At 69.6% G+C, this 56,812-nt stretch carries 53 protein-coding genes (2 of these 53 cut by a window edge); 36 read left to right on the forward strand and 17 right to left on the reverse strand.

The annotated features are described in order from the left end of the window. On the reverse strand, positions 1 to 912 hold the start of the coding sequence (locus ACLBW1_RS14060) for an AAA family ATPase (protein ID WP_447812440.1). 1,329 nt of this gene lie to the left of the window's left edge; only the first 912 of its 2,241 coding nucleotides appear in the window; the start codon lies at positions 910 to 912; its stop codon lies off the left edge, out of view. Between the two features lie 235 nt (positions 913 to 1,147). Here ACLBW1_RS14060 and ACLBW1_RS14065 point away from each other — a divergent pair, with 235 nt between their 5' ends. From ACLBW1_RS14065 to ahcY, 3 genes are all read left to right on the forward strand, one after another. Then, positions 1,148 to 2,062 (forward strand): cation diffusion facilitator family transporter, encoded by a 915-nt coding sequence (locus ACLBW1_RS14065; protein WP_447812441.1) that lies wholly within the window; start codon positions 1,148 to 1,150, stop codon positions 2,060 to 2,062. A 110-nt stretch (positions 2,063 to 2,172) separates the two neighbouring features. Then, positions 2,173 to 3,732: an APC family permease gene (locus ACLBW1_RS14070; protein WP_447812442.1), complete on the forward strand. Its 1,560-nt coding sequence runs from the start codon at positions 2,173 to 2,175 to the stop codon at positions 3,730 to 3,732. 167 nt (positions 3,733 to 3,899) lie between these two features. Further along, on the forward strand, positions 3,900 to 5,369 hold the full coding sequence (gene ahcY / locus ACLBW1_RS14075) for an adenosylhomocysteinase (protein WP_447812443.1): 1,470 nt from the start codon (positions 3,900 to 3,902) through the stop codon (positions 5,367 to 5,369). A 94-nt stretch (positions 5,370 to 5,463) separates the two neighbouring features. Here the strand turns inward: ahcY and ACLBW1_RS14080 are convergent, their stop codons facing one another. Then, the gene (locus ACLBW1_RS14080) at positions 5,464 to 5,832 is read right to left on the reverse strand and encodes a MerR family transcriptional regulator (RefSeq protein WP_447812444.1); all 369 of its coding nucleotides are present in this window, start codon (positions 5,830 to 5,832) and stop codon (positions 5,464 to 5,466) included. A gap of 74 nt (positions 5,833 to 5,906) precedes the next feature. Between ACLBW1_RS14080 and ACLBW1_RS14085 the strand changes: the two genes are divergently transcribed. Beyond that, a complete protein-coding gene (locus ACLBW1_RS14085; protein WP_447812445.1) occupies positions 5,907 to 6,662 on the forward strand; it encodes an SDR family oxidoreductase in 756 nt (251 codons plus the stop codon). On the opposite strand, the gene ACLBW1_RS14090 is transcribed toward ACLBW1_RS14085, so the two are convergent. Then, the gene (locus tag ACLBW1_RS14090) at positions 6,630 to 7,256 is read right to left on the reverse strand and encodes a dTMP kinase (RefSeq protein WP_447812446.1); all 627 of its coding nucleotides are present in this window, start codon (positions 7,254 to 7,256) and stop codon (positions 6,630 to 6,632) included. The genes ACLBW1_RS14085 and ACLBW1_RS14090 overlap by 33 nt on opposite strands. Positions 7,257 to 7,407: 151 nt before the next feature. Here ACLBW1_RS14090 and mtrA point away from each other — a divergent pair, with 151 nt between their 5' ends. The 11 genes from mtrA to ACLBW1_RS14145 all read left to right on the forward strand — a co-directional run bounded on the left by mtrA (position 7,408) and on the right by ACLBW1_RS14145 (position 22,271). After that, a complete protein-coding gene (gene mtrA / locus ACLBW1_RS14095; RefSeq protein ID WP_200932806.1) occupies positions 7,408 to 8,094 on the forward strand; it encodes an MtrAB system response regulator MtrA in 687 nt (228 codons plus the stop codon). A gap of 44 nt (positions 8,095 to 8,138) precedes the next feature. Further along, positions 8,139 to 9,761, forward strand: a complete 1,623-nt coding sequence (gene mtrB, locus ACLBW1_RS14100) for an MtrAB system histidine kinase MtrB (RefSeq protein WP_447812969.1) — start codon at positions 8,139 to 8,141, stop codon at positions 9,759 to 9,761. Further along, complete coding sequence (lpqB, locus tag ACLBW1_RS14105) at positions 9,754 to 11,514, forward strand: MtrAB system accessory lipoprotein LpqB (protein WP_447812447.1); 1,761 nt, start codon at positions 9,754 to 9,756, stop codon at positions 11,512 to 11,514. Before mtrB ends, lpqB begins: the two co-directional genes overlap by 8 nt. Positions 11,515 to 11,620: 106 nt before the next feature. Continuing rightward, positions 11,621 to 12,331, forward strand: coding sequence for a ComF family protein (locus ACLBW1_RS14110; protein WP_447812448.1), 711 nt, complete (start codon positions 11,621 to 11,623; stop codon positions 12,329 to 12,331). Between the two features lie 649 nt (positions 12,332 to 12,980). After that, positions 12,981 to 13,604: a ribosome hibernation-promoting factor, HPF/YfiA family gene (hpf, locus tag ACLBW1_RS14115; RefSeq protein WP_447812970.1), complete on the forward strand. Its 624-nt coding sequence runs from the start codon at positions 12,981 to 12,983 to the stop codon at positions 13,602 to 13,604. A 160-nt stretch (positions 13,605 to 13,764) separates the two neighbouring features. Continuing rightward, entirely contained in the window at positions 13,765 to 16,590 is a 2,826-nt protein-coding gene (gene secA / locus ACLBW1_RS14120; RefSeq protein ID WP_447812449.1) for a preprotein translocase subunit SecA, read from the forward strand. Between the two features lie 217 nt (positions 16,591 to 16,807). Then, positions 16,808 to 17,392: an Rv3235 family protein gene (locus ACLBW1_RS14125; RefSeq protein ID WP_447812450.1), complete on the forward strand. Its 585-nt coding sequence runs from the start codon at positions 16,808 to 16,810 to the stop codon at positions 17,390 to 17,392. Between the two features lie 62 nt (positions 17,393 to 17,454). Further along, on the forward strand, positions 17,455 to 18,924 hold the full coding sequence (locus ACLBW1_RS14130; protein WP_447812451.1) for a wax ester/triacylglycerol synthase family O-acyltransferase: 1,470 nt from the start codon (positions 17,455 to 17,457) through the stop codon (positions 18,922 to 18,924). A gap of 31 nt (positions 18,925 to 18,955) precedes the next feature. After that, positions 18,956 to 19,471: a DUF6912 family protein gene (locus ACLBW1_RS14135; RefSeq protein WP_447812452.1), complete on the forward strand. Its 516-nt coding sequence runs from the start codon at positions 18,956 to 18,958 to the stop codon at positions 19,469 to 19,471. 112 nt (positions 19,472 to 19,583) lie between these two features. Then, complete coding sequence (locus tag ACLBW1_RS14140) at positions 19,584 to 20,894, forward strand: fatty acid desaturase family protein (protein ID WP_447812453.1); 1,311 nt, start codon at positions 19,584 to 19,586, stop codon at positions 20,892 to 20,894. A gap of 138 nt (positions 20,895 to 21,032) precedes the next feature. Continuing rightward, positions 21,033 to 22,271, forward strand: coding sequence for a fatty acid desaturase family protein (locus tag ACLBW1_RS14145; protein WP_447812454.1), 1,239 nt, complete (start codon positions 21,033 to 21,035; stop codon positions 22,269 to 22,271). A gap of 22 nt (positions 22,272 to 22,293) precedes the next feature. Here ACLBW1_RS14145 and rsgA read toward each other — a convergent pair whose 3' ends face one another. Beyond that, complete coding sequence (gene rsgA / locus ACLBW1_RS14150; RefSeq protein WP_447812455.1) at positions 22,294 to 23,196, reverse strand: ribosome small subunit-dependent GTPase A; 903 nt, start codon at positions 23,194 to 23,196, stop codon at positions 22,294 to 22,296. 101 nt (positions 23,197 to 23,297) lie between these two features. Beyond that, a complete protein-coding gene (aroA, locus tag ACLBW1_RS14155) occupies positions 23,298 to 24,590 on the reverse strand; it encodes a 3-phosphoshikimate 1-carboxyvinyltransferase (RefSeq protein ID WP_447812971.1) in 1,293 nt (430 codons plus the stop codon). Positions 24,591 to 24,680: 90 nt separating this feature from the next. Here aroA and soxR point away from each other — a divergent pair, with 90 nt between their 5' ends. Next, positions 24,681 to 25,157, forward strand: a complete 477-nt coding sequence (gene soxR / locus ACLBW1_RS14160; RefSeq protein WP_447812456.1) for a redox-sensitive transcriptional activator SoxR — start codon at positions 24,681 to 24,683, stop codon at positions 25,155 to 25,157. Positions 25,158 to 25,170: 13 nt separating this feature from the next. On the opposite strand, the gene ACLBW1_RS14165 is transcribed toward soxR, so the two are convergent. Next, on the reverse strand, positions 25,171 to 26,283 hold the full coding sequence (locus tag ACLBW1_RS14165) for a hypothetical protein (protein WP_447812457.1): 1,113 nt from the start codon (positions 26,281 to 26,283) through the stop codon (positions 25,171 to 25,173). Between the two features lie 159 nt (positions 26,284 to 26,442). Between ACLBW1_RS14165 and ACLBW1_RS14170 the strand changes: the two genes are divergently transcribed. Next, positions 26,443 to 27,561 carry an SMP-30/gluconolactonase/LRE family protein gene (locus tag ACLBW1_RS14170; RefSeq protein WP_447812458.1) on the forward strand — a complete coding sequence of 373 codons (1,119 nt, stop codon included), beginning with the start codon at positions 26,443 to 26,445 and terminating at the stop codon, positions 27,559 to 27,561. A gap of 73 nt (positions 27,562 to 27,634) precedes the next feature. On the opposite strand, the gene ACLBW1_RS14175 is transcribed toward ACLBW1_RS14170, so the two are convergent. Further along, on the reverse strand, positions 27,635 to 28,225 hold the full coding sequence (locus tag ACLBW1_RS14175) for a hypothetical protein (protein ID WP_447812459.1): 591 nt from the start codon (positions 28,223 to 28,225) through the stop codon (positions 27,635 to 27,637). Between ACLBW1_RS14175 and ACLBW1_RS14180 the strand changes: the two genes are divergently transcribed. Further along, positions 28,224 to 29,054: an SOS response-associated peptidase gene (locus ACLBW1_RS14180; RefSeq protein WP_447812460.1), complete on the forward strand. Its 831-nt coding sequence runs from the start codon at positions 28,224 to 28,226 to the stop codon at positions 29,052 to 29,054. The genes ACLBW1_RS14175 and ACLBW1_RS14180 overlap by 2 nt on opposite strands. Positions 29,055 to 29,060: 6 nt before the next feature. Here ACLBW1_RS14180 and ACLBW1_RS14185 read toward each other — a convergent pair whose 3' ends face one another. Then, a complete protein-coding gene (locus ACLBW1_RS14185; RefSeq protein ID WP_447812461.1) occupies positions 29,061 to 29,582 on the reverse strand; it encodes an aminoacyl-tRNA deacylase in 522 nt (173 codons plus the stop codon). A 221-nt stretch (positions 29,583 to 29,803) separates the two neighbouring features. Here ACLBW1_RS14185 and ACLBW1_RS14190 point away from each other — a divergent pair, with 221 nt between their 5' ends. Both ACLBW1_RS14190 and rsrA read left to right on the forward strand, forming a co-directional pair. Next, entirely contained in the window at positions 29,804 to 30,574 is a 771-nt protein-coding gene (locus tag ACLBW1_RS14190) for a sigma-70 family RNA polymerase sigma factor (RefSeq protein ID WP_447812972.1), read from the forward strand. Beyond that, positions 30,571 to 30,900 carry a mycothiol system anti-sigma-R factor gene (gene rsrA, locus ACLBW1_RS14195; RefSeq protein ID WP_447812462.1) on the forward strand — a complete coding sequence of 110 codons (330 nt, stop codon included), beginning with the start codon at positions 30,571 to 30,573 and terminating at the stop codon, positions 30,898 to 30,900. The genes ACLBW1_RS14190 and rsrA overlap by 4 nt, the downstream gene beginning before the upstream one ends. A gap of 88 nt (positions 30,901 to 30,988) precedes the next feature. Here rsrA and ACLBW1_RS14200 read toward each other — a convergent pair whose 3' ends face one another. Further along, positions 30,989 to 31,063: a 50S ribosomal protein bL37 gene (locus tag ACLBW1_RS14200; protein ID WP_369758845.1), complete on the reverse strand. Its 75-nt coding sequence runs from the start codon at positions 31,061 to 31,063 to the stop codon at positions 30,989 to 30,991. A gap of 234 nt (positions 31,064 to 31,297) precedes the next feature. Here ACLBW1_RS14200 and ACLBW1_RS14205 point away from each other — a divergent pair, with 234 nt between their 5' ends. Together ACLBW1_RS14205 and ACLBW1_RS14210 are read left to right on the forward strand one after the other, a co-directional pair. Further along, positions 31,298 to 31,513, forward strand: coding sequence for a biotin/lipoyl-binding carrier protein (locus ACLBW1_RS14205; protein WP_055792405.1), 216 nt, complete (start codon positions 31,298 to 31,300; stop codon positions 31,511 to 31,513). Between the two features lie 67 nt (positions 31,514 to 31,580). After that, positions 31,581 to 33,071, forward strand: coding sequence for a sensor histidine kinase (locus tag ACLBW1_RS14210; RefSeq protein ID WP_447812463.1), 1,491 nt, complete (start codon positions 31,581 to 31,583; stop codon positions 33,069 to 33,071). 82 nt (positions 33,072 to 33,153) lie between these two features. Here ACLBW1_RS14210 and ACLBW1_RS14215 read toward each other — a convergent pair whose 3' ends face one another. Together ACLBW1_RS14215 and ACLBW1_RS14220 are read right to left on the reverse strand one after the other, a co-directional pair. Then, positions 33,154 to 33,411 carry a WhiB family transcriptional regulator gene (locus ACLBW1_RS14215; RefSeq protein ID WP_045823614.1) on the reverse strand — a complete coding sequence of 86 codons (258 nt, stop codon included), beginning with the start codon at positions 33,409 to 33,411 and terminating at the stop codon, positions 33,154 to 33,156. 285 nt (positions 33,412 to 33,696) lie between these two features. Beyond that, complete coding sequence (locus ACLBW1_RS14220) at positions 33,697 to 34,692, reverse strand: diacylglycerol/lipid kinase family protein (RefSeq protein WP_447812464.1); 996 nt, start codon at positions 34,690 to 34,692, stop codon at positions 33,697 to 33,699. A gap of 117 nt (positions 34,693 to 34,809) precedes the next feature. Here ACLBW1_RS14220 and ACLBW1_RS14225 point away from each other — a divergent pair, with 117 nt between their 5' ends. Continuing rightward, positions 34,810 to 35,280 carry a hypothetical protein gene (locus ACLBW1_RS14225; RefSeq protein WP_447812465.1) on the forward strand — a complete coding sequence of 157 codons (471 nt, stop codon included), beginning with the start codon at positions 34,810 to 34,812 and terminating at the stop codon, positions 35,278 to 35,280. A 32-nt stretch (positions 35,281 to 35,312) separates the two neighbouring features. Here ACLBW1_RS14225 and ACLBW1_RS14230 read toward each other — a convergent pair whose 3' ends face one another. Continuing rightward, positions 35,313 to 35,951, reverse strand: coding sequence for an acid phosphatase (locus tag ACLBW1_RS14230; RefSeq protein ID WP_447812466.1), 639 nt, complete (start codon positions 35,949 to 35,951; stop codon positions 35,313 to 35,315). A 165-nt stretch (positions 35,952 to 36,116) separates the two neighbouring features. Here ACLBW1_RS14230 and ACLBW1_RS14235 point away from each other — a divergent pair, with 165 nt between their 5' ends. After that, positions 36,117 to 36,911, forward strand: a complete 795-nt coding sequence (locus ACLBW1_RS14235) for a ParA family protein (RefSeq protein WP_447812467.1) — start codon at positions 36,117 to 36,119, stop codon at positions 36,909 to 36,911. 3 nt (positions 36,912 to 36,914) lie between these two features. Here ACLBW1_RS14235 and ACLBW1_RS14240 read toward each other — a convergent pair whose 3' ends face one another. Then, positions 36,915 to 38,219 (reverse strand): Rv3212 family protein, encoded by a 1,305-nt coding sequence (locus ACLBW1_RS14240; RefSeq protein WP_447812468.1) that lies wholly within the window; start codon positions 38,217 to 38,219, stop codon positions 36,915 to 36,917. Then, positions 38,216 to 39,847, reverse strand: coding sequence for a DEAD/DEAH box helicase (locus tag ACLBW1_RS14245; RefSeq protein WP_447812973.1), 1,632 nt, complete (start codon positions 39,845 to 39,847; stop codon positions 38,216 to 38,218). Before ACLBW1_RS14245 ends, ACLBW1_RS14240 begins: the two co-directional genes overlap by 4 nt. A gap of 341 nt (positions 39,848 to 40,188) precedes the next feature. Here ACLBW1_RS14245 and ACLBW1_RS14250 point away from each other — a divergent pair, with 341 nt between their 5' ends. Continuing rightward, positions 40,189 to 40,962 (forward strand): ferritin-like fold-containing protein, encoded by a 774-nt coding sequence (locus tag ACLBW1_RS14250; RefSeq protein WP_447812469.1) that lies wholly within the window; start codon positions 40,189 to 40,191, stop codon positions 40,960 to 40,962. Between the two features lie 122 nt (positions 40,963 to 41,084). Continuing rightward, on the forward strand, positions 41,085 to 41,324 hold the full coding sequence (locus ACLBW1_RS14255) for a DUF3107 domain-containing protein (RefSeq protein WP_447812470.1): 240 nt from the start codon (positions 41,085 to 41,087) through the stop codon (positions 41,322 to 41,324). 78 nt (positions 41,325 to 41,402) lie between these two features. Here ACLBW1_RS14255 and ACLBW1_RS14260 read toward each other — a convergent pair whose 3' ends face one another. Then, on the reverse strand, positions 41,403 to 42,092 hold the full coding sequence (locus tag ACLBW1_RS14260) for a TetR/AcrR family transcriptional regulator (protein ID WP_447812471.1): 690 nt from the start codon (positions 42,090 to 42,092) through the stop codon (positions 41,403 to 41,405). Between the two features lie 47 nt (positions 42,093 to 42,139). On the opposite strand from ACLBW1_RS14260, the gene ACLBW1_RS14265 reads away from it, so the two are divergent. The 6 genes from ACLBW1_RS14265 (at position 42,140) to ACLBW1_RS14290 (ending at position 48,805) form a co-directional block, all read left to right on the forward strand. Further along, positions 42,140 to 43,156 carry an alpha/beta fold hydrolase gene (locus tag ACLBW1_RS14265; protein ID WP_447812472.1) on the forward strand — a complete coding sequence of 339 codons (1,017 nt, stop codon included), beginning with the start codon at positions 42,140 to 42,142 and terminating at the stop codon, positions 43,154 to 43,156. Positions 43,157 to 43,519: 363 nt separating this feature from the next. Further along, positions 43,520 to 44,566, forward strand: a complete 1,047-nt coding sequence (locus ACLBW1_RS14270; protein WP_447812473.1) for a DUF3152 domain-containing protein — start codon at positions 43,520 to 43,522, stop codon at positions 44,564 to 44,566. A 23-nt stretch (positions 44,567 to 44,589) separates the two neighbouring features. Beyond that, entirely contained in the window at positions 44,590 to 45,825 is a 1,236-nt protein-coding gene (gene moeZ, locus ACLBW1_RS14275) for an adenylyltransferase/sulfurtransferase MoeZ (protein WP_447812474.1), read from the forward strand. A 2-nt stretch (positions 45,826 to 45,827) separates the two neighbouring features. Then, positions 45,828 to 47,312, forward strand: a complete 1,485-nt coding sequence (locus ACLBW1_RS14280; RefSeq protein ID WP_447812475.1) for an MFS transporter — start codon at positions 45,828 to 45,830, stop codon at positions 47,310 to 47,312. Between the two features lie 10 nt (positions 47,313 to 47,322). Continuing rightward, positions 47,323 to 48,177, forward strand: coding sequence for a TIGR02569 family protein (locus tag ACLBW1_RS14285; RefSeq protein ID WP_447812476.1), 855 nt, complete (start codon positions 47,323 to 47,325; stop codon positions 48,175 to 48,177). 142 nt (positions 48,178 to 48,319) lie between these two features. After that, a complete protein-coding gene (locus ACLBW1_RS14290; RefSeq protein ID WP_447812477.1) occupies positions 48,320 to 48,805 on the forward strand; it encodes a hypothetical protein in 486 nt (161 codons plus the stop codon). A gap of 111 nt (positions 48,806 to 48,916) precedes the next feature. On the opposite strand, the gene ACLBW1_RS14295 is transcribed toward ACLBW1_RS14290, so the two are convergent. Beyond that, positions 48,917 to 49,576 carry a DUF4352 domain-containing protein gene (locus ACLBW1_RS14295; RefSeq protein ID WP_447812478.1) on the reverse strand — a complete coding sequence of 220 codons (660 nt, stop codon included), beginning with the start codon at positions 49,574 to 49,576 and terminating at the stop codon, positions 48,917 to 48,919. Positions 49,577 to 49,744: 168 nt separating this feature from the next. On the opposite strand from ACLBW1_RS14295, the gene ACLBW1_RS14300 reads away from it, so the two are divergent. After that, positions 49,745 to 51,004 carry a sensor histidine kinase gene (locus ACLBW1_RS14300; protein ID WP_447812479.1) on the forward strand — a complete coding sequence of 420 codons (1,260 nt, stop codon included), beginning with the start codon at positions 49,745 to 49,747 and terminating at the stop codon, positions 51,002 to 51,004. A 55-nt stretch (positions 51,005 to 51,059) separates the two neighbouring features. Then, complete coding sequence (locus tag ACLBW1_RS14305) at positions 51,060 to 51,734, forward strand: response regulator (RefSeq protein WP_447812480.1); 675 nt, start codon at positions 51,060 to 51,062, stop codon at positions 51,732 to 51,734. Between the two features lie 27 nt (positions 51,735 to 51,761). Here the strand turns inward: ACLBW1_RS14305 and ACLBW1_RS14310 are convergent, their stop codons facing one another. After that, on the reverse strand, positions 51,762 to 52,595 hold the full coding sequence (locus tag ACLBW1_RS14310; RefSeq protein ID WP_447812481.1) for a glycine-rich protein: 834 nt from the start codon (positions 52,593 to 52,595) through the stop codon (positions 51,762 to 51,764). A gap of 275 nt (positions 52,596 to 52,870) precedes the next feature. Here ACLBW1_RS14310 and ACLBW1_RS14315 point away from each other — a divergent pair, with 275 nt between their 5' ends. After that, a complete protein-coding gene (locus ACLBW1_RS14315) occupies positions 52,871 to 54,313 on the forward strand; it encodes a nitrate/nitrite transporter (RefSeq protein ID WP_447812482.1) in 1,443 nt (480 codons plus the stop codon). A gap of 55 nt (positions 54,314 to 54,368) precedes the next feature. Beyond that, positions 54,369 to 56,812, forward strand: partial view of a nitrite reductase large subunit NirB gene (nirB, locus tag ACLBW1_RS14320; RefSeq protein WP_447812483.1) — the 5' portion only. The gene runs 79 nt beyond the window's last position; only the first 2,444 of its 2,523 coding nucleotides appear in the window; its start codon is at positions 54,369 to 54,371; the stop codon falls past the right edge of the window.

A 56,812-nucleotide genomic window follows, 5' to 3' on the forward strand; every position in this document is an offset into this window, starting at 1 on the left:
TGGCGCTTCGTACTGCTGTGGCGCGTCGTACTGCCGGGGCGGCTCGAACTGCTGTGGCGGCTCGTGCTGATGGGGCGCGGCCGGGAACTGCGGGGGCGCATCGAACCGCGGCGCGCCGTTGAACGGCTGGCCACCGTTGCCGGGCTGCGCGCCGTTGGCGGTCTGGGAGTTGTCGGACGCGGCCGGGTCGAACTGGGGCGGCCCGCCGAACTGCGGGGGAGCGCCCTGGAACTGCGGGGGCCCGTCGAACTGCTGGGGCCTATCGAACTGCGGGGGCTCGTCGAACTGCTGCGGTGGCCCCTGGAACTGCGGTGCGCCCTGGAACTGCGGGGGCGGGCCCCCGAACTGCTGGGGCGCCGGGGGCTGTCCCCACGGAGCCGCGGGCGCCTGCGCAGGCCCGCGGTCGGCGTCGGGTGCAGCCCACGGCGGTGGGGTCGACGGCGGTGTTGGGTTCGGGGCGCCCGCGGGCGGACCGAATCCCTGCCCCGGCGCGACACCCGGTTCTTGCTGCGGGGGAGCAGAGGTCTCGGTGGGACCCCGATCCTGGGCGGCGGGGCGAGACGGCTCGGACGCAGCGTTCTCAGGCACGGACCGCTCGGGCACAGACGGCTCGGTCACGCGGGGCTCGGGAGTCGGCGCGGTCACCCACCGGGTCGCGTCGGCGACGTCGCCGTCGGGGCGCGCATCCGCGGTGGACTCGCGTTCGGGCGACGCGGCCAGCCACGAGGGCGGCGGGGGCCGGTGACCGGAGCCACGCCCCACCGCGCCCGCCGCGTCGGCGTCGTCGTTCGGTTCGTTCTCGGTATGACGTCCTGCGGCGCGGTCGGCCGAGTCGTCGTTTCCGGTGTCGTCCCGCGCCGGCTGCTGCAGCCACGGCGGGGTCGACGAGATAGCGCTCTTGTCGTAGCTCAACGGACATCCCCTAAACTCGTACGGTCATCGGCGACGCCGCCGTCGGCTTCGACGACCGCGTCGCTCGGTCCTCCCCTGCCCGATGCGCGAAGCGTGCTTCACGCACAGGCGCTCGATAGTTTACTACCGCACACCGTCGGTGCAGGAACTGGACTCGTCGGGCGGCAGTAGGGTCACCTGATGTCGCGGCGGCCACGACGGTCGACCGCGCCGGGTGCGAGCAGGAGGGACGCCGATGTCGGCAGAGGGTTCGAAGAAGGCGATCGTCGCGGCGCTGGCCGCCAACGCGGGGATCGCGGTCGCGAAGTTCGTGGGGTTCGCGGTCACGGGGTCGTCGTCGATGCTCGCCGAGGCGGTGCACTCGGTGGCCGACACGTCCAACCAGGGTCTGCTCCTGCTCGGTCAGCGCGAGGCCGCCAAGTCCGCCGATCGGCTGCATCCGTTCGGCTACGGGCGGAGCCGCTACTTCTACTCGTTCGTCGTGGCGATGGTGCTGTTCACCCTCGGTTCGCTGTTCGCGATCTACGAGGGCTACGAGAAGATCGTGCACCCGCACGAACTCGAGTCGCCGATCGTGGCCGTGATCATCCTGGGGGTCGCGATCTGCCTGGAGGGCTACAGCTTTCGTACCGCGTTCGGCGAGTCGAAGCCCCTGAAGGGTTCGGCGTCGTGGTGGCGGTTCATCCGCAACTCCCGCAACCCCGAGCTGCCGGTGGTGTTGCTCGAGGACACCGGCGCGCTCATCGGCCTCGCGTTCGCCCTCGGCGGTGTCGGACTTGCGACGCTGACCGGCGACCCGATCTGGGACGGCATCGGAACCCTCGCCATCGGGATCCTGCTCGGCGTCATCGCGGTCGTCCTCATCATCGAGATGCACAGCCTGCTCATCGGGGAGGGCGCCACCGCCGCCGACGAACGCGCGCTGTTCGCAGCGTTGGAGGCCGAACCAGGCATCGATCGCGTGATCCACATGAAGACCCAGTACCTCGGCCCCGACGAGTTGCTGGTGGCGGCCAAGCTGGGCATCCCCGCCGGGGCGACCGCGGTGACCATCGCCGACACCATCAACTCCGCGGAGGCGCGCATCCGCTCGTCGCTGCCGATCGCGCGCGTTATCTATCTGGAACCAGATATCGACCGCGGAAACTGACACCGCGAGTGTCGGGCGTGGCAAGGTCATCGACAACCACGAATCCGACATTTGCCCCGGCCGAGAACCCGACCGGTGCGCGCTGTCCGCCGACCAGCAGGAGTACGCCCATGACGCGTTCCGACCCCACTTCGCAGTCGCGCTCGCTGCGGCATTCGCTGACCCGCACCAAGTCGGTCGAGCAGTCGATGGCCGACACCGATGAGCCCGGATCGCAGCTGAAGAAGAGCCTCTCGTGGTGGGACCTCACCGTGTTCGGGGTCTCCGTCGTCATCGGCGCGGGCATCTTCACCATCACCGCCTCGACCGCCGGCGACAAGGCCGGACCGGCCATCTCCATCTCGTTCGTGATGGCCGCCATCGCGTGCGGCCTCGCCGCGCTCTGCTATGCCGAGTTCGCCTCGACCGTTCCCGTCGCCGGGTCGGCCTACACCTTCGGCTACGCGACCTTCGGCGAGTTCCTCGCGTGGATCCTCGGATGGGACCTCATCCTCGAGTTCGCGGTCGGCGCCGCGGTGGTCTCGAAGGGGTGGTCGAGCTACCTCGGCACGGTCTTCGGTTTCTCCGGGGGCACCGCGGAGATCGGGGGACTCGACGTCGACTGGGGTGCGCTCGTCATCGTCGTCGCGATCACGGCGTTGCTGGTGCTGGGCACGAAGCTGTCGTCGGGGGTCAGCGCCGTCATCACCGCCATCAAGGTCACCGTGGTGCTGCTGGTCATCGTGGTCGGGTTCTTCTACATCAAGACCTCGAACTACGGCCCCTTCATCCCGAAGTCCGAGCCGACCGAGAGCGGGGGGAGCTCGGTGGAGTCGACCCTGTTCTCGCTCATGACCGGCGGCGGCGACTCCAACTACGGCTGGTACGGCCTGCTGGCCGCGGCGTCGATCGTGTTCTTCGCGTTCATCGGCTTCGACGTGGTCGCGACGACGGCCGAGGAGACCAAGAACCCCAAGCGCGACGTACCGCGCGGCATCCTGTTCTCGCTGGGCATCGTGACCGTGCTCTACGTGCTGGTCACGATCGTGGTGACCGGGATGGTGAACTACAAGGAGTTGGCGACCTCGGCGGGCGACGGCGAGGCCAAGAACCTGGCGTATGCGTTCGGGCTCAACGGCATCACCTGGGCCGAGAAGGCGATCTCGATCGGCGCGCTGGCCGGTCTGACGACCGTGGTCATGGTTCTCATGCTCGGTCAGTCGCGGGTCCTGTTCGCGATGGCGCGCGACGGCCTGCTGCCCCGCGGGCTGTCGAAGACGAGCAAGTTCGGCACCCCGGCGAGGATCCAGATCATCGTCGGCGCGGTGGTCGCGGTGGTCGCCGCGTTCTTCCCGATCAACAAGCTCGAGGAGATGGTCAACGTCGGCACGCTGTTCGCGTTCGTCGTCGTGGCGGCGGGCGTGCTCGTCCTGCGTCGCAAGCGGCCCGATCTCGAGCGCGGCTTCACCGTGCCGTGGATGCCGGTCATCCCGATCCTGGCGATCGCGTCGTGTGTGTGGCTGATGCTGAACCTGTCGGCGCTCACCTGGATCCGCTTCGTCATCTGGATGGCGATCGGCGTCGCCTTCTACTTCCTCTACAGCCGACGACACTCGATGGTCGGTCGGCGTGAGCGGGGAGAGGTGGCGTCGGTCGACTCGCCGACGCTCGCGAAGTCGCCTCCGAGCTGACCCGCGGCGAGCTTGTGGGGCCTCACAGGCCCGTCGCCGGTCCGTGGTCACCATCACCGGCGAAACCGGGCGTTCATCGGGCGTTTTTCGCGCTTGAGCGGCGAGTTCGTTAGCCTGATACGCGACACTCGGACTCAACTGGTCCGATCGCCAACCAGGAGTAGTAGATGACATCGGTGCAGACAAGCCTCAGTGCGGACAATCTCGGCGGGATCGACTTCAAGGTCGCGGACCTGTCCCTCGCCGCCTACGGCCGGTTGGAGATCGACCTGGCCGAGGCCGAGATGCCGGGCTTGATGGAGCTCCGCCGTGAGTACGCCGACGTGCAGCCGCTCAAGGGCGCCCGCATCTCCGGCTCGCTGCACATGACGACCCAGACCGCTGTGCTCATCGAGACGCTGACCTCGCTCGGCGCCGAGGTGCGTTGGGCGTCGTGCAACATCTTCTCCACCCAGGACCACGCCGCCGCCGCTATCGTCGTCGGCCCGCACGGCACCCCGGAGGAGCCCAAGGGCATCCCGGTGTTCGCGTGGAAGGGCGAGAGCCTCGAGGAGTACTGGTGGTGCGCCGAGCAGATGCTCACCTGGCCCGGCGAGCCCTGCAACATGATCCTCGACGACGGCGGCGACGCCACCATGATGGTGCTGCGCGGCGCGCAGTTCGAGAAGGCGGGCGTCGTCCCGCCGGTCGAGGACAACGACTCGGCCGAGTACACGATCTTCCTCAACCAGCTGCGTGAGCGCTTCGAGACCGACAAGAACAAGTGGTCGACCATCGCCGAGTCGGTCAAGGGTGTCACCGAGGAGACCACCACCGGTGTCCTGCGCCTGTACCAGTTCGCCGCCGCCGGTGAGCTCGCGTTCCCGGCCATCAACGTCAACGACTCGGTCACCAAGAGCAAGTTCGACAACAAGTACGGCACCCGCCACTCGCTGATCGACGGCATCAACCGCGCCACCGACGTCCTCATCGGCGGCAAGAAGGTCCTCATCGCCGGCTACGGCGACGTGGGCAAGGGCTGCGCCGAGTCGCTCGCCGGCCAGGGCGCCCGCGTCCAGGTCACCGAGATCGACCCGATCAACGCGCTGCAGGCGCTCATGGACGGCTACGACGTCGTCACCGTCGAGGACGCGATCGGCAAGGCCGACATCGTGATCACCTCGACCGGCAACCTCGGCATCATCACCCTCGATCACATGCGCCAGATGAAGGACAAGGCGATCCTGGGCAACATCGGCCACTTCGACAACGAGATCGACATGGCCGGCCTCGAGAACTCGGGTGCCAAGCGCGTCGTCGTCAAGCCGCAGGTCGACCAGTGGATCTTCGACAACGGCAAGTCGATCATCGTGCTCTCCGAGGGCCGTCTGCTCAACCTCGGCAACGCCACCGGTCACCCGTCGTTCGTGATGAGCAACAGCTTCTCGAACCAGGTCATCGCGCAGATCGAGGTCTGGACCAAGAACGACGAGTACGACAACGAGGTCTACCGCCTCCCCAAGCACCTCGACGAGAAGGTCGCCAAGATCCACGTCGAGGCGCTCGGTGGCACGCTCACCAAGCTCACCAAGGAGCAGGCCGAGTACATCAACGTCGACGTCGAGGGCCCCTACAAGCCCGATCACTACCGCTACTGATCGCACGGTTCGCGGTCTGATCCGACCGCTCCCGCGACACGACAACGCTCCCGCGACTGTGCTCACAGTCGCGGGAGCGTTTCGTCGTCGTGGGTCAGGCGGGCGCGGGCCCGGAGATGTGGGTGGCCTCGCCGACGGCGGCGATGAGGGCCTCGAGATGTGTGCGGGTCGCGACGAGATCGTCGATCTGGCGGTTCAGCCGCTCGTGGGCGTCACCGAGTCGGACGAACGTGCCCTGCGTGACGGTGCCGGCGTGGACGCACGGCAGCATCTCGCCCATGTCCCGGGTGGGCACGCCTGCGTCGAGCAGACACCGGATCATCGCCACGCGCCCCGCCGTGTCCTCGTCGAACACCCGATGTCCACCGGTGGTCCGGTGCGACGTGATCAGGCCGCGCGACTCGTAATGGCGCAGCGATCGGACCGACGCGCCGGTCCGATCCGACAGTTCCCCGATACGCACGACCGCCTCCTGTGACACACGTCTCCTCGTGAGGCCTTGAACCTCACACCGGTGTCAGATCCTACGGTCGAGGAATGGAACTCACCAACGCCACCGTCCTCGTCACCGGCTCCAACCGCGGCATCGGACTGTCCCTCGTCCGCGCATTCCTCGACGCGGGGGCATCCCGCGTCTACGCATCCTCGCGATCGGGCGCGGTGCCCGTCGACGACGATCGGGTCGTCCCACTGGCCCTCGACGTCACCGATCCGGCCTCGATCGCCGCCGCCGCACGCCGTGCCGACGACGTCGACATCGTCGTCAACAACGCAGGCGTGACGGCGATGCAGTCGCTGCTGACCGGCGACATCGACGCGATGCAGCGGGAGATGGACACCAACTTCTGGGGCCCGCTGCGGGTGACACGGGCGCTCGCCCCGACGCTGGCCCGGCGCGGCGGTGGTGTCGTCGTGAACGTCGCGTCGGCGCTGTCGCTCATCACCGTGGCGCAGGCCGGCTCGTACTCGGCGTCGAAGGCGGCGGTGTGGTCGGCCTCGGACGGGTTGCGTCTCGAACTCGCCGATCAGGGGACGCGGGTGATCACGGCGTTCCTCGCCGCGACCGACACCGACATGATGGCCGGCGCGGACATGCCGAAGAACGATCCGGCGGATGTGGCCGCGGCGATCCTCGCCGGCATCCGCGACGGGTCCGACGAGGTCTTCGTGGACGACGACAGTCGGGCGGCGAAGGCGGGCCTGTCGGCGCCGATCGACGTGCGCTACCCGGGGCTGGCGGAGGCGCGACGCCCGCGTCGGTCAGACCAGGGTGTCGAGAGCGGGGTCGTCTGAGCCGCTGATCGCCGTCCACGGCGAGCGCCACGAGCGCGCCACCAGATCCCGGTAGACCGCAAACGTCGCGTGCTGCAGAGCGGTGTCGCGCTCGTAGGCGTCCATCGCGCGGGTCGCGTCGTCGGCCGCACGCGATGTCGCCCGCGCACGGGCGAGCTCGGGATCGGTGCCGAGGAGGATCTGTCGGTCCGGCACGGGCAGTGCGAACCGATCGAACTCGAGTCCGGCGACCCACTCCACCGCGTCTCCATCGACGGACTCGCCGAGCCGGGCGGCGGTGTACGCGGCGTTCGACGCGACGTAGCGGTCGAGCAGCACCACGTCGTGCGACGCCAGGAGATCCCGGATCGCCTCGGCGGCGTCGCGACGGTCGAGGGCGAACAGCATCGCCATGGCGTACGCGCTCGACCGCAGGTCGCCGTGCTCGCCGTGCAGCGCCTCGGAGGCGACGTCGGCGTGGACCGACTCTCCGTAGCGGGGGAAGGCCATCGCCGCGACACGGCGACCCGTCGCGGTCCACTTCCGGGTCAACCCATCGAGCAGGGTCCGTTTCCCGGCGCCGTCGAGACCTTCCACCGCGATCAGTACTGCCACACGGCGATGCTAGCCAGCCGCGCACGGCGATTGCGCCCACCTGCACACGGACGCGCCGTCCGATGTGGACGAGATGGGGGGCGACGAGCCGGTCGGAGGACCCCGCGGGCGTCGGCGCGCCACCCGCCCGTTCACCGGTCGCAATGTCACCATGGGTGACATGAAGCCCAGGATTCTTGTCGTCGACGACGACGCGGCGCTTGCCGAGATGCTCACGATCGTGCTGCGTGGTGAGGGCTTCGAACCGTTCGTCGTCGGCGACGGCACCCAGGCGTTGGCCGCGGTCCGCGAGATCCGACCCGATCTGGTGCTGCTCGACCTGATGCTGCCGGGCATGAACGGCATCGACGTGTGTCGCGTCCTGCGCGCCGATTCCGGTGTCCCCATCGTGATGCTGACCGCGAAGAGCGACACCGTCGACGTCGTGCTCGGACTCGAGTCGGGCGCCGACGACTACATGGTGAAGCCGTTCAAGCCGAAGGAACTCGTCGCGCGCGTACGCGCCCGGTTGCGCCGCACCGACGACGAGCCCGCCGAGCTGCTGTCCATCGGCCCGATCGAGATCGACGTCCCCGCCCACAAGGTGACCCGCGACGGCAACCCGATCTCGCTCACGCCGCTGGAGTTCGATCTGTTGGTCGCCCTCGCCCGCAAGCCCCGCCAGGTGTTCACCCGCGACGTGCTCCTCGAGCAGGTCTGGGGCTACCGGCATCCGGCCGACACCCGCCTGGTGAACGTCCACGTCCAGCGTCTACGCGCCAAGGTCGAGCTCGACCCGGAGAACCCCGAGGTCGTGCTCACGGTGAGGGGGGTCGGCTACAAGGCCGGCCCGCCGTGATCCGCGCGCTCCCGTCTCGCTCACACGCGTCGCGTCCGTCGCGCATCGGGCGCGGTCGTCGTCGCATCAACCCGACCTTCCCGCGATTCCTACGCCGGTGGTCGGCGACGGGCAGGGTCACCGGTCGCCTCTGGCGTCGATCGCTGCAGCTCCGCGTGGTCGTGTCGACCATGGTGCTGTCGTTGGTGGTGCTGCTGATCCTGGGTTTCGTCCTCACCAGCCAGATCACCGACCGGCTGCTCGACCAGAAGCTGCGCGCGGCGACCGAGGAGATCGACCGGGCCCGCACCTCCGTCGAGCGTGACCTCGCCGGTGGCGACACCAACGCCTCGATCACCAACCGGCTGCAGCAGACACGTTCGATCCTCACCGACCGCGACGTCGGCACCACTCCCGCGTCCGGCGTGGTCGGCACCTTCGACACCGTCCTGCTGGTACCCACCGGGCCCGCCGACTCGGCGTCGGTCGGGCCGGCCGACGAGATCCCCGACAACCTGCGCGCCATGGTGCGCGGAGGTCGCATCGCCTATCGGTACTCCTCGGTCGCCGAGAACGGCGGCAAACGGTCACCGGCGCTCATCATCGGTACCCCGACCACGACCGGTGTCGCCGGGCTGGAGCTGTATCTGGTGTTCCCGCTGACCAACGAGGAGAGCACCGTCTCGCTGGTGCGCGGCACACTGTTCACCGGTGGTCTGGTGCTGATCGTCTTGCTCGCGGCCATCGCGATGCTGGTGTCGCGGCAGGTGGTGATCCCGGTCCGCTCGGCGTCGCGGATCGCGGTGCGGTTCGCCGACGGTCGACTCAAGGAACGCATGCCGGTCCGCGGCGAGGACGACATGGCACGGTTGGCGATGTCGTTCAACGACATGGCCGAGAGCCTGTCGAAGCAGATCAGCAGTCTCGAGGAGTTCGGCGGACTGCAACGGCAGTTCACCTCCGACGTCAGCCACGAACTGCGCACCCCGCTCACCACCGTGCGGATGGCCGCCGACGTCCTCTACGAATCGCGCGACGACTTCGACCCGGTCAACAAGCGGTCGGTGGAGCTGATGAACAGCGAGCTCGACCGTTTCGAGACGCTGCTCGGAGAGCTCCTCGAGATCTCCCGCCACGATGCCGGTGTCGCCGAACTCGCCGCGGAGAAGATCTCGATGAGCATCCCCATCGACGGCGCGCTGGCCACCGTGCGACACCTCGCCGCCGACACCGACACCCAGTTGGTGCTCGACCTCCCGGCCGAGCCGGTGATCGCCGAGATCGACCCGCGGCGCGTGGAACGCATCCTGCGCAACCTGCTGGCCAACGCCATCGACCACGGCGAGCAGAAGCCCGTGACGCTCACGATGCGCAGCGACGGCGACGCGGTGGCGATCACCGTCCGCGATCGCGGCATCGGTCTGCGACCGGGGGAGGAGAAGCTCGTCTTCAACCGCTTCTGGCGGTCGGACCCGTCGCGCTTCCGGCGTTCGGGGGGCACCGGGCTCGGGCTGGCCATCAGCATCGAGGACGCGCGCCTGCACAGCGGTCGACTCGAGGCATGGGGTGAACCCGGTGCCGGTGCGAGTTTCCGACTGACGCTGCCGCTGGTGCGTGGGCACAAGGTGCTGGGAAGTCCGTTGCCGCTCAAGCCGATCGGGGCACGTAAGGTCACCGGACGTGAGTGACGCCCCGCGCCGTCGTCGCACGCCGATCGCCTGGCTGGTCGCGATCTGCGTCGCGGTGACCGTGAGCGCCGGCTGCGTGTCGATCCCGACGACGTCGAGCCCGCAACCGATCGGCACCCTCCCCAGCCGCGCACCGGCGGTATCGGTGCCCACGCCGCTCCCCGGGATGAGCCCCGAGGCGCTGGTCCGCGACTTCCTCAAGGCGTCGGCCAATCCCGGTTCGGGTCACCTCGCCGCGCGCCAGTACCTGACGTCGTCGGCGTCGGACGGATGGGACGACCGTGGCGGCTCACTGATCCTCGACTCGATCAGCGTGCTCACCGACGGTCGCACCGACGACACCTTCACCGCCCGCCTGATCGCCGACAACACCGGTGTCCTGCAACCCAACGGCCACCTCATACCCGCCACCGGAAAGGTGGAGTCGCGGCTGACGATGCGACTGGTGAACGGGCAGTGGCGGATCGACGGCGCGCTGCCCGCCGGTGCGATGGTCGACCGTACCCAGTTCGTGTCGAGCTATCGCGCGCGCAACGTCTACTTCCCGTCGGTGTCGGGGGACCGCCTCGTCGCCGACCCCCGGTGGTTGTACTCCACCGGCAACGACGTCAGCGACCAGCTGGTCGACATGCTGATCTCCGGTCCCTCCGAGGAACTGTCCCGCGCGGTGACCAACGCGTTCGGATCGTCGGCGGCGCTGCGCGGGGCGATCGAGACCCTCGGATCAGGCGGCGTGCGGCTGCAGTTGACCGGGGTCAGCTCCCTGTCCGAACGCGACCGCACGCTGCTCGCCGCGCAGGTTGTCTGGTCCCTCGACCGTGCCGACGTCCCCGGTCCGTACGTCATCGACGCCGACGGCGCGCCCCTCAACGAGCGGTACTCGTCGGGATGGACCACCGGCGACGTCGCGTCGCTGGATCCGTCGGGCCCCGCGCAGTCGTCGCCTGCGCTGATGGTCATCCGATCGGGGTCGCTGGACCGGGTGACGGGCACCGGGCTCACACCGGTCGAAGGCCCGCTCGGCACCTCCGGTGCGCTGCTGTCGGCGTCGGTGTCGTCGGATGGCAGGCGTGTCGCCGCGGTCGCCCGCGGCCCCGCGGGCGGACCGGCGATGCAACTGCAACTCGGTGATCTCGGCGCGAAACCGGTGACGGTGGCGTCGGGACGCACGATCTCGCGGCCGTCGTTCGGTCCCGACGACGACACGGTGTGGGCCGTCGTCGACGGCCGCCTGCAGCGCTTCTCGCGTGACGCCACCGGGGCGCTGCAGGCCCCGCGGGTGATCGACACCGGCGCGCTGACGCTCGTGGCGCGCGGCGACATCACCGAGGTCCAGGTGTCGCGCGACGGTGCCCGCGCCGCCGTGATCGTCGGCGGCACACCGATTCTCGCGGTCATCTCCACCACCGGCGCCGATGCGCAGGCGCTGACCGGTGCACGCGACGCCGCGTTCAACATCGGCGGCGAGGCCGTCTCGCTCGACTGGGTGTCCGGCGACACCGTCGTCGTGGCACGCAGCACCACCGACTCGCCGATCGTGCAGGTGAGTGTCGACGGGACACCCGCGGTCGGTCTGCTCAGCGGCAACCTCACCCCGCCGGTCACCGCGGTGGTGGGGGACCGCACGACGCTCTACGCCGCCGACAGCCGCGGCATCCTCCGGCTCGGCAGCACCGACGGCCAACCCGATCAGTACTGGAACGAGGTCGCCCCGACCATGGGGTCGCAGGCCATCCCGGTCCTGCCGCAGTGATCACGTCGCACTGACGCCCTGTCGGGTTCGGCGTACCTGTGGACAACCCCCGCCCGCAGTGCGCGCCCGATCGTCGGCCGCCGGTCGCGGCGACGAGGATCGCGACATGTCGCGATGGCCCGCCTGGCTCCACGGTGTCCGGGAGGTCGCCCGAGCCGCCGCCGATCTCGCGGTGCCGTCGCACTGCGGCGGATGCGCGCGCCCGGGGACACGGTGGTGCGCGCGATGCGATGCGACCCTGCGCGACGACCCCGTCGAGCTCACCCCGCGCGTGCCGCCACCGGTGAGCACCTGGGCCGTCGGACGCTACGTCGGACCGTGTCGGGGTGCGGTGCTGGCGATCAAGGAACACGGCCGCGGTGATCTCGTACCGATCCTCGGTGCGGCCGTGGCGCGCGACCTCGTCCGGCTGGCGGCGTGGTCGGAACTGCCGCAGACCACCGGCCGGCTGATCCTGGTGCCGGCGCCGACGCGCTGGTGGGCGGCACGGCGCCGCGGCGGTGACCCGGTGACCGCCATCGCGCGGGCCGCCGCCGATTGTCTCGGCCCGCGGGTCGCCGTCGTCGGTGCGTTGCGCACGTCGGCCTGGGCACAGGACTCGGCCGGTCTGTCCGCGCGCGCCCGGGTCGACAACCTCGCCCACGCGATCTCGATGACCGCGCGGCCCGCGGCCCTCGCGCGACTGCGTGCCCCCGACACCGCCGTCGTCCTGCTCGACGACGTGCTCACCACCGGCGCCACCGCGACCGAGTCGCTGCGTGTGCTCGCCGCGGCCGGCGTCGGAGTCCACGCGGTGCTCGTGGTGGCCGGTGCCTGACCGCACCCGTGCGTGCCCGACGCGACACACCGCGCGACACGCGGCGAGGTCGTCGGATCGACATGAAAACTCGATGAAATGTTGACGCGCAAATGATGGCGATGCCATGGCCGGAGCGACTACCTTGAGGAATCACACTCGTCGACATCGCGTCACGCCGAGGAGGTGATGACGACCAGCCCGCGCGCAGCGCGGTGCACGTCGGCGGTGACCGCAACACCATCGCCCGACCTGTGGAGGTGAGGCCGCTCCCCCCAGAAGTGTCGTTGCGATGCAATCGATCTCACGCCATGGCGGCCTGAGCGGATGCGCGAGGAACGAGGGTTGGACACCGGCCCCCGCCCGAGCAGCGGCACCGCCCCCGACCGTGGTCGGCCGCGATCCCTTTCACGCGACAACTCGTTCGCGCGAGTCGCGACGTCCGCGGAACACCCCAGACCAGGAGGTAACGCCAGTGTCGACAGTGCTCAACACGACCCCCCGCGCAGGAACCGATGCCGCGCCCCGGGCAGCCAACCCCGCCCAACGTCCCGTACCGACGCCCCGCGAGCCGTCCACCCCGCACACACCACCCCGAGCCGATCAGGCGCCGTCGGGCCCCGATCCCTTCGATCGCGGCTCGGCCTACGTCTCCGCCGACCCTGACCACATCCCCGGTCAGCCGGTCGCGACCGTCACCGTCACCGGCCGCAACGTCGAGGTGCCCGACCACTTCCGTGTGCACGTCGGCGACAAACTCTCCCGCGTCGAGCGTTTCGATCCCACGATCTACGCCTTCGACGTCGAACTGCACCACGAGCGCAACCGTCGCCAGGCGAAGGTCTGCCAGCGGGTGGAGATCACCGTGCGCGGCAAGGGCCCCGTGGTGCGGGCCGAGGCGTGCGCGGAGAACTTCTACGCCGCACTGGAATCCGCGGTCGACCGGCTGCAGTCGCGCCTACGACGCACCAAGGACCGACGTCGCGTGCACCACGGCCTGCGCACCCCGGTCTCGGTGGCCGAGGCGACCGCGGACATCGAGACCCTCGACCTCGCCGACACCGCGACGGAGACCTCCGCCGACCCCGCCGAGTACGCGCCCGACGACCACGGGCCCGGTCAGGTGGTGCGCGTCAAGGACCACGAGGCCGTCCCGATGACCGTCGACGACGCGCTCTACGAGATGGAGCTCGTCGGCCACGATTTCTTCCTGTTCCACGACAAGGAGACCGATCGGCCGTCGGTGGTCTACCGTCGGCACGCCTTCGACTACGGGTTGATCCGTCTCGCCTGAACATCCCTGATGACGAGGCCGCGGCGGTGACAACCGTCGCGGCTTCGTCGCGTCGGGACCCCGTCAGTACCATGGTGGGGATCTGCGGCCGCACCCGTCGGCGTGCGCGCGCAACCCACACACCCATACAGCCACGACATTCGGACAGAGGGATCAACAAGTGCTCAACAGGATGCTGCGAGTCGGCGAGGGCCGGATGGTCAAACGTCTGGACGCGATCGCGACACACGTCGAGTCGCTGTCCGACGAGATCGAGGCGCTCACCGACGCCGAACTCCGCGCCAAGACCGCCGAGTTCACCGAGCGGTACACCGACGGCGAATCACTCGACGACATGCTGTCCGAGGCGTTCGCGGTGGCCCGTGAGGCCGCGTGGCGCGTCCTCGGCCAGAAGCCGTTCCACGTGCAGATCATGGGCGGCGCGGCACTGCACTTCGGCAACATCGCCGAGATGAAGACCGGTGAGGGCAAGACCCTGACCTGTGTCCTCCCGGCCTATCTCAACGCCCTGACCGGTGCGGGCGTGCACGTCGTCACCACCAACGACTACCTCGCGAAGTTCCACGCCGAGTGGATGGGTCGCGTGCACCGCTTCCTCGGGCTGCAGACCGAGGTCATCCTCACCGGCATGACGCCCGACCAGCGTCGCGAGGCCTACGCCGCCGACATCACCTACGGCACCAACAACGAGTTCGGGTTCGACTACCTGCGCGACAACATGGCGCACTCGCTGGCCGACCTGGTGCAGCGCGGCCACGCCTACGCCATCGTCGACGAGGTCGACTCGATCCTCATCGACGAGGCCCGCACCCCGCTCATCATCTCGGGCCCGGCCGACGGGTCGAGCAAGTGGTACACCGAGTTCGCCCGGATCGCGCCGCACCTCAAGAAGGACGTCCACTACGAGGTCGACATCCGCAAGAAGACCATCGGTGTGCACGAGGCCGGCGTGGAGTTCGTCGAGGATCAGCTCGGCATCGAGAACCTCTACGACGCGTCGAACTCGCTGCTGGTCAGCTACCTGAACAACGCGATCAAGGTCCAGGAACTGTTCGAGCGCGACAAGGACTACATCGTCCGCAACGGCGAGGTCCTCATCGTCGACGAGTTCACCGGCCGCGTCCTCGACGGACGCCGCTTCAACGAGGGTCTGCACCAGGCCATCGAGGCCAAAGAGGGCGTCGAGATCAAGGCCGAGAACCAGACCCTCGCCACCATCACGCTGCAGAACTACTTCCGCATGTACGAGAAGTTGGCCGGCATGACCGGTACCGCGCAGACCGAGGCCGCCGAGCTCGACCAGATCTACAAGTTGGGCGTGCTGCCGATCCCGACCAACAAGCCGATGATCCGCGCCGACCAGACCGACCTCATCTACAAGACCGAGGAGGCGAAGTTCGCCGCGGTCGTCGACGACATCACCGAGCGGCACGAGAAGGGGCAGCCGGTCCTGATCGGCACCACCAGTGTCGAGCGGTCGGAGTACCTCGCGCGCCAGCTCACCAAGCGCGGCATCCCGCACACGGTCCTCAACGCGAAGTTCCACGAGCAGGAGGCGCAGATCATCGCCGAGGCCGGTCGGTCCGGCGCGGTCACCGTCGCCACCAACATGGCCGGTCGTGGCACCGACGTCGTGCTCGGCGGCAACCCCGACGTCATCGCCGATGTGCGTCTGCGCAAGCAGCGCCTCGATCCGGTGGAGACACCCGAGGAGTACGAGGCGGCGTGGGACGAGGTCATCGAATCGGTGAAGGCCGAGGTCGCCGCCGACGCCGAGAAGGTCCGCGAGGCCGGCGGTCTCTACGTGCTGGGCACCGAGCGTCACGAGTCGCGACGTATCGACAACCAGCTGCGCGGTCGTTCGGGTCGTCAGGGCGATCCGGGTGAGTCGCGGTTCTACCTGTCGCTGGGCGATGAGCTGATGCGGCGGTTCAACGGCGCGGCGCTCGAGTCGATCATGAACCGCGTCAACCTGCCCGACGACGTCCCGATCGAGGCGAAGATGGTCAGCAAGGCCATCCGCAGCGCGCAGACCCAGGTCGAGCAGCAGAACTTCGAGGTCCGCAAGAACGTCCTCAAGTACGACGAGGTGATGAACGAGCAGCGCAAGGTCATCTACGGCGAGCGCCGCACGATCCTCGAGGGGGAGGATCACCGCGAGCAGGTGCTGCGGATGATCGACGACGTGGTCACCGCCTACGTCGCCGGCGCCACCGCTGTCGGGTACGTGGAGGACTGGGATCTCGAGCAGCTGTGGACCGCGATGCGCACGCTGTACCCGATCGAACTCGACTACAAGGAGATCGTCGGCGAGAACGAGTTCGGTGAGCGCGAGGACATCTCGGCCGAGGAGCTGACGGCGACGTTGGTCGCCGACGCGCGTGAGGCCTACGCCAAGCGCGAGGCGGAGATCGACGCGATGGCCGGCGAGGGCGCGATGCGTCAGCTCGAACGGACCATCCTGCTCAGCGTGCTCGACCGCAAGTGGCGCGACCACCTCTACGAGATGGACTACCTGCGCGAGGGCATCCACCTGCGGTCGATGGCCCAGCGCGACCCGGTCGTGGAGTACCAGCGCGAGGGCTTCGACATGTTCCAGGGCATGCTCGAGGGCCTCAAGGAGGAGTCGGTCGGCTTCCTGTTCAACGTCGCGGTCGAGGCCGCCCCGTCCGAGCAGGCCCCGGCCCCGGTGGCCGCGCCCGTGGCCCCGCCGGTCGCCCCGCGTCCCCTGCCCACCGAGGAGGCGCAGAGTGCGGTCGCGATGACCAAGTCCGCGGCGCCGACGGCTCTGCGGGCGCGAGGGTTCGACGACGAGCAGCAGGACCTGGTCTACACCGGGCCCGCCGAGGACGGCAGCACCCGGCAGATCGCCGACGGGGCCGACACCGCGGGTGTCTCCGCGAGTCGACGCGAGCGTCGTGCCGCGGCGCGGTCGGGTACCCGGACGGCCGGGACCAAGCCGCCGAAGGCCCGCAAGAAGCGCTGACCGGACACCTCCCGCTCCTCGATCCGCTCCCGCGACAGCCACCGTCGCGGGAGCGGAGTCGTCTCGCGGGAACCGGCACGGGCGGCGACCGAGACGAGAAAACTCCGGTCGTGCCGGAACCGTGACCACGTTCGCCGCGTCGTAAGTGGTGCGCGAACCCGATTCGTCGGCGGGAACACCCCGCCGGTCGGCGCGCCACGGACGATGGGTGGGGCTCATGACGGACACAGGCACGGCAGCGGTGCGCGATCGGGGGGTCGGTACCGACGTCGGATGGCTGATCGGCCCCATCCCGGACTGCGAACCGGAGCCGCTGTCGACGACACCGGTGACGGTGCGGTCGGGCGTCTCACGCGCCGGCGGTCCGGCGGCACCGCGGCGTCGTCCACCGGCGCCCGCGGTGGGCGCCCCCGTCGCCGATCGGGTCGACCCGTCGGCGCGCGCGTTCGCCGTCACCGCGCTCACCCGCGTGCTCGAGGTCATCGACCGGCGTCGCCCCGTCGCCCACCTCAGCGCGGTGGCCGCACCCCACATCGTCGATCAGGTGACGACGCTCATGCACCGCCCGGCCTCGTCCTCGGTGCCCGGTCGCCGTCCGCCGACGGCCTCGCTGCTGCGTGTCCACCTGCAGTGGTCGGGTCCCGATGCGGCCGAGGTGACCGCGAGCTTCGCGCGCGGGAGCCGGGTGCACGCCGTCGCCGCGCGTGTGCAGCGGGTGCCGATGCGGATCCGTCCCGCGGTACCCGGCGGTCCGCGCACCACCGAGCTGCGGTGGACGTTGGTCAACATCACCACCGTCTGAGTCGGGTGGTCGATCTGGGATGATGGGTGCGCACGCGGACCAGGAAGGCGGTGTGGACCCAGGTGAACCGACTCTCTCCCCAGGACGCCACCTTCTACTACCGCGACGAAGCGGGCTCGACGACGCATCTCGGATCACTGCTCGTCCTCGAACGCAGCGCGACCCGCCTCGAGTACCACCGGTTGCTGGCCACCGTCGAGAGTCGGCTGGGCTCGGTGCCGCGGTACCGGCAACGCGTCCGCGAGGTGACGTTGGGTCTCGCCCGCCCGGTGTGGGTGGACGACAACGACTTCGACATCACCTACCACGTACGGCGCTCGGCGCTGCCGAGTCCGGGGACCGACGATCAGCTCCACGACCTCGTCGCGCGACTCATGTCGCGGCCGCTCGACCGGCACCGGCCGCTGTGGGAGATGTACCTCGTCGAGGGCCTGGCCGACAACCGCATGGCCGTGCTCACCAAGACCCACCGCGCACTCGTCGACGGCCGCGACGCCCTCGAGATCAACCAGGTCATCGTCGACGACGAACCCGTGCACCCCGAGACCCCGCAGGATCTGTGGCTACCCGATGCCGAACCGAGCAGCGGCGCACTGGTCGTCGGCGCACTGGCCGACGTGGTCACGCGGCCGTGGGAACTGGTCGAGACCGTCCGATCGGCACCGGTCGCCCGGGTCGCGTCGGCCCCGGTGGCGACCGTGACCTCGGTGGTGGCCGGTTCGCTGCGCCGCATCGGCTCGGTGATGCAACTGGCCACCGACTCCGCGCCGGACAGTCCGCTCAACGGCGCGACCACCGGCACCCGACGGTTCACCGTCGCCTCGATACCGGCCGTGCGATGTCTGCAGATCGCCCGCGCTCACGACTGCGCGGTGAACGACGTGGTGCTCGCGGCCATCGCGGGCGCCCTGCGCCGCTGGCTCCTCTCGCGTGATCTCGCCGTCGACGCCCACGCCACGGTCCGCGTGATGGTGCCGCTGAGCGCGTACACCGCGGGCGTCGAGGCCGGGTCGAAGCGCTCGGAGCAACTGAGCAGCGACGCCGAGTGGATGGCCGAGGGGCTGCGCGGATTCGTCACCGATCTGCCTGTCGGCGAGCCCAACCCGACCGTGCGCCTGTCGCAGATCGCCCACCTCACCGAACGGCACTCGCACTCGAATCGCCGGGTGTCGATGGGGACGCGCGCCTGGCTGCCCGAACTGACCGTCGCCGCGACCCAACGCGTGGGACCGGCGACCTTCCACGCGATGAGTTCACGAGCCGCGGCATCGATGTCGGGACGCTCGTTCAACGTCCCCATCAGCATCGCGCGCGGTCCCGGCGCGCCGCAGTACCTCGCGGGCAACCGCATCACCGAGATCTACCCGGTGCCCGCGCTGGTGCCACAGCGGGCGCTGGCCATCGGGTTGAACTCCTACAACGGTGAGGTGTTCTTCGCCTTCAATGCCGACCGCGACATCATGTGGGATCTCGGTGCGATGACCGAGTTCCTCGCCGAGTCGTTCGACGAGCTGCCGGTGACGACCCGGTGACCTTTCCATCAGACCCGAGGAGAACAACCGAGTGAGGGTGTACCTGCCGGCCACGCTGGCGATGCTGGCCACGATCGAGTCCTCGGGGCGGTTCGACTCCGTCGGCGGCACCGCCTTCGCCCTCACCCCGGCCCTGAGGGAGTCCTACACCTCCGGCGACGACGAGGAGCTCTCCGAAGCGGCCATGCGCGAGGCCGCACGGGCGTCGCTGCGGCTGATGGCCGCCGAGGCGGACACGCGCGATCCCGATGCACCGGTCCTGCCGCTGCGGCGGGTGGTGGTCGCCGCCGACATCGAACCGGTCACCCTCCGACCCGACCTCGACGTCGCCGTCGTCAGGATCGACCCCGCGGTGCCGCGCTCGGCGATCGCATCGGTGCACGTCGACGTCGCCGAGGCGCAGACCGCGGTCGCCGCGGCTGTCGAGGTGATCGACGACGCCGACCTGGGCGACGAGGACGCCGAACTCGCGATCGGCGACGTCGACGACTTCGACCTCGCCTGGTACGCCACGCAGGAGCTGCCGTTCCTGCTCGAACTCCTCTGAGTCGGCCGCGCGCCGCTGTGGTCTGGTGCACATCCGCCACGACCCCTGGACGCCTACGGTTGCGTAACCTACGCTTGCGTAGGTCAGCACTTCCGGCGGCGAGAGGGTCATCGTGGCAGTCAAGAACGTCCCCGAGTACGCGCATCTGAGCGAGTCCGACGTCGCCGAGCTCGGCCGTCGACTCGACGCCATCCGCGCACGGGTCGAGGAATCCCGCGGAGAGCGCGACGCGAACTACATCCGCAACACCATCCGCTTCCAGCGTGCCCTCGAGGTGACCGGCCGAGTCCTCACCGTGGGCGCGCGCCGACGCTCGCTGTGGTGGCTGGGTGCCTCGGCGCTCGGTGTCGCCAAGATCGTCGAGAACATGGAGATCGGCCACAACGTGATGCACGGCCAGTGGGACTGGATGAACGATCCGGAGATCCACTCGACCGGCTGGGAGTGGGACAACGCCGGCCCGTCCGAGCACTGGAAGCAGACCCACAACTACATCCATCACAAGTACACCAACGTGCTCGGCATGGACGACGACGTGGGCTACGGCCTGCTGCGCGTCACCCGGGACCAGAAGTGGGCGCCGTTCTATCTCGGGAACCTCGTCTACAACACCCTGCTGGCGGTGGGGTTCGAGTACGGCGTCGCCGCGCAGTACCTCGAGATCGGCAAGATCGGCCGCAAGGACTTCGACCGCGCCGAGTTCGATCGCAAGTTGGGTGAGGTCGGGGAGAAGGTCGGCCGTCAGATCCTCAAGGACTACGTGGTCCATCCTGCGCTCGCCGGCGCGGTCACCCGGTCGCGATCGGGGTGGCGCGCCGCACTGACCTCGAACCTGATGGCCAACGCGATCCGCAACGTGTGGTCCAACGCGATCATCTTCTGCGGACACTTCCCCGACGGCGCCGAGAAGTTCGTCAAGCAGGATGTCGACTCCGAGACCCAAGGCGAGTGGTACCTGCGGCAGATGCTCGGCAGCGCCAACTTCCACTGTGGCCCCGTACTGGCGTTCATGAGCGGCAACCTGTCGTTCCAGATCGAGCACCACCTCTTCCCCGACCTGCCGAGCAACCGCCTGCGCGAGATCTCCCTCGAGGTCAAGGCGCTGTGCGACGAGTACGACCTGCCGTACACGATCGGCCCGTTCCCGGTGCAGTACGCCAAGTCGTGGCGCACCATCGCGAAGCTGTCGCTGCCGAACAAGTATCTGCGCGACACCCGCGACGACGCACCCGAGACCGCCTCGGAGGAACGCTTCCGCGACGACTCCGCCGTACGCCTCGTCGCCACCATCGACCCGGTCACCGGCAAGCGACGCGGACTGCGCAGCGCCATCGCCACCGCCCGCGCACGTCGTCGGGACAAGGCCCTGGCGACGGTGTCGCGGATGGTGCCGGTACCCCGAGGTGCGGGCCGCGCGGCCTGACCACGGCCACACGCACGATCACACCGGGTCTGACACGCCCGTGCCGAGGTCACGGTGGCGTCACGGCGGCGCGGTGTGGACAATGAAACGAGCACCCGACCGCGCGTGCACTGCCACGCACAAGGAGCAGCCAGGCCCATGGCCATCACCGACATCAACACCTACGCCCACCTCAGCGAGGCCGACGTCGCCGAACTCGGTCGCGAGCTCGACGCGATGCGTCGGCGGATCGAGACCGACCGCGGCGAGCGCGACGCGCGCTACCTCCGGCGGACCATCACCGCGCAACGGATCATCGAGGCTGCGGGTCGACTCGTGCTGTGGAACAACAAGACCCGCTCGGAGTGGGTGGTCGGCACCGCCCTGCTCGCCGCGGCGAAGATCATCGAGAACATGGAGCTCGGGCACAACGTGATGCACGGGCAGTGGGACTGGATGAACGATCCCGAGGTCCACTCGTCGTCCTGGGAGTGGGACATGGTGTGTGCGTCACCGGACTGGAAACACTCGCACAACGTGGTCCATCACAAGTACACCAACGTGTACGGCATGGACGAGGATCTCGGCTACGAGGTCATGCGGGTCACCCGCGACGAGCCATGGCAGCCGAAGCACCTCGGCGGCCCGTTCATCAACATCTTCCTCGCGGCGACCTTCGAGTGGGGGATCGCGCTGCACGACCTCCATCTGGCCGACCTGGCGTCGGGCGAACGGAAGTGGTCGGAGGTCAAGCCGGAGGTGACACCGTTCCTGCGCAAGGTGCGTCGTCAGCTCGGCAAGGACTACGTGTTGTTCCCGGCGCTGTCGGGTCGACGCGCGGGCCGGACCGCGTCGGCGAACCTCACCGCCAACCTCGTCCGCAACCTGTGGGCCTACGTCGTCATCTTCTGCGGCCACTTCCCCGACGGCGCCGAGAAGTTCACCGTGGAGTCCCTCGAGAACGAGACCCCGGGTCAGTGGTATCTGCGGCAGATGTTGGGAACGGCCAACTTCCGGGCCGGTAAGACCATGGCCTTCCTGAGCGGCAACCTCTGCTATCAGATCGAGCACCACCTCTTCCCCGACCTGCCGAGCAACCGGTACGCGGAGATGAGCCGCGAGATCCAGGACATCTGCGCGCGCTACGACCTGCCGTACACCACCGGTTCGCTTCCGCGGCAGTACTGGCAGTCGCTGCGCACCATCTGGAAGCTCGCACTGCCCGATCGTTTCCTCACCGCCACCGCCGACGATGCGCCGGAGACCGCGTCCGAACGTCGGTTCGCGTCCGCGCAGACCGCGGTCGCCGACCGTGGTGACAAGGTGCGTCGGGGCCTCAAGACGGCGATCGCCGACGTTCGGCGGAGTCGCCGGTCGGTCTCGGCCTCGGTGCGCTAGTCCGCGTCGTACCGCAAGAGGCCTAGCTGCGCGGGGCGTCGTGGCCGTCGGTGTGCACCACCGCTGCCAGCAGGGCGCGCACCGCGACGACCCGACGGGCCGCCTCACCGGTCAACGCATCGAGAGCGCACTCGGGGTCGGTGGGTGGACCGAGATGCGTACAGCCACGCGGACATTCGTCGATGGCCTCGCGGAGATCGCCGAAGGCGTCGACGAGGTCGTCGGGCGCGACATTGGCCAGTCCGAACGATCGGATACCGGGGGTGTCGATCACCCACCCCTGCCGCCCGGGCAGTTCCAGCGCGACCGACTGCGTGGAGGTGTGCCGGCCCTTGCCGACCCCCGACACCACCCCCGTCGCGCGGTAGGCACCGGGCACCACGCGGTTGACCAGTGTCGACTTGCCCACTCCCGAGTGACCGATGAGCGCACTGACGTGACCGCGCAGCGTGTCGAGGACCGGCTCGAGGGGATCGTCGCGTCCGGCGATGAGGACGGGCAGGTCGAGGTCGGCGAACGCCGCCCGGAACTCGTCGGCGTCGGCGAGATCGGACTTGGTGAGACACAGGATGGGGGACAGGCCGCCGACGTAGGCCGCGACCAGGGCGCGCTCGACGAAGCCGGTGCGTGGCGGCGGGTCGGCGAGTGCGGTGACGATCAGCAACTGCGAGGCGTTGGCGACCACGACCCGTTCGTAGGGGTCGGTGTCGTCGGCGGTGCGGCGAAGCACCGACGACCGTTCGTCGACGCGCACGATGCGCGCGAGGGTGTCGACGGTTCCGCTGAGGTCGCCGACCACCCCGACCCGGTCGCCGACGACGATCGGGGTGCGGCCCAGTTCGCGGGCCCGCATGCACACGACGCGCGTCGCGTCTGGCCCGTCGAGGACGCACCCCCACCGGCCGCGGTCGACGGAGATGACCATGCCCTCGAGGGCGTCGTCATGTGCCGGCCGCGTCTTGGTGCGCGGACGACTGCCCTTGCCCGGACGTATCCGGACATCGGTCTCGTCGAGTTGGCGGCCGCTCAGGACTGATCCGTCCCGACGGCGGTGTCGATTCCCGGGGCGACGCCCGAGGCCCCGTCGAGCATCCGCTGCCACATCGCGGGGAAGTCCGGCATGGTCTTGGCCGTGCAGGCGATGTCGTCGACGGACACGCCGTCGACGACGAGGCCGAGCAGGGCGCCCGCCGTCGCCATCCGGTGATCGGCGTAGGCGTGCCACAGCCCGCCGTGCAGGGGTGCGGGTTCGATGTGCAGACCGTCCGCGGTCTCGGTGCACCGTCCGCCGAGGCGGTTGATCTCGGTGCTCAGTGCGGTCAGCCGATCGGTTTCGTGACCGCGCAGATGCGCGATCCCCGACAGGACCGACGGCGAATCGGCGAGGGCGCACAGGGCCGCGATCGTCGGGGTCAGCTCGCCGATGTCGTGCAGGTCGGCGGTGAGACCCGAGAGGCGCCCCGGGCTCCGGACGGTGAGGAGTCCGTCGTCGTTCACGGCCTCGGCGCCCATCTCGACGAGGACGTCGACCATCTGCGCACCCGGTTGGGTCGTGCGCTCGGGCCACAGGGGGATCGAGATCTCGCCACCGGTGGCCGCCGCCGCGGCGAGGAACACCGCCGCGTTGGAGAGGTCGGGTTCGATACGTCGGTCGACCGCCGCGACGGGTCCGGGGGCGACGCGCCACGTGTTCGGCGCACCGTCGTCGACGCTGACCCCGGCCTCCCGCAACATCTCGATCGTCATGTCGATGTGTGGTTGCGACGGAACGGGTTTCCCCACGTGGTGGATGGTGACACCCGCGTCGAACCGGGCTGCGGAGATGAGCAGGCCGGAGACGAACTGCGACGACGACGACGCGTCGATGGTCACCTCGCCGCCGCGCACGGAGCCGGTTCCGGCGATGCCGAACGGCAGCGCCTGCCCGTCCACCGCGACACCGAGGTCGCGTAGCGCCGAGAGGATGATGTCGACGGGCCGGGCGCGCATCTGCTCGTCGCCGTCGACGGTCACCGTTCCGTCGGCGAGCGCGGCCATCGGCGGCACGAACCGCATGACGGTCCCGGCCAGACCGCAGTCGACGTGGCCGCCGGTGAACGGGCCGGGTGTGATCGTGACGGTGGTCGGGTCGGCGGGGTCGGGGGACACCATGACGCCCAGGGTGGCGACCGCGTCGAGCATGAGGTCGGTGTCGCGGCTGCGCAGCACACCGGTCAGGGTGCTCGGGGCGTCAGCGAGTGCCGCGATGACGATCGCGCGGTTGGTGATCGATTTCGAACCGGGTACGCCCACCGTGGCGGCGACGGGGCGAGCGGCCATCGGTGCGGCGTAGGGCGCGCGCGGGTTCGGGGAGCTCACGATCCGATTGTCCCACGCGGGAGCGTGGGCGAGGTCGTAGCATCGTCGCCGATGAGCACACCCGCGCAGAGCAAGGAATTCACGGTCGGTCAACTCGCCGCCCGCAGCGGTGTCGCGGTGTCGGCCCTGCACTTCTACGAGCGCGAAGGCCTCATCTCGAGTCGGCGCACCTCGGGTAACCAGCGTCGCTACAGCCGCGACACGCTGCGCCGGATCGCGTTCATCCGCATCTCGGCGCGCGTGGGCATCCCGTTGGCGATGATCCGGTCCGCGCTCGACGAGCTGCCGTCGGGTCGGTCGCCGACGAAGCGGGACTGGGCCCGCCTGTCGCGGTCGTGGGAGTCGGATCTGACGGCGCGGATCGACGAGATGACCCGCCTGCGCGACAACCTCACCGACTGCATCGGTTGCGGGTGTCTGTCGTTGAGCACGTGCGCGCTCGCCAACCCGGGGGATCGTCTGGGACAGAACGCGATCGGGCCCCAGCGGGTCTTCGACCCACTGGAGCCCGATCGTCGCGGTCCCTGATCGGTGACGGGGTCTAGAACGCCGGCTTGATCGATCCCAGCACGCTGACGGTCCAGACCGCGGAGTTCACCGAACCGGCCGGATCGTTCGGCGGCACCACACCGTTGAGGGTCACCAGGCCGCCGGTGAGTCCGCGGCCGAGGTTCGCCGGCAGGGCGAAGCCGCAGGTCTGCTGCCGGGACGCGGTGCCGGGCAACGCACTCTGGCGGCAGTGGCCACCGTTGGTGGTCGTCAGGTCGACCCCCCGGATGGAGATGGTCAGCGTCGCCCCGAAGTCGGGTGAGCCGACCTTCTGGTAACAGATCGAGGCGTCGGCCGCGGTCGTCGCCGAGGGCTCGCCGGCGATCGCGCCGGTGGTCGGATCGACCGAGATCGCGTGGATCTTCGTGGTGCGCACGCCGCCGGGGCAGCCGGCCTTCGAACCCGCCGAGATCGAGTTCACCTCGCGGCCGACGGAATACTTCACCGACCCGGTGTCGGGGGCCTGCGGTGCGACGGGCGCGTTCACCGGCGCCTTGGGCGTGCCGGTGGTGTAGAAGGTCCACAGCGATCCGGTGGTGCCGCCCGGCAGCCTGATCGGGTTGGTGACCGAGTTGCTGCTCGCGACACCGCCGGTCACCCCGGTCGCGTTCGGGTTGATCCGCTGGACGCAGTCGGCGCCGCCGCGGCCCTCGGCGATGTAGGGCGTCAGGCCACAGGGACCGCTCATCGTCAGGGGTCCGATGCCCGGCGCGGTGGCGCGCGAGTACTGCTCGTAGATCGACTGTCCGTCGAGACCCAGTGTGCCGCAGACGTAGATCGGTCCCACGTCGGACTTGGTCGGTTGGTTCAGGAAGCCGGTGGTGGGGCTGTTGGCGAAGGTGTAGAGCCGAGCGTCGAGACGCTGGATGACGGTGAACCGACGGGGGGTGCCGAAGTAGGCGTTGCATGCCTCGTCGTCGACCGCGGAGGCCTTCTTGCCCGTGTCGACGGTGCGGTACACGTTGAAGCTGCCCGGTCCGTCGGAGATCGATCCCAGGACGGTGGCCGGGGCGACCGTGGGCGCGGCGGAGGCGGTTCCCGCCACCGATCCGGCGATGGTGACGACGGACAACGCCACGACGACGGCGCGCGACAGCGATCTCATTCTCTTCTCCCGATGGTCGGATCCGACACTGGACGGCCTCACCCTGCCAGACCCGTGACAGATGTTGAGAAAAGCTGTCAAACACCACAACTCGGATCCGCGAACTCTGGGTGTCGGCGCAGAGACCATGGGGGTCCCCCGGGGGTACCGTCAGCCCTCATGACTCCCCGGGGTACCCAGCGATCCGTCGGTTCGATCACCACTTGCCTTGTCGCGACGGCGATCTCCGTCATCGCCGGTCTCGGCGTCGGCGCGGCCCCCGCCGGTGCGGCCCCCGAACCCGGGCCGGCCCTGGGCTACGGACAGGCCCGCGATCTCGCGCGGGTGCCCGCCCCGGGCCAACCCGAGGGCATCGCCGTAGACCCCACCGACGGCAGCGTGTGGTCGGGCTCCAACCGGCCCGACTCGGCGGCCGACGTCTGGCACTTCGACGCCGCGGGGAAGCTCATCAAGACCTACACCCTCATCGGTCACCGACCGTCCGAGCACGGCGTCAACGGCATCGCCCTCGACGGCGACGGACGGGTCTACGCCCTCGACTACAGCGGCGCCCGTGCGGTGCGGATCGATCCCGCCACCGGCGCGCAGAAGGTGTACGCGACCTTCGCCGATCTCCCGCTGTGCTCGGCGGCGCGCGGCCGGCCATGCGAGCCCGGCGCGCTCGACCGTCAGGCGTGGCCCAACTGGGCGACCTTCGCCGCCGACGGCACCATGTACGTCTCCGACCTGAACCAGGCGACGATCTGGAAGGTCCCGCCCGGTGGCGGTGCTGCCCAGATCTGGTACCAGAACCCCGCTTTCGCGTCGATCTACAGCCTCAACGGCATGCAGTTCGACGCCGCGGGTCGGCTGGTGTTCGTCAACACGCTGTCGGTGTCGGGTCTGCAGACCGCCGGCCACGGCGTCGTCTACCGTCTGCCCGTCACCGCCTCCGGCGCCCCGGGGCGACTCGACCGCGTCGCGATCACCGGACTGGGGGACGGGCTGGCCATCGGACGCAGCGGCAGGATCTATCTGCCGATCTCCAACCCGGTGGACAACTCGGTACAGGTGATCGATCCCGACACCGGCGCCACCCTCGATGCGCTTCCCCGTCTGCCACAGCGCTACCTGCGTTCGACACCGTTCTCGACACCGGCGTCGGCGGCGTTCCGCGGGACGTCGTTGATCGTGACCAACCACGCGAACTTCCTCGGGGTGCAGAGCCTGTACGCGCTCATCGAGCTGGGTGTCGGCGAGACCGGGCTGCCGCTGCAGTTCCCGGTCGGCATCGCCTGACCGATCCCGCCCGCCGCGAGCACGGCGTCGCGTCGCCGATCAGTCGCCTCGGTCCTCGGTGGGTCCCGGGTCCTCAGTGGGTGAGGATCACCTTCGCCGCGACGATCGCCGTGGCCACCACTGCGGTCGCGATGCCGCCGAAGAGTATGCGCAGGGTCGGTCGTTGCCCGCGGATCCGGCCGATCATGATCTGCAACAGCGCCATGCGCAGGATCGGGCCGGCCCCGGCCAGCACGAACGCCCAGGTGGGATCGAGCACGTCGAGCCACCCCAGCGCCAGGAAGAACGCCGGGAACGCCCCCGCCGAGGCGATCGGCACCGCATCGCGCAGCTCCTCGCCCGCAACGCGTCGGCGTACCGGCTCGTCGAGGTGGGCCGTCGCCTCCGGGATGCTGTGGCCCGCGACGATCTCGGCGAACACGTGGGCGAGGAAGGTCGTCGCGGTGGTGCCCAGCACGATGACGACCGCCGAGCCGTTCTCGATGGCCGCGGGATCGACGACCACGACCGCGGCCATCGCCAGCAGCGTCCCGTAGATGTAGGCCGACAACCGCGCCGACGCCCGCTTCGGGGACAGTGGTCCCTTCGCGCGGGCGAGGAATCGGTGGACATCTCCGGCTCGACGCTGATGTCGGTCCGGTCGCGGTGACACCATGGAGGCCATGTGTGGACGTTATGCGGTGACCACCGATCCCGCGTTGCTCGCGGCCGAACTCGATGCCATCGACGAGGTCACCCCCGACCGGCCCGACCCCGACCCCACCGCGCGACCTGCGTCGGTACCCGGGGTGAACTACAACGTCGCGCCCACCACCACGGTGATGACCGTGGTGCGTCGACACGACCACCACGAACCCGCCGGTCGCGATTCTGCTGGGGACGATTCTGCTGGGGACCCGGCGCTGCGTGTGCGCGCGATGCGGTGGGGGCTGGTCCCGGCCTGGACGAAAGACCTCGCCAAGGCCCCGCTGCTGTTCAATGCCCGCGCGGAGAGCGTCGCCGAGAAGGCGTCGTTCAAGACGAGCCTCAAGGGCCGGCGATGCCTGGTTCCGATGGACGGCTGGTACGAGTGGCGCAAGGGGACCGGGCCCGACGGCAAGCCGTCGAAGACGCCCTACTTCATGTCGCCGGCCGACGGCACGCGCCTGTTCATGGCCGGGCTGTGGACCACCTGGCGACCGAAGGACGCCGACCGCGAGACGCCACCGCTGATGAGCTGCACCATCATCACCACCGATGCCGTCGGCCCCCTGCGCGACATCCACGACCGCATGCCGCTGGTGATGCCCAGCGACCACTGGGACGCGTGGCTCGACCCCGACAACCCGCCCCCGGCCGCGCTGCTGGCGCCGCCGTCGGCGCAGCTGGTGGACGCGATCGACCGCCGCGAGGTGGCGCCGCTGGTCAACCGGGTGGCCAACAACGGGCCCGAACTCCTCGACCCGGTCGACGCCGCGGGCTCACAGCCGCCCGAACAGGGAACCCTGCTCTAGCGGGTCTCAGGTGCAGATGTCACCGACCACCGCTCCGGTGAGTCGTCGCAGCTCGTCGGGGGCGAGTTCGATCTCGAGGCCCCGGCGTCCCGCGCTGCACAGCACGGTCGACCACGCGAGCGCCGAGGTGTCGATCACGGTCGGCAACGGCGTCCGCTGACCCAACGGCGACACCCCACCCAGCACGTACCCGGTCACCCGTTGCGCCGCGGCGGGATCGGCCAGTTCCGCCCGGGCGGCCGACGGATCCGACAGCGCGGCGACCACGGCTCGCGTCGACAGACGTCGGGGGACAGGCAGCACCGCGACGGCGAATCGCGGGCGGGAAACCGCCGAGCGCCCGCCTCCCGTGAGCGACAACACGAGCGTCTTGAGGATCTGCCCGGCGTCGACCCCGAGCGTCTCGGCCAGGTGCGCGACGGCCTCGTCGCCGTAGGACGCCGCCCGAGGATCGGCGCGGTAGCGGTGGAGACGGTGATCGACCCCGGCGCGCTGCACCGTGGCGACCGCCGGGGTCATCGCACTCATGGATCGCACGGTAGCGCCGCGTTCAGGCCCAGCGTGAACCGAAACGGAACAATCGCGCACGGAGGTGGGTTGTAGCCATCGACATCGTTTCGAGGCGTGCGCGGATGATCTGTTCACCGAGCCGTTATCGGATCGAGATGTGTGATCGTGTCGCCGACGAGAGGGAGCAGATGACCCTGCAGGTGTTGGACCGCCCGGTGGGCAGAGCTGCACCGGTACTGATGTTCGTCGAGACGAGTCCATCGGTAGGGTCGGACGACGGGCGCGCGCACATCGTGGCGCCTCGGACGTCCCGGAACGGGGCAGAGCGCGGAGGGACCCTCGTGACCGAATCCGATCCATCGGTGGTGGCAGACGGCGCGTCGACCGCGACCGAACCCGAGCGTGCGGAGACTGCCGAGGAGCGCGGCGCGCGCTTCGAGCGTGACGCGTTGCCGCTGCTGGATCAGATGTACGGCGCGGCCCTGCGGATGACACGCAACCCGGCCGACGCCGAGGACCTCGTCCAGGAGACGTACGTGAAGGCGTTCTCGGCCTTCCACTCGTTCAAGGCGGGCACCAACCTCAAGGCGTGGCTGTACCGGATCCTGACGAACACCTACATCAACGGCTACCGCAAACGACAGCGCCAGCCCGCCCAGTATCCGACCGACGAGATCACCGACTGGCAGCTCGCGGCCACCGCCGAGCACACGTCGACCGGCCTGCGATCAGCGGAGATCGAGGCGCTCGACGCGTTGCCCGACGACGACATCAAATCGGCGTTGCAGGCGCTGCCCGAGGACTTCCGGATGGCGGTCTACTACGCCGACGTGGAAGGCCTGCCCTACAAGGAGATCGCGCAGATCATGGACACCCCGATCGGCACGGTCATGTCGCGCCTGCACCGCGGCCGCAAGCAGCTGCGTGAACTGCTGGCCGATGTGGCCCTGGAGCGGGGTTTCCGCCGTGCGGAACCCGTGTCCACCGACGGGACGGAGGTGACCCGATGAGTGACACCGGACGGGCCCGCGGAGACGGGCGGATCTCGGACGAACAGACACCCGACGAGGCGGCCGAATTCGAGCAGCTCGACTGCTCCGCGGTCATCGCCGACGTGTGGCTGCTGCTGGACAACGAGTGCGACCCGCGTGCCCGCGACCGCCTGCAGTCGCACCTCGACGGATGCTCGAGCTGCCTCGAGCACTACGGCATCGAGTCGCAGCTCAAGAGCTTGATCAACCGCAAATGTGGTGGCGATCAGGCGCCGAGCGGGTTGCGCGACCGACTCACCCTCGAGATCCGTAAGACGGTCATCGAGCACGCTGTCGAGGGCTGATCCGAGCGCACGCATCCCCACCTGAAGCACGAACAGGGCCGGAGGCCACCGCGAGGTGGTCGTCCGGCCCTGTTCGTGTTCGAGCGTCTCAGGCGTTGGGGCGCTTGCCGTGGTTGGCGGCATTCTTCTTGCGCGCGCGCTTCTTGCGTCCACGTTTTCCCATGGTGTTCTCCTTCCCGTGCACTGCGATGGTGTGGCATCCGAGCGGCGCGACCCGCGTCGGTGGTACAGGGGATCGATTCTCCCACGACCACCACGTGAGACCCCAATCGCGCGGGCGACCCACGCCGACCGCCCGGCGCCGATCGTGTCGTCGGGGTCTGCGATAGGTTGTCCACGGCAGCGAGCGGTACCCCGGTCGTCGCCACCGCCGAAGCCGAGAGCACTGGAGGTCGTCATGGCAGAAGAGGTCGTGGCCGAGATCGTCGCGAGCGTGCTCGAGGTGGTCGTCTCACCGGGGCAGAAGATCGAGGTCGGCGACACCATCGTGCTCCTCGAGTCGATGAAGATGGAGATCCCGGTTCTCGCCGAGGAGGCGGGCACCGTCACCGACGTCAAGGTCGCCGTCGGCGATGTGATCCAGGCCGGCCACCTCATCGCCACCATCGACTGAGTCCACACCTCACGTGTCGGTGATGTGGTCGGTGAGTGGGCCCCTCCGCGGTTCGGGTCCCCGGTAGATGTCCACCCTCACCGATCTCCTCGCCGAACACACGTCGCTGTCGGGTGCCGACGCCGGTCATCTGCAGCGGGTGGTCGCCGAATGGCAGCTGATGGCCGATCTGTCGTTCGCCGACCTGCTGATGTACGTCCCCACGGAGTCCGGTGACCTGATCTGTGTCGCCCAGTGCCGGCCGAACACCGCTCCCACGGTGTTCCCCTTCGATCAGGTCGGTCGCGTCGTCATCGAGGACGACGACTCCTCGCCCGACGCCAACCCGCAGGTCCGTCGGGCGTTCACGAGCGGTCGCATCTTGCGGGAGGAAGACCCGACGTGGTTGGGGCACACCGCGATCCGTCGTGAAGCGGTACCCGTCCGGTTCTCCGGAGAGGTGGTGGCCGCGATCAGTCGCACGGCGAACCTGGCGCAGCTGCGGATGCCCTCACACCTCGAGCTCGCCTATCAGGACTGCGCGAACGACCTGTGTCAGATGATGTCCGACGGCGCCTACCCGCAGAACGAGGCCAACTCCCGCGGGCTGTCGACGCCGCGCGCCGGCGACGGCTTCATCCGTGTCGACGACACCGGCGTCGTGGTGTTCGCGAGCCCGAACGCACTGTCGGCCGTGCACCGCATGGGGTGGACGACGGACCTGACCGGCAACCAGCTGACCGACGTCCTCGGCGAGTTGCTCACCGATCGGTTCGAGGCCGATGACACGGTCGCGATGATCCGCGAGGCCGTCGCCGGCGGCTCGGGCCGTCGGATCGAGGCCGATGCGCGCCGGGCCAGTGTGCTGATCCGCACCGTCCCGCTGCGTCCGCGGGGACAACCGTCGGGGGCCGCGGTCCTGGTGCGCGACGTCACCGAGGTCAAACGCCGGGATCGCGCGCTGATCAGCAAGGACGCCACGATCCGCGAGATCCATCACCGGGTCAAGAACAACCTGCAGAGCGTCTCGGCGCTGCTGCGGCTGCAGGCCCGCCGCACCGAGAACCCAGAGGCGCGCGGAGCGCTCACCGAGGCGGTGCGCCGGGTGGCGGCGATCGCCCTAGTGCACGAACTGTTGTCGGGGAGTGTCGACGAGGAGGTCGATCTCGACGTCGTCGTCGATCAGCTGGTGCCGGTGATGGCCGACGTCGCCTCCGGCGACAGCAACGCCGTGGTCCGGCGCGGCGGCACCCTCGGGGTGTTGCCGTCGGATCTGGCGATGCCGATGGTGATGGTGCTGACCGAGCTGATCCAGAACGCTGTCGAACACGGCTTCGGGACCGATGAGCAGCGGGAGGGTGAGGTGGTGATCGAGGCCGACCGCAACACCCGACGACTCGTGGTCACCGTGCGCGACAACGGGGTCGGGTTACCGCCCGGCTTCGACATCCGCGCCTCCGAGCGTCTCGGACTGCAGATCGTGCACACGCTCGTCCGCATCGAACTGGGCGGCACCCTCGATCTCGCGCCCGCCGACGGCGGCGGTACGGCCGCGGTCCTCACGGTGCCTCTGCGCTGAGCCCCCGCAAACGCCGTGGTCGTCTCCACACAGCACAGGGCCCGGCGGTTTCCCGCCGGGCCCTGGTGCGTGGTGGAACGCGTCAGACCGTGGTGCTGCGCGTCCGGTTGCGTGCGTTGCGACGCTTCAGCGCGCGACGCTCGTCTTCGCTCATACCGCCCCAGACCCCTGCGTCCTGGCCCGACTCGAGTGCCCACGAGAGGCAGTCGGCGGTCACCGGGCAGCGGTTGCAGACGAGCTTCGCGTCGGCGATCTGGGCGATGGCCGGGCCGCTGGTCCCCACGGGGAAGAACAGCTCCGGGTCCTCATCGCGACAGATTGCATTGTGACGCCAGTCCATGTGCGTGCTCCTTCGATTTCGCGCGTGTGTGATCGCGCCGGTTGTCACTTGTCGTTCATCTGTGCGTACTCAATGTTTCCGCACTGTTGCTTGTGAATGCTTTCACGAATAACGATGAAGTCAATGGTGTCGCGTTAACACGTGGGCAATGTCACTGCGACAACGGGGGTCCGTGGCGAACTCCCTGCACCGTTGTACTACTGTCCCGATCATCCTGCGCTGTCTTCACGACATTCATGCAGAAACTCACACCCTGCAGCCGCCGTGATCGGTGCTCGTCGCGACCTAGGCCTGCAGCGGTGGGGCGACGACCTCGAGTCGGTCGCGGACGCATCCGAACGTCGCCGCAGTCCTCGTGCCCACATGGTCGCCGTCCATCTGGACATCCACCGCGGTGCGGGCGGTCAGACGTACCGACGCGACGTCGTCGTCGGTCAGCACGTGCCGCGCGTGGGGTCTGCGACCGGTCAACAGCTGCGTGAAGATGCCGAGGTTGCGGGTGATGCTCATCGACGTCGACGCGAAGACGCCGAGTCCGCACTCGTAGGTGGTGTCGGGATTGGTCCACACCGGCCGGGGGCCGATGAAGGTCCACGGGTTGGCGTTGCAGACGAACACGAAGTGCACGTCGTCGATGGCGTCACGCCCGGGCAGCGACACCGACAGCTGCGGTGGGCGACGCGACGCACTGATGAAGCGGCGCACCGTGGTCGCGATGTAGCGGGCGTCGCTGGCCGGTTTGCCCGCGTTGCGCTGTTCCTCGATCGAGGCCACGACCTCCGCGTCGAGGCCCATGCCCGCGTTGAACAGGAACCATCGTCCCGGCCCGACGGCGCGCGGTTGCGAGGTCCCCGGGCGGGCCGCGGACTCGGCCGAGAGGTGACCGAGACTGATGCGACGTCGCGACCGTTCGGCGAGCAACGTCAGCAGCTGCGCGGTGGCCGTCACCGGGTCGGGCTCGATCCCCAGTGACCGCGCGAACACGTTGGCGCTGCCGCCGGGGATGACGGCCAGCGCCGGGACCGGGTCGGGACCGATCGGGTCCCCGGGGGCGTCGAGGAGACCGTTGACGACCTCGTTCACCGTGCCGTCGCCGCCGTGGACGATCACGATCGGGCAGCCCTGCGCGCGGGCGCGGGCCGCGATCTCACCGGCGTGACCGCGATGGGTGGTGAGCTCGACCGTGAGATCGATCTTGGCCGAGAGGGTGTCGGCCAGCGCGTCGCGCCCCGCGTCGGTGGTCGACGTCGCGAACGGGTTGACGATCAGCAGGGCACGCACGATCTGCAGAGCCTAGAGGGTGCCGCGAAGGGGCACACAATCGTCACCGCGGTCCACGACACCGCCGGCGACCGGCGTCGGCGACGACGGGGATGCTCGACGAACTACGCTGGAACGGTGAGTCGTACACCTGCCGAGCGTCGTCCGGACACCGGTCCTCCCACCGCGGTCCGCCGGGCCGGCGTCGTGGTGGCACTCGAGGGCATCGTGGCCGTGGTCATCGCGGTGGTGCTCGCGGTGCACGGCGCGACCGGCGCCGACGAGAGCTTCATCAGCAGCTACGGCACCGCCGGATGGTTCGCGATCCTGGGTTCGGGCGTGGTGGCAGGCGGCGTCGCGCTGGTCACCGGGCGACGCTGGGGCCGGGCCATCGCGGTGGTCGCGCAGATCCTGCTGATCCCCGTCGCTTTCGCACTGCTCACCGACAGCGGTCAGCCCTGGTTGGGTGCGCCGCTGCTCGTGGTGGTGGTCATCGTCCTGGGGCTGCTGTTCTCCCCGAAGTCGGTGCGCTGGCTCGCCGCCGACTACGCGCCGGACGCACCGGAGATGACCGACACCCCCGATCCCGACGAGGCCGACCGCCGCTGAGCCCACACACCGATGGGATCTGCGATCGTGACTCAGCCCAGGGGACGTGTGGGCCGACCCGCGTCGACGTAGTCGGCGCTGCGATACCCGGTGATGCCCAACGCGGTCAGCTGACGGGACTCGCCGTCGAACCCGAGGACGGCGATCGAGGCGGGCAGCATCGTGAAGTGGCGTCCCCGCGCGATCGGCGACCCGATCCACCGCGCCAACAACGATCGCGAGAAGTGCCCGTGCGTCACCACCACCACGTCGCCGCGGTCGAGCAACGGGGTCAACTTCTCGATGACGGTGTCGACGCGGTCGCTCATCTCGTCGGGCGACTCGCCGTCGGGGCCGCCGTCGGCGAACACCGTCCAGTCGGGATCGGTCTCGTGGATCTGGGGACTGGTGAGTCCCTCGTAGTCGCCGTAGTCCCACTCGGTGAGCAGCGGCTCGACCGCGTCGACCTGCAGTCCGGCGAGCTCGGCGGTGCGGCGGGCACGCAGCCGTGGGGAGCTCAGCACCGTCGGGTCGGTCAGGGACAACTCCTCGATCCGACCGGTCAGACTGCGGGCCTGCTCGACGCCGGTGTCGGTGAGGTCGATGTCGCTGGAACCGGTGTGCTTACCGCTCTTGGACCACTCGGTCTCGCCGTGCCGGATGACGATGAGTCGATGCGTCGCTGTGGCCACGCCGCCATCCTCCCACCGCCGTCGCGTCGCGACCTCGGGGGCATATCCTCATCTCACGAGCCGCCGCCGAGAACGTTCGCGGTGTGCGCACACACGGCCACTGCCACGCGGCCACCGAGGGGAATGGACAGTCATGATCATCCTGCACACCGATCGGGCCCTCCGATGAGCAAGATCCTCGCGGTCGCCAACCAGAAGGGGGGCGTCGCCAAGACCACGACGGTCGCCTCCATCGGGGCCGCGCTGGCCGCGATGGACCTGTCGGTGTTGGTGGTCGACCTCGATCCCCAGGGCTGTCTCACCTTCTCCCTCGGCCACGACCCCGACCACCTCGAGGTGTCGGTGCACGAGGTGTTGCTCGGTGAGAGCGACATCGTCGACGCGCTGGTGTCCACCGACGACGGCATGACCCTGTTGCCCGCGACGATCGATCTCGCCGGCGCCGAGGCGTTGCTGCTGATGCGGCCGGGTCGCGAGTACGCGCTCAAGCGCGCGTTGGCCCAGGTCACCCAGGACTACGACGTCATCCTGCTCGACTGCCCGCCGTCGCTGGGGGTGCTCACCCTCAACGGGTTGACCGCCGCCGACGAGGTCGCCGTGCCGCTGCAGTGCGAGACGCTCGCCCACCGCGGGGTGGGTCAGCTGCTGCGCACGGTCACCGAGGTCCAGCAGATCACCAACCCGGCTCTCACGCTGCTCGGTGTGATCCCCACGTTGTACGACTCGCGCACCACGCACAGTCGCGACGTGCTCGCCGATGTCTCCGATCGCTACGAGATGCCGGTGCTGAGTCCGCCGATCCCGCGCACCGTCCGGTTCGCCGAGGCGTCGGCGTCGGGTGCGACGGTGATGACCGGTCGCAAGAACAAGGGGTCGCAGGCCTACCGCGAACTCGCCGACAACCTGTGGCAACACTGGGACGGCGGCAAGGCACTCACCACCCTCGAGACCGCGGTGTAGCGCTCAGCTCCCGATCAGCATGTGCACGGTGCCGCCGTAGAACATCGCGATGTCGTCGCCGATGGGCGAGAGCGTCACCGTGCCGCCGACATAACCTGGGCGTGCCAGCGCGATCGTGCGCGACTGTCGTCCGGTGGCCGCCTCGAGCACGGTGATCCCCGACGGCCCGGGCACGATGAGGTCGCTTCCCATCGCCGCGGCCGGGCCCAGGGTTCCCGGCACCTGATAGCGCGGGGTCAGTGCCGAGGCGTCGAGGACGACGGTGCCCTTGCCGGTGAAGAACGACAGCAGACCGTCGCTGCGGACCGCGACCGAGTCGGCGGGTGCCTGCGCGTCACCGAGCACCTCGTGGGAACTGCTGAGCACCGCGCCGGTGGTGAACACCTGGATCTGCGGGCCACCGGTGCCCCCGGTGATGGCGCCGCCCGAGCCGAGATACACCGCGACCGACGACGAGGACACCGCGACCACGCGCGGCGGCGGTGACGCGGTGCCGCTGGTGATGATCCGCGACCCGAGCTGCTTGACCTTCTCGTCCTTGTCCTGCGCGGCGGAGAAGATCGACAACCGGTAGCCCGGTTCGTCGCCGCACCGTTCGATGACCGCGATCTGGTCGGCGCCGGTGGCACTCGAGGACATGCGGCAGCCCGCCCGGGGCTGGGTGCCGGGTTTCACCGGCGCCGAGACCCGGCCGTACTCGACGCCCCGCACCAGGGTCGAACCCCACGACTCGAGACGCGTGGGTCCCTGCGAGACGACGTAATCGGCGTTCGCCGACAGTCGGACCTCGTCGTCGGCGTCGCTGCTACGGGTGTCGGCGCGATGACCGTCGTCGGCGTCGAGTGAGGTGACCTCTCCGCACCCGCGGCTGTTGCGGTACACCGCGACGACACCGGGGGAGGCCTCCCACCCGGCGATCGCGCCGCACAGGTCGAGGTTGCGGCGGTAGCTCCACCGCACCGCGCCGCTGGCCGGGTCGTGGGCCTCGACGGTGCCGCGGTCGGCGGTGACGACCGCACTGTCGGTCACGATCGCGGTGGTGCTCGCGCCCGAGGGCGCCGACCATCCCTGGGTGAACCCGGCGGGCACGGCGGCGGCCGGGGTGACCGCGGTCAGTGGGACCCCCGACGGGTCGGAGGTGGTGTGCCGGGACGGACTGACGTACCAGACGACCGCGGCGACGGCGATCACGACGACCACGATCAGCGCGCTGATCACGAGGTCGAGACGTGTGCGCCGTTCGGGCCGGATCGGGGCCCGCGGGGGGCCGCCCCGCGGTGTCGTGGTGTCGGTCCCGGCGTCGCTCACTGGTCGGTGGAACCCGCAGACGTCGATTCGCCGGCGGCGGCGTTCGACGAACCCGAGCCACCGCGACCACGACGACGCCGACGGCGGGGCTTGGAGCCCGCGGTGTCGCCGTCACCGGATGTGCTCGCCTCCGCCGAGGCGGTCGAGGACGAGGACGCTGCCGCCTCGGCCGAGTCGGTCTCGGCCTGCGCGGTGGCCGAGGCCATCGCGGCTCCGCCCGAACGGGTCCGGCGCCGCTGACGGTCGGCCCGCGGCTCACGCTTCTCCCGCGGCTCGCGCTTCTCGCCGCGTGCGGCGCGCTCGTCGTCCGACGGCTTGGCGCCGGGGACGCGGCCGGTGGCGTCGGCGGGGATGTTCAGATCGGTTCGCAGGTGCTCGGAGCTCGAGTAGGTCTCGACCGGCTCGGGCATGCCGAGTCCGAGCGCCTTGTCGATGGCCGCCCACTTGTGCAGCTCGTCCCAGTCGACGAGCGTGACCGCGATGCCGGTGCGTCCGGCGCGGCCGGTGCGACCGATGCGGTGCACGTAGGCCTTCTCGTCCTCGGGGCACTGGTAGTTGATGACGTGGGTGACGTCGTCGATGTCGATGCCGCGGGCGGCGACGTCGGTCGCGACGATGACGTCGATGCTGCCGTCCCGGAACCGTCCGAGCGCCTTCTCGCGGGCGACCTGGCCGAGGTCACCGTGCACGGCACCGACCTTGAACCCGCGCTCGGCGAGATCGTCGGCCACCTTCTGTGCGGTGCGCTTGGTGCGGGTGAAGATCATCGTCGCGCCACGACCGTCGGCCTGCAGGATGCGTGCCACCACCTCGGCCTTGTCGAGGGCGTGGGCGCGGTAGGCGTGCTGGGTGGTGCGCTCGTGCACCGCCGAATCGCCGGCGTGCTCGGCGCGGATGTGTGTCGGCCGGTTGAGGAAGGTGCGGGCCAGGGTGACGATCGGGCCCGGCATGGTCGCCGAGAACAGCATCGTCTGGCGGGCGTCGGGCAGGGCCCGCATGATCCGCTCGATGTCGGGCAGGAAGCCCAGGTCGAGCATCTCGTCGGCCTCGTCGAGGACGAGGATCTGCACCTTGCCGAGGATGAGGTGGCCCTGCTGGGCCAGGTCGAGCAGGCGGCCGGGGGTGCCGACGACGACGTCGACGCCGGACTGCAGCTCGGCGATCTGCGACTCGTAGGGGCGACCGCCGTAGATCGAGGCGATCGACAGCTTGCGCTTGGGGTTGGGCTGGGGATCGACGTCGATGTTCTTGCCTGCGACCTGCAGGTCACCGGTCACCTGGATGCAGAGCTCGCGGGTGGGGACGATGATGAGCGCGCGCGGCGTGCCGTCGAGGGGGCGCAGCGGCCCGGTGGATCCGGGGGCGACCTGGGTGATGCGGTGGATCAGCGGGACGCCGAAACCGAACGTCTTGCCCATGCCCGTGCGGGCCTGGCCGATGAGGTCGTCGCCGGCGAGGGCCAACGGCAGCGTGAGCTCCTGGATGGCGAAGGTGTGGGTCTTGCCGTCGGCCTCGAGCGCGGCGACGATCTCGGCGCTGACGCCGAGCTCGGCGAAAGTGGGGGCCACATGGGTCTCGGTGTCGACGACGGTGGTCTGCGGCTCGTCGGAATCGAGGGCCTGGGCCACGACGACCACGGGGTCCTCGGTGGAGTCGACGGTCTCGTTGGTGTCTGTCTGGCTGTCGGTACTGATGATGGGTGCCTTCCGATGTCACGGAGCACGCACGAAAAGGCTTCACACCGCCACACGGACGCGAGGTGGGCGGGAGCCGAAAAATGTTTTGCGGCTCGAGATCGGGCAAGAAGTGCGCGCACATTACTGGGGACGCGCGGGCGGGGCGGCGCCGAGAGGCAGCGCCTGCACTGCACGTCGCCACCGATGGTACGTGGTGAGGGGTGTCGACCACGCATCGGTGCCGGTCACCGGCGGCCGCCATGGGGTCGATCCCGTCGCCTACCATCGGCCCCATGGCCGACCACCCCGTGACCCAGACCACTGCTGCGCCCGGTTCCACCGCGCCCGCATCGGGCGGCCTGCCCCCGTCCACCGCCGACCTCGCGCCGACCCACATCGCCGACGATGCGGACCTGCCACCGCTTCCCGAGGACCATCCCGGGATCACGTCACTGTTCGGCGTGTTGCTCGCGGGCGAGATCGCGGCGTTCTACCGCCTGACCGCCGAGTCGCAGATGGCCCCCGACATCCGCGGGCGGGTGGCGATGGCGCAGATGGCCGGGGCCGAGATGGCCCACTTCGAGGTGCTGGCGGCCGAACTCGAACGGCGTGGTCGCGACGTGGTCGAGACCGTGGCGCACTACGCGCCGATCCTCGACCGCTACCACGGGTCGACGACCCCCAATTCCTGGTTGGAGTCGATGGTCAAGGCCTTCATCGGTGACGGCCTCGCCGCGGACTTCTACCTCGAGGTCGCCCACACGCTGCCCGGCGACGCCGAGGCCATCGTGCAGGACGTGATGGCCGAGACCGGTCATTCCGATTTCGCGTGTGCGGAGGTGCGTGCCGCGGTCGCCACGGACCCGTCGCTCACCTCACCGCTGCGTCTGTGGGGTCGGCGCCTGCTGGGCGAGGCGATCACGCAGGCCCAACACGTGTTGGCCTCGGAGGAGGAACTGACCGGCCTGCTGTTCAGCGAGGCCTCGGACTTCACACGGATCTCCACGTTCTTCGAGTCGATCCAGGACCGGCACGCCGCGCGTATGCAGGAACTCGGACTGGGCTGAGTCCCGGTCGGGTCCTGCCGCCAGGCGTTTCCGCCCACAGCGGAGCGCGTGCGGCGCGGCCTCGGCGCTCCACTAACCTGGCAACGAAGGCGCCAGACATCCACAGCAGCAGGAGGACGACCGTGACGGTTGACGTGAAGATCGGCATCACCGAGAGCGCGCGCGAGCTGGTGGTGCAGACCGAGCAGACCAGCGACGAGGTCCACGCCGCCGTCGAGTCGGCACTGTCGGGCAAGGAGGCGCTGTTGCGACTCACCGACGACAAGGGCGCCCGTTTCCTGGTGCCGGTCACCAAGATCGCCTACGTCGAGGTCGGCACCTCCGAGCGTCCACGCGTGGGATTCGGCGCCAAGAGCAGCTGACGGCACCGTGATCGGCGCTGCGCCGGATCCCGACGCCATCGATGTCACAGTCGGTTTCGGCGCCAAGAGCAGCTGACGTCAGGACTCGGTGACGCCGCCTTCGAGCAGCGGCACGTGTGACAGCCCGCCCCACAGCAATTCGACCGTCGTCTCCACGGCGTCGCGTTTGCTGATGGGGCGTTTGGCGTCGAGCCAGTAGCGCGCGTTGACCTGGCTGGCACCGACGAGGCCGGCGGCGAGCATCCGCGACCGGTAGGGGTCGAGGCCGGAGTCGTGCATGACGAGGCCGTAGACGGCGTCGGCGCAGGCCTCGGTGGCGCTCTCGACACGACGGATCGCGGCGGGATCGAGGGCGTCGGATTCGAAGATCAGCCGGTAGCCCTGATGGTCCTGGTCGATGAAGTCGAAGAACGCGCCGACCGCCGAGCGCACGCGCTGCTTGTTGTCGGTCGTGGTCTCGAGCGCCTTACGCACCTCGGAGACCAATGATTCCGCGTGCTCGTCGAGCACGGCGAGGTACAGGTCGAGTTTTCCCGGGAAGTGCTGGTACAGAACGGGTTTGCTGACGCCGGCGTGGACGGCGATCTCGTCCATGCCCGCCGAGTGGTAGCCGCGTTCGACGAAGATCTCGCTGGCGGCGTCGAGGAGTTGGAGGCGCCGGGCGCTGCGTGGCATCCGGGTGTTGCGTCGCCCGGCGTCGCCGCGGGCGCGGCCGGGGACGGCGTGCACCGACGAGTCGACGGGTACACGATCAGCGGCGCCTGGCATGGGTAGACCCTACGCGTCACCCCGTCGAGGTGAGGCATGCTGTAGCGGTGTCGACCACCGATCGGACACCGTCCGTACCGCGCTCGCTGCGCGACCTGCTCGCACCCCTCGATCGCACGACACCGCTGTGGCCGGGGGAGCAGGTGACGGTGTCGGGATGGCGGATCCACCTGCGACGCGTGCGGAGTCCGAACCCGGTGGGTACCGACGTCGACGACGCGGGCGTCGACGCCCCGGTCGGCAGGGCGCTCTATGTCCACGGACTCGGCGGGTCGTCGCTGAACTGGACCGACCTGGGTGAGGTGCTCGCCCCGGTGCTCGACGGGTACGCGATGGACCTGCCCGGGTTCGGGTTCTCCGATCCGCCGCCGGGCGGTGACTACTCGCTGACGATGATGACCGATGCGGTGATCGCGGTGCTCGAGCACCTCGGCGGCGCCCATCTGGTCGGCAACTCCCTCGGCGGGGCGATCGCCGCCCGCGTCGCTGCTGCACGGCCCGACCTCGTCACCACCCTCACCCTCATCTCGCCCGCGTTCCCGGACCTGCGTCCGCGGATCAAACGGCTGTCGTTCGTGCCGCTGACCCTGGCGACGGTCCCGAGGGTCGGGCCCGCGGTGTTCGGCTATCTCGGTCGGGTCCACGCGCAGCGACAGGTGGCGCAGACGTTGCGCGAGATCATGGTGCGCCCGCAGGTCCTCGGGCCCACCCGGATGGCGCAGGCCGTGGAACACGCGGTCGATCGTGCCGAGCTCCCGTGGGCGCCGGCCGCGTTGTCGGGGAGTCTCAATGCGCTGGTCGCGAGTTGGCTGTGGATGTCGGGACGCGATCACTGGCGTCGTGCCCGCACGATCACCGCGCCGACCCTGGTGATGTGGGGCGGCCGCGACAAGCTCGTGAGCGCGGCAATCGCGCCGCGGGTCATCCGCACCATCGAGGGGTCGAGGTTGGTGATGTTCGGCGCCGTCGGGCACGTGTGCCAGATGGAGATACCGCTGGAGACCGCGCGGGAGATCGCCCGCCATGTCGAGATCGCCGATCCGGCCTCGCTGGTGGCCTTCTGAGCGTCTCCACGCCCGGCGAGGACATCGACCTGTGCACGTGGCCGCGCGTCCCGGGAACGCGTGCCGCGCTGTGAGATGGTGGAAGACGTGAGTGCGCCAGGCGGGGGAGGACCGCCCAGATCCGGTGCGGGATTCGGTGGACCCGACCCGCGCGATACGCCGCCGACCGGCGCTCCGGGTCCCGGGTATCACCCGTATCCCCCCGATGCAGGCTCCTTTGCGCCGCATCCGTCCGGACCTCTGCCGTCGGGTCGGATGCCACCCCGGTACGGGCCACCCGGGAACCCGGCTCCACCGATCCGGCCGTCGTCGCGGGACCGCACCTCACGCGGATCGAACGGACACCGACGACCGCAACGCGACGTGCGCCACGACCTGCTGGCCGATGTCCCGTACGACCGTCCCACCGCACCTCGACCCGACCGGCGACCCATCGAGCAGCAGGTCTCCGAACGTGGCCGCCCCGGTGACGACCAACCCCTGCGCGCGCACTGGGACCCGACGGCCGAGGACCCCCGCGGCCGGCGGGGACCGCGTCCGGAGCGCCGCCGACGCACCCGGATCGGTACCTTCGTCGCGACCTACGGGTGGCGGGCGTACGCCCTGCCGGTGCTCGCGGTGCTCACCGTGGTGCTCGTGGCGGTGACCCTCTCCGGCAACGCCTCGTCACCGACCCCGGCCGCACCGGCTCCCGACGCCGCATCCCGCAACACAGACGTCAACTCCGAGACCTCGCCGATCGGTGCGCCCACCGGGGCTGCCACCGCGGTGACACTGCCCGCCGGTCAGCTGCCAGACGGCGGATCGTTCACCACGAACGGCGCGAAGTCGTGGCGCGTGGTCCCCGGCACCACCGGAGTCGTGGGCACCGCACCTCGGGTGTACACCTACACCGTCGAGGTCGAGAACGGCCTCGCCCCCGCCGATTACGGCAGCGACTCGATCTTCGCCAAACTCGTCGACACCACCCTGGCCAACCCGAAGAGCTGGATCGGTGGCGGCAAGGTGTCGTTCCGGCGGATCGACTCCGGCACACCCGACTTCCGGGTGTCGCTGACCTCGACCGGCACCACCCGCGAGCTGTGCGGGTACCAGATCAAGCTCGAATCCTCCTGCTACTACCCGCCCGAGGCCCGCGTCACCCTCAACGAGGCGCGGTGGGTGCGCGGCGCCGTGTCGTATCAGGGCGACGACCTGCTCTACCGGCAGTACGCGATCAACCACGAGATCGGCCACGCGATCGGCTTCGAGAAGCACCAACCGTGTGGCCAGGAGGGCGCGTTGGCCCCGGTGATGATGCAGCAGAGCTTCGGTGTCGCCAACAGCGACATCATGGCGATCGATCCGGACATGCAGGCCGACCGTGATCTGGTGTGCCGGGCCAATCCCTGGCCGTTTCCCGGCAGCTGACCGGCGTAGCGTCGTCGGTGATCATGGCGCCCACCGAAATCCCCCAGATGTCGCGTTCCCGGACCACCCCTGTCTCACCGCTGCCCCCGCTCGTCGAACCGGCCGCGGAACTCACGCCCGCGGAGGTCGCGCGCTACAGCAGGCATCTGACCCTCCCGGACATCGGGATGATCGGGCAGCGACGGTTGAAGAACGCCCGGGTGTTGGTGATCGGGGCCGGCGGGCTGGGTTCCCCGGCGCTGCTGTATCTCGCCGCCGCGGGCGTCGGCACGATCGGGATCGTCGAGTTCGACCACGTCGAGGAATCCAACCTGCAGCGGCAGGTCATCCACGGGCAGTCCGACATCGGGCGGTCGAAGGCGGCGAGCGCCCGTGACGCCATCGTCGAGATCAACCCGCACGTCGCGGTCGAACTCCACCAGCACCGGCTCGAGGCCGACCACGCGGTGGCCCTGTTCGCCCGCTACGACCTCATCGTCGACGGCACCGACAACTTCGCCACCCGCTACCTCGTGAACGACGCCGCGGTGCTCGCGCGCAAACCGTACGTGTGGGGGTCGATCTACCGCTTCGAGGGACAGGCCTCGGTGTTCTGGGAGGACGCCCCCGACGGTCGTGGGCTGAACTACCGCGACCTGTATCCGCAGGCGCCGCCGCCGGGGACGGTGCCATCGTGTGCCGAGGGCGGCGTCCTCGGGATCCTCTGTGCCTCCGTCGGTTCCATCATGGGGACCGAGGCCGTCAAGCTCATCACCGGCGTCGGACAGACGCTGCTGGGTCGACTGATGATGTACGACGCACTCGCCATGGAGTACCGGACCATCCACATCCGCAAGGATCCCGAGGCCGAGCCGATCACCGACCTCGTCGACTACGACGCGTTCTGCGGCGTCGTCGGCGACGAGGGTGCGACCTCCACCGGTTCGGATCCCGCGGCGTCGGACATCGACGCCGTGGAACTGCGACGACTCCTCGACGCCGGCGAGCCGATCGCCCTGATCGACGTCCGTGAACCGGTCGAATGGGACATCGTCCGCATCGACGGCGCCACGCTGATCCCGTTGGGGGAGTTGATCTCCGGCGAGGCGCTGGCCGCACTGCCCCGGGACCGGCCGACCGTCCTGTACTGCAAGACCGGCATCCGATCGGCGCAGGCGTTGGATGTCGTGCGCGGTGCCGGGTTCGCCGACGCGCGTCATCTGCGCGGCGGGATCGTGGAGTGGGCGCGGCAGACCGACCCGTCGCTGCCGGTCTACTGATCGTGGCCACCCCTGCCCCCGGTGCCTCGGTGGCGTTGTCGTCCACGCGGGGGCGCTGGGTGGTGGCGAGCGCCGTCCTGGGATCGTCGATGGTGCTGCTCGACTCCACGGTGGTCAACGTCGCGCTGCCGCGTATCGCCGACGATTTCGATGTGGGGCTCGCGCCGCTGCAGTGGACGGTCACCGCGTACATGCTGACGTTGTCGGCGCTCATCCTGCTCGGCGGATCGCTGGGCGACCGCCTCGGTCGTCGCAGGGTGTTCGTGGTCGGCGTGATCGGGTTCGCCGGTGCCTCCCTGATGTGCGGGTTGGCGCCGAATGTCGAGGTGCTGGTCGCCGCGCGCGGCCTGCAGGGTGTCGGCGGTGCACTGCTGACACCCGGGTCGTTGGCGATGATCCAGTCGTCGCTGCGCCCCGCCGACCGGGCCCGGGCGATCGGCACGTGGTCGGGACTCGGTGGTGTGGCCGCGGCGATCGGTCCGTTCCTCGGCGGATGGCTGGCCGACGGTCCCGGCTGGCGGTGGGCGTTCCTCCTCAACGTCCCGGTTGCCCTGGTGTGCGTCGCGGTGGCCGTGCGCCACGTCCCCGAGACGCGGGATCCTCACGCGTCGAAGCACTTCGACGTCGCCGGGGCGGTGCTCGGTGCGGTCACCCTGGCCGGCGCGACCTGGGCCCTGATCCGCGCCGCGGAAGGGGGCAGCGCCATCGAGGTCGCGGTGGTGGGAGTCGTCGCCGTCGCGGCCGGTGTCGCGTTCGTCGTGGTGGAACGTCGCCAACCCGAGCCGATGGTGCCGCCGGCCCTGTTCGCGTCCCGGCCGTTCACCGTCATCAACCTGATGACGTTCGCGGTGTACGCGGCGTTCGGTGGCTACTTCTTCATCGTCGCGCTGCAACTGCAGGTCGTGGGCGGCTACTCGGCGTTCTGGGCCGGTGCCGCACTCACCCCGGGGACCCTGCTGATGCTGTTGTTCTCCGCGAGGTCGAGCGCCTTCGCGGCACGGGTCGGTGCGCGGGGCCCGCTCACCGTCGGCGCCCTGCTGTGCGCGGCCGGACTCCTCGCGATGCTGCGGATCGGCCCGCACGCCTTCTATCCGACCGACGTCCTGCCCGGCGCCGCGATCCTCGGGGTCGGGATGGTGTTGCTGGTGGCACCGTTGACCTCGACGGTGTTGGCCGCGGTGGCCGACGACCATGCCGGCCTGGCGAGCGGGGTGAACAACGCCGTCGCCCGCGCCGCCGGTCTGCTGTCGGTGGCCGCGATCCCACTGATCACCGGTACCCGCGCCGACGCCGGGCTCGGACCGGGCTTCGACGACACCTTCGACCGCGCCGTGCCGGTGTTCGCCGGCGCCCTCGTGGTCGCTGCGCTGCTGGCGTTCGTCGGCCTGCGTCCGGCCGGCCGGTCTCCGCGTGCGGGCCGCGCGGGTGTTGCGACTCCGAACACGGCCGACCCGCACCTCCCCGGTTGGCAGGCGCGGGGTCGGTAATCTCAGCGGTGTGAATGCCCCCGATCCGCCCGAACACGTCATCGCGACGTTCGGTCTCGCCGGATCGACCCCCATCGCCCTCACCCGCGAGTGGGAGGGCGGCTGGCGCATCGGCGAGGTGGTGCTGTCGCTGGTGCCCGACCACGCACGCGCGGCGTGGTCGGCGAAGATCCGCGAAGACCTCTACGTCGACGGCGTGCGTGTCGCCCGTCCGCTACGCGGCACCGACGGCCGCTACGTGGTGTCGGGGTGGCGCGCCGACACCTACATCGCCGGGTCGCCCGAGCCCCGCCACGACGAGGTCGTGTCGTTGGCCAACCGCCTGCACCAGGTGACCGCCGATCTCGAGCGTCCACGTTTCCTGCTGCAGCCGCCGGCGCCGCCCTACACCGACGTCGACGTGTTCAACGCCGCCGACCGGGCGGCCTGGGAGGACACCCCGCTGCGCTCGGCCCGCGCGGCCGGCTTCGGTGAGCCGACGTCGCCGGACGGGGTGAAGAGCATCGAGATGCTCAAAACCCTTGCCACTCTCCGCACACCCATCGAGTCGCCGTCGCAGCTCGTGCACGGCGACCTCTTCGGCACCGTACTGTTCGCCGGTGCGGCAGCCCCCGGCATCACCGATCTGGTGCCGTATTGGCGGCCCGCTCCGTGGGCCGCGGCGGTCGTGGTCGTCGATGCCCTGGCCTGGGGCGGGGCCGACGAGGATCTCGTCTCCCGCTGGTCGGATCAGCCCGAGTGGCCTCAGATGATGTTGCGGGCGGTCATGTTCCGGCTCGCGGTACATGCCCTCCATCCGAGGTCGTCGTCGGGCGCACTCGCCGGACTCTCGCATGTCGTCGACGTGGTGCGGTTGCTCGTCTAGCTCTACGAGATCGGTCGGTCCATCGGAGGACATCGCTCGTTTGCCGTAACAACAATGTGGTACTTGTCGATACCGGTGAATGGAGCGACCGTCGCTCCGGTCACCGCCCGATGATCGCCACGTCTACGGAGGACGAACAGCCATGAACCCTTTCCGACGCATCGTCACCGCGAGCGCACTGTCGCTGACCGCATGTGCCGCACTCCTCATCACGCCCCTCGGTGCCGGCCAGGGTGCAGCGGCACCTGCGGTCTCGAGGTCGGTGTCGGTCGCCATCCCCTCGCAGTGGTTGTTCTTCGCCGACCCGTTCCCGTTCGGGGTGGAGAACATCGTCGTCACCCGCACCGCGCCCGGGACCCTGCGCTTCTCGCTGAGCGATCGGTGCATCACGTCCGCCGACATCGCCCGCCGCGCGCCGTATCCGACCTGCGCCGGAACGCTCGACGTCCCGGCGAACGTCGCCTGGGTCAACCTCTCCACGGGGGCGACGGGAACCCTGGCGGTGACGTCCGCGGTCGGCCCCGGTCCGGAGCCGGTCTACGTCGCCCGCACCGGCGAGGGACTCATCGCCATCGGTGGCGCGCTACAGACCTTCGGCACCCCGGGCGTGGCCACCATCCGCGCGTAGCGCGGCGGCCGAGTGGTCGTCAGAGGCCCGACGAGTTCGTAGGCCGCGGTCGATCTCGTCATCCCCGTCCTGCCCCCGATGGGAACGGGTGCAGGACGGGGTGGCGGGCGGTCAGCGCAGCGCGACCGTGACCCCGCCCGAGAACACCGAGTCGTGCAACTCGATCTCGGCCGGGTCGACGCCGTTCGGCAGGTCGTAGGCGATCGTGAGCTGCAGCGCGTTGCCCGGGTTGATCTGCTCGTAGAACACCGCGGCGTCGTCGACGGAGATCGTCGCCGTCGTGTTGGGGGAGAACTGTGTCCCCTGAGTCGACAGCACCTTCTGCGACGAGACGTCCAGGCTCTGCGCCCGGTCCCCGATGTTGCGGACGGTCAGGTCGACGAGCACGAAGCGACCCTGTGCGCGTTCGGCCATGAAGTCGGGGCCGATCGTCGTCCCGCCGTCACGGACTCCTCGCACGACGAACTCGAACTTGCCGTCGCGTGCGGGGGCGCCGATGCCCGGCCGGGGTGCGGCCGCGGACTCGCCGTCGGTGGTGGGTGCACCGGTGCCGGCGCCGGTCGAGGCGGCGGTGGTGCCGCCGGCGGGAGCGGCGTCGGAGGACTCGGTGGTACCGCCACCGTTCGTCGCGACCGAGATGACCGCGATCAGCAGGACCAGGGCGCCGAGAACGCTGAGCACCTTGTGCCGCGCAAACCAGTTCTTCTTCGGGGCCGGCGGCGGGTAGGGCGACCCGTAGGGCTGGGGCTGATCGGGCGGGTTCTTGCTCATGGCAGGACCTTTCGGTTGTCGGTGTCCCGACCACTTCAGCGTGTCCATCCGGCCGTGGGCATCCTCCGATCGGTCGGTCACCCTCCCCCGATCGGTCCGATGCGACCTCGAACGAGCGGCCCGATCGTCGGATGTGGCCTGTCGGTCACGCCCCGTACCGTCGCGGTCATGAACCCCGCCAGTCCGGTCACCCCACCGGACCTGCCGCCGTGGCTGCGCAAGGCACCGGACGCCACGGACGGTCACCTCCGCCGGCGGCTGACGACTGTCGCGGCGGTGACGGTCAGCCTGTTCATGACGATGATGACCATGGGGCTGGCGGCCACCGCGGGGACGCCGGGATGGAACGTGGCGCTCGGGTTCGGCCTCAACGTCGCCGCGGGGATCGCGCTGGTCCGGCGGCATCAGCACCCGTTACCGGTGCTCGCGGTCGCGGTGGCCGGGCCGTTGTTTTTCGCCACCGACGCGACCGCCGCGCTCATCGCGCTCTACGCGGTGGCGTCGTCGGTGCGCGATCGACGCCTCGTCGTCGCGACCGGCGCGGTGTGGGTCGCGTGCGTCGTCTCGCTGCTGTACGACTCATTTCGACGCCGCGATTACTCGGCGCTCACCATCGGCGTCCGGATCCCCGAGAACGGTCCGGTGCCCGAGTGGAACCTCCCCGTGTGGGTCGCCCCGGTCGTCGCGACGGTGCTCGTCGCGCTGGTGGTCGCGGTGGCCCTCCAACGACGGACCAGCAGTCAGTTGACGGTGGTGGCAACCGCTCTCGACGACCGCACGCGGGAATCGGAGGTGATGCGGGCGGAGATGGCGGTGGCCGCCGAACGCGCGCGGATCGCCCGCGACATGCACGACACGCTGGCGGCCACGCTAAGTCGGATCTCGTTGACCGCCGGTGGCCTGCAGGTCAACAGCACCGAAGGGCCCGAGCGGGTGGCGAACTCGGCGTCTCTGATCCAGAAGACGGCCCACGACGGTCTCGACGAACTCAAACGCATCATCGGCGTGCTCCGCGGCGGGTCCGACGTCGGGTCGGGGTCGGGGGCGCAGAACCTCGACGGCGTCACCGACCTCGTCGCGTCGGCACGGTCGGCCGGGGTCCACGTGACGATGCTCGTCGACGTGCCGCCGCAACCGGTCGGCCCGTTGTCGGGCCACGTGGCGTACCGCGTCGTGCGTGAGGCGCTCACGAACGCCTCACGACACGCGTTCGGGTCACCGGTGGGCCTGTCCGTCCACGGGTCGCCCGACCACGGACTGCGTGTCGAGATCCGCACCCGGATCGGCACGTTCGTTCCCTCGGGGGCCGGGACCGGGACCGGCCTGCAGGGGATCGCCGAGGCGGTGACCGGTGCCGGTGGGTCGTTCACCGCCGACCGGATCGCCGACGAGTTCGTCGTGAGCGCGTGGCTGCCCTGGTACTCCTGACGGGTGCGCCCGGTCACGGTGCTGTCGGTGGGGCTGCCTAGCATCTCTCACCACCATGACTTCACCCATCGAACTCCTCGTCGTCGACGACGACCCGTTCGTCCGTAGAGGACTCGCCGATATCTTCGCCGCCTCGGGCGACATCCGTGTCGTCGCCGAGGCCGACGACGGCGATCAGGTGCCGTCGGCGATCGCCCGACACCGCCCGCACGTCGTCCTCATGGACCTCAAGATGCGGCGCGTCGGCGGTGTCGACGCCATCACCGCGATGATGGCGCAGCCCGATCCGCCGCGGGTGGTGGCGATGACCGCGCTCGACGTCGATGATCTCGTCCTGGAGGCGATCCGGGCCGGCGCACACAGTTTTCTGCGCAAGGACGAGCCGCCGCACTCGTTCGGGATGGCCGTCCGTGCCGTCGCCGCGGGCACGACACTGTTCAGCGAGCAGTCGCTCCGGGAGATCGTGGCGGCCGCCGACGCGGGCACCGTCACCCGGCATCCGTCGGCTGCGGCGTCGGCCGCCGAGCGCGCGGTGACCGCCCTGTCGAACCGGGAGTCGGAGATCCTCCGGGCGATCGCCTCGGGGGCCACGAACGGTGCCATCGCCGATGATCTTTACCTCAGCGAGACCACGGTGAAAACCCATGTCTCGCACATCTACACGAAGCTGCGCGTCACCACGAGGGTCGAGGCGGCCATGATGGCGCTGCGCGGCGGGCTGGTCGTCTGACCGCGACGGCGCGCACGGACGCGACGATCAGCTGCCGAGGCAGAAGACGTTGCAGGGTCCGTTGTAGCGGATGGTGACCCGTGCGCCGCCCGGGGTGATCGTGGGCGGGACATCGCTCGGGAAGGCCGAGCCGCCACCGCCACCGCCCGCGCGGAAGCCGCCGGCGCCACCGAAGTAGCCGCCGCCTCCGCCGCCGCCGGAGGTCGACACCGAAGCACCGCCGCCGACACCGAGCCCACCGGGCGCGGCGTCGCCGCTGGGGGTGCCTCCGCGAGCGGAGCTACCCGCGCCGCCGCCCGCGATGAACCCGGTGCTCTCGCCCGGGCGACCGCCGTCGCCGCCGCGGGTCGCCGACGAACCGCCGGCGCCGGCCGCCACGACGAGTCGCGAATTCAACCCCGCCGGTGAGAGGGCGGGTCCACCGACCGTGCGGACGTCGCTCGCGCCGCCACCGCCGTTGGGGATTCCGCGGCCACCGCCGTTGTAGCCGCCGGCGCCGAAACGACTGCCGGGCGCGTTGTGCTGACCGTTGCCGCCGACATAGATGTAGAGGCGCTGACCGCCGACGACGGGCGCGTAGGCGCTGATCTGCAGCGCGCGGGTCTTGTAGTTGCCCGATGCCCGGGTGTCGGCGCCACCGGCACCGACCGCGGTCACCAGGACGGTGCGCAGGCCGCGCGGCACCACGAAGGTCTGCTGGGCGCCGGTGTAGCTCCAGGTGCACAGCACCGTCGACTGGAAGAGGGCCTGGGTGCAGTTGCGGGGCAGCGGTGCCGCCGACGCGCTGGGCGCGGTCACGATCGTGGCCGCCAGGGCAGCCATCCCGGCCGCGATCATCGACAACCGCCTACGACTGAACATCTACGTATTTCTCCCTCGCGTGCCGGCAAAGCCTCTCGCGGTGACTCTACGATGTCGCGGAAGCGCGCCCGGCATTTCCGCTCGTTTGCCCGCCGCGAACGATCCGCGACGCCTGGAGAGGTCACCGGCGATCGGTCTCACACGGTCCCGCGCGGCCACGTGAGCATACTGTGATCGCCGGGTCACGCGCTGACAAGTCCCCGCAACACCGGCTTCCTACTGTTCGATCCAATGTCGCCGACACCTCGTCGGAACGCCTAGGGAGGACAGCCGTCGTGACCGCACCGGCCCGCGTACGTTCGCATCACATCACCGATTGGGACCCCGAGGACCGGCAGGCCTGGGACAACGGGAACGCGAAGATCGCCAACCGCAACCTGCTCTGGTCGGTGATCTGTGAGCACGTCGGCTTCTCGGTGTGGTCGCTGTTCTCGGTCCTGGCCCTCTTCATGGGACCGGCCTACGGGATCTCCCTCGACCAGAAGTTCGTCATCGCCGCCACCGCCACGTTCTTCGGCGCGTGTCTGCGCATCCCCTACACCCAGGCCACGGCTCGCTTCGGTGGCCGCAACTGGGCCATCTTCAGTGCCATCGTGCTGCTGATCCCCACCGGGCTCACCATGATGTTGATGCTCAACCCGGGCGACTTCGGCTTCGGCTGGTTCCTCACGGTCGCGGCGCTCACCGGGCTCGGTGGCGGCAACTTCGCGTCGTCGATGACCAACATCAACGCCTTCTTCCCACAGCGGCTCAAGGGATGGGCCCTGGGACTCAACGCCGGCGGCGGCAACATCGGCGTGCCCGCCGTCCAGCTCGTGGGACTCGCGGTCATCTCCGTCGCCTCGGATCGCCCCGAGATCGTGTGTGCGATCTACCTGGTGTTGTTGGCCCTCGCCGGCGTCGGTGCAGCGATCTACATGGACAACCTGGATCATCAGACCTCCAGCGGCAAGGCGATGATCGACTGCCTGAAGTACCGCGACACCTGGCTGATCTCGCTGCTCTACATCGGCACCTTCGGCTCGTTCATCGGCTTCGGGTTCGCCTTCAGTCAGGTCCTCAACATCAGCTTCACCGCGTCCGGCGAGGCCAAGCCGGCTCTGGCGGCTGCGCAGATCGCCTGGCTGGGACCACTTCTCGGCTCCCTGGCCCGGCCGATCGGCGGCAAGCTCGCCGACCGGGTCGGTGGCGGTCGCGTCACGATGTACTGCTTCGCGGCCATGGTGGCGGCCTCGTCGATCCTCGTGGTCGCCGGGATGTCCGCCGACGCGAACAACCACCGGATCGGCGGCGCCCAGCTCACCGGGTTCATCGTCGGCTTCATCCTGCTGTTCCTGATCTCGGGTGTCGCCAACGGCTCGGTGTACAAGATCATCCCGGCCGTGTTCGAGGCGAAGGCCAAGGCCAACAAGGGACTCAACGCACTGGGCAAGATCAGCTGGTCGCGGTCGATGTCGGGTGCGCTGATCGGGATCGCCGGCGCGTTCGGCGGGCTCGGTGGTGTCGCCATCAACCTGGTGCTCCGCGAGAGCTACAAGCAGAACAAGTCCGCGACCACCGCGTTCTGGATCTTCCTCGCTTTCTACGTCGTGGCCGGTGTCGTCACGTGGTGGTTCTACGCCCGCAACGAGAAGGCGACCAACGCGCTCGCCGCGGAGAACGACTCGGCGGACACACAGGACGGTGCGACCACCTCGGGCTCGACGGTCGTCGCCTGACCCTCGGGCGTAGCCGCACCATCGCCGAACCGCAGTACACAGGGAGAACTCCACGATGAGCAGCAGAACCGTCGTCGTCATCGGACACGGCATGGTCGGGCACCGGTTCGTCCAGGGCCTCCGGGAGCGTGACGTCACCGACCAGTGGCACGTCGTCGTCCTCGGCGAGGAGCACGACGCCGCCTACGACCGGGTCGGGTTGTCGTCCTACGTCGGTGCGTGGGATCGCACGTCGATGGCGTTGGCGGGCAACGATTACGTGGGCGACGACCTCGTCGACCTGCGACTCGGCGTCGGCGCCGCGTCGATCGATCGTGAGCGTCACGTGGTGGTCACCACCGACGGCGCCTCGATCGCCTACGACGCGGTGGTGCTGGCCACCGGCTCGTATCCGTTCGTCCCGCCCGTCGACGGACACGACGGCGACCGATGCTTCGTCTACCGGACCCTCGCCGACCTCGACGCCATCCGGACCACCGCCGACCGCGCGGGGACCGGTGCCGTCGGTGTGGTCGTCGGCGGAGGGCTGCTGGGTCTCGAGGCCGCCAATGCGTTGAAGCTGATGGGGCTCACCCCCCATGTCGTCGAGTTCGCGCCACGACTGATGCCGCTGCAGGTCGACGACGGTGGTGGCGCCCTGCTCGCGAACCTCGTCACCGACCTCGGTCTCACCGTGCACACCGGTGTCGCGACCACCTCGATCGCCGAACGCGCCGACGCCCCCGACGCCGAGGCGCTGCGCGTGACCCTCAGCGACGACTCGCACATCGACGCCGCACTCGTGGTGTTCTCCGCCGGTGTGCGTCCCCGCGACGAGATCGCCCGCGAGATCGGACTTCCCGTCGCCGAACGCGGAGGCGTCCTGGTCGACAGCCGTTGTCGCACCGAGGATCCAAACATCTTCGCCATCGGTGAGGTCGCGGCGGTCGACGGCCGCTGCTACGGACTCGTGGCGCCGGGATACAGCACCGCCGAGGTCGTCGTCGATCAACTGCTCGGGGGATCGACGACCTTCGGCGGTGCGGACATGTCCACCAAGCTCAAGTTGCTCGGAGTCGACGTGGCCAGCTTCGGTGACGCGATGGCCACCACCGACGGTGCACTCGAGGTGGTCTTCAGCGATCCGGTCGCCGGCACCTACGCGAAGGTGGTGGTCTCCGACGACGCCCGCACCCTGCTCGGTGGCATCCTGGTCGGCGACGCCGACGCCTACGCGATGCTCAAACCGATGGTGGGGTCGACGATCCCGGGTGATCCGTCCGATCTCATCGCGCCGTCCGGCGGGCCTGCCCTCGGTCTCGGTGCCCTGCCCGACGCCGCGGAGATCTGCTCGTGCAACGCGGTGTCGAAGGGTGCGATCTGTTCGGCCATCGCCGACGGCGCGTGCGATGTGCCCGCGGTCAAGGCGCAGACCTGCGCGGGGACAACCTGCGGTGGTTGTCTGCCGAGTATCAAGAAGCTGCTCGCCGAATCCGGTGTGGTGCTGAGCAAGTCGCTGTGTGAGCATTTCGGCCAGTCGCGCGCGGAGCTGTTCGAGATCGTCTCCGCGACCGGCATCCGCACCTTCTCCGGTCTCATCGCGCAGTACGGGACCGGGACCGGTTGTGACATCTGCAAACCCACCGTGGCGTCGATCCTGGCGTCGACCTCCAGTGACCACATCCTCGACGGCGAGCAGGCCGCCCTGCAGGACACCAACGACCACTTCCTCGCCAACATGCAGCGCAACGGTTCGTACTCGGTGGTCCCGCGGATGCCCGGAGGCGAGGTGACCGCCGATCAACTGATCGTGATCGGCCAGGTGGCCAAGGACTTCGGGCTCTACACCAAGATCACCGGGGGGCAACGCATCGACATGTTCGGTGCGCGCGTGGAACAGCTGCCCGAGATCTGGCGTCGGCTCGTCGACGCCGGGATGGAGTCGGGCCAGGCCTACGGCAAGAGCCTGCGCACCGTGAAGAGCTGCGTCGGCAGCACGTGGTGTCGCTACGGGGTCCAGGACTCGGTGGGGATGGCCGTCGGTCTCGAGAAGCGGTATCGCGGGCTGCGGTCGCCGCACAAGATCAAGTTCGGGGTGTCGGGGTGCGCCCGCGAGTGCGCCGAGGCGCGCGGCAAGGACGTCGGGGTGATCGCCACCGAGTCGGGCTGGAACCTCTACGTCGCCGGCAACGGTGGTCAGAGCCCGGTGCACGCGCAACTGCTGGCGTCGGGACTCGACGACGCGACGTTGGTCGCCTACATCGACCGCTACCTGATGTTCTACATCCGGACCGCCGACCGGCTGCAGCGCACCGCGCCGTGGCTCGAATCGCTCGAGGGCGGACTCGACCACCTCCGCGAGGTGGTCGTCGACGACAGCCTCGGCATCTGCGACCAGCTCGAGGCCGCGATGGACGCGCATGTCAGCGGCTACCGCGATGAGTGGTCGGCGGTGCTCTCCGACTCCGAGAAACTCAAGCGGTTCGTGTCGTTCGTCAACGCGCCCGCCGAGGCCGATCC

It is taken from the genome of Williamsia sp. M5A3_1d (assembly GCF_053345315.1).

Bases quoted from the DNA above. Each gene is read 5' to 3' on its own strand.
- ACLBW1_RS14065 (WP_447812441.1), top strand. From the start codon at position 1,148: ATGTCGGCAGAGGGTTCGAAGAAGGCGATCGTCGCGGCGCTGGCCGCC.
- ACLBW1_RS14070 (WP_447812442.1), top strand. From the start codon at position 2,173: ATGACGCGTTCCGACCCCACTTCGCAGTCGCGCTCGCTGCGGCATTCG.
- ahcY (WP_447812443.1), top strand. From the start codon at position 3,900: ATGACATCGGTGCAGACAAGCCTCAGTGCGGACAATCTCGGCGGGATC.
- ACLBW1_RS14085 (WP_447812445.1), top strand. From the start codon at position 5,907: ATGGAACTCACCAACGCCACCGTCCTCGTCACCGGCTCCAACCGCGGC.
- mtrA (WP_200932806.1), top strand. From the start codon at position 7,408: ATGGGTGACATGAAGCCCAGGATTCTTGTCGTCGACGACGACGCGGCG.
- ACLBW1_RS14110 (WP_447812448.1), top strand. From the start codon at position 11,621: ATGTCGCGATGGCCCGCCTGGCTCCACGGTGTCCGGGAGGTCGCCCGA.
- ACLBW1_RS14125 (WP_447812450.1), top strand. From the start codon at position 16,808: ATGACGGACACAGGCACGGCAGCGGTGCGCGATCGGGGGGTCGGTACC.
- ACLBW1_RS14145 (WP_447812454.1), top strand. From the start codon at position 21,033: ATGGCCATCACCGACATCAACACCTACGCCCACCTCAGCGAGGCCGAC.
- rsgA (WP_447812455.1), bottom strand. From the start codon at position 23,196: ATGGTCATCTCCGTCGACCGCGGCCGGTGGGGGTGCGTCCTCGACGGG.
- aroA (WP_447812971.1), bottom strand. From the start codon at position 24,590: ATGGCCGCTCGCCCCGTCGCCGCCACGGTGGGCGTACCCGGTTCGAAA.
- soxR (WP_447812456.1), top strand. From the start codon at position 24,681: ATGAGCACACCCGCGCAGAGCAAGGAATTCACGGTCGGTCAACTCGCC.
- ACLBW1_RS14165 (WP_447812457.1), bottom strand. From the start codon at position 26,283: ATGAGATCGCTGTCGCGCGCCGTCGTCGTGGCGTTGTCCGTCGTCACC.
- ACLBW1_RS14170 (WP_447812458.1), top strand. From the start codon at position 26,443: ATGACTCCCCGGGGTACCCAGCGATCCGTCGGTTCGATCACCACTTGC.
- ACLBW1_RS14180 (WP_447812460.1), top strand. From the start codon at position 28,224: ATGTGTGGACGTTATGCGGTGACCACCGATCCCGCGTTGCTCGCGGCC.
- ACLBW1_RS14175 (WP_447812459.1), bottom strand. From the start codon at position 28,225: ATGGCCTCCATGGTGTCACCGCGACCGGACCGACATCAGCGTCGAGCC.
- ACLBW1_RS14185 (WP_447812461.1), bottom strand. From the start codon at position 29,582: ATGAGTGCGATGACCCCGGCGGTCGCCACGGTGCAGCGCGCCGGGGTC.
- ACLBW1_RS14190 (WP_447812972.1), top strand. From the start codon at position 29,804: ATGTTCGTCGAGACGAGTCCATCGGTAGGGTCGGACGACGGGCGCGCG.
- rsrA (WP_447812462.1), top strand. From the start codon at position 30,571: ATGAGTGACACCGGACGGGCCCGCGGAGACGGGCGGATCTCGGACGAA.
- ACLBW1_RS14205 (WP_055792405.1), top strand. From the start codon at position 31,298: ATGGCAGAAGAGGTCGTGGCCGAGATCGTCGCGAGCGTGCTCGAGGTG.
- ACLBW1_RS14210 (WP_447812463.1), top strand. From the start codon at position 31,581: ATGTCCACCCTCACCGATCTCCTCGCCGAACACACGTCGCTGTCGGGT.
- ACLBW1_RS14215 (WP_045823614.1), bottom strand. From the start codon at position 33,411: ATGGACTGGCGTCACAATGCAATCTGTCGCGATGAGGACCCGGAGCTG.
- ACLBW1_RS14235 (WP_447812467.1), top strand. From the start codon at position 36,117: ATGAGCAAGATCCTCGCGGTCGCCAACCAGAAGGGGGGCGTCGCCAAG.
- ACLBW1_RS14250 (WP_447812469.1), top strand. From the start codon at position 40,189: ATGGCCGACCACCCCGTGACCCAGACCACTGCTGCGCCCGGTTCCACC.
- ACLBW1_RS14260 (WP_447812471.1), bottom strand. From the start codon at position 42,092: ATGCCAGGCGCCGCTGATCGTGTACCCGTCGACTCGTCGGTGCACGCC.
- moeZ (WP_447812474.1), top strand. From the start codon at position 44,590: ATGGCGCCCACCGAAATCCCCCAGATGTCGCGTTCCCGGACCACCCCT.
- ACLBW1_RS14290 (WP_447812477.1), top strand. From the start codon at position 48,320: ATGAACCCTTTCCGACGCATCGTCACCGCGAGCGCACTGTCGCTGACC.
- ACLBW1_RS14295 (WP_447812478.1), bottom strand. From the start codon at position 49,576: ATGAGCAAGAACCCGCCCGATCAGCCCCAGCCCTACGGGTCGCCCTAC.
- ACLBW1_RS14300 (WP_447812479.1), top strand. From the start codon at position 49,745: ATGAACCCCGCCAGTCCGGTCACCCCACCGGACCTGCCGCCGTGGCTG.
- ACLBW1_RS14305 (WP_447812480.1), top strand. From the start codon at position 51,060: ATGACTTCACCCATCGAACTCCTCGTCGTCGACGACGACCCGTTCGTC.
- ACLBW1_RS14310 (WP_447812481.1), bottom strand. From the start codon at position 52,595: ATGTTCAGTCGTAGGCGGTTGTCGATGATCGCGGCCGGGATGGCTGCC.